This is a genomic window from Pseudomonas sp. RA_5y_Pfl1_P24 (genome assembly GCF_963970945.1).
In the GTDB taxonomy this organism is placed as follows: Bacteria; Pseudomonadota; Gammaproteobacteria; order Pseudomonadales; family Pseudomonadaceae; genus Aquipseudomonas; species Aquipseudomonas tritici.
The window spans coordinates 1-57,158 of sequence record NZ_CAXAOJ010000018.1 but is presented as its reverse complement, the minus strand read 5'-3'; the positions used below and the strand labels follow the sequence as shown (position 1 = coordinate 57,158).

The following is a 57,158-nucleotide window of genomic DNA, read 5'->3' as shown; positions in this document are numbered from 1 at the left end:
ATAGTGAAACGGCCGTCCGGCTTGAGGTTATTGGTCCACGACAGGAACTGGCACTTGCTGGTCTCCGTGCGCAAGCCCTTCCAGGTACCGACCAACGCCGGATCGTTGCCAGGCTTATGGGTGGAACACGCGCTGAGGGCTGTGACGAGAAGGATCAGGGACAGTGAAAGAGTCCGTTTCATGTAAAGGCTTCCTTGGGTCGAAATGAGTGCGGAGATTGCCTTGATCAAGGCCGGGTAGACCGCTGGATGACAAGGGATGAATCCTAACTCGTTGCGAGGAAAAAGGGTTCGCTGCGAGAAAACCTTGGCTTCTGCAAAAATAGTCAGAATTCAGGGGTTTACAGAAGCTTGGCAATCGCTATAATCGTCGCCCTAACACGCCGGTATAGCTCAGTTGGTAGAGCAACTGACTTGTAATCAGTAGGTCCCGGGTTCGACTCCTGGTGCCGGCACCATATCTCGAAGCCCCGCAATGCGGGGCTTTGTGGTTTCTGGGGTTTAGAAACCGCGAAAAATTTCGGGCTTAGTTTTGGCCGGAATGCCCAAAAAGTGTCCACACTTCATTTTTGCTCAACCGCCCCCTCACCTGGTTGATAGCTTCTCCGACCTTGTCGCCTTCTGGCTATTTCCAAGAAGAGCTCAAGTTCTTAAAGTGCCAAATGGCAGGTGAACCCCCTTCCCAGCCTGCGCACAACCTCACCAAGACAAAATAACGCCCGGCCCAATCAAGCCGGGACGTGTAGATCAATGCCCAGCACTCTGCCCGCCGTCGACATGAAGAATCTCCCCCGTCACGAACCCCGCATTCTCCAGATAAATAATCGCCTGGGCGATGTCATTCACCTCCCCCCTGTGCCCAACCGGGTGCAATTGCTCCCGCGCAGCATGGCTTTCTTCGCCATGCATCGGCGTCTTGATGGTCCCTCGGGAATAGGGGGTCAGACCACGTTTTCAATTAAATAACGAAAATTGTGGTCTGACCCCGTTTTTCCGGCTTCCTGAAAGTGAATCCAGCGCTGGGCATTGAAGCGCCTGTAGAGCGCAAGCAACGCCGTCTACCGAATCACCATGTCATGGACGCTCTCATTGATCGGGCAATTGCTAGGGGGCTACTGCAGCGCAACGAGAAAGGCGGCTGCCCTGAGTACCTGGGGTACGTCATGGAGCTGGCCTATCTCTGCAGGTTGCGCGGAATCGAGGTTGTGACCCTGACCGATGAAAACGAACTGGCGACTGGAATACTGACCAACCGCCGCAAAGGCAGCCGTGACAATATCGTTCGCTGGACGCCACGGTTGCGCAAAGCCTGGGAGAACGCAAAGGCCTATCGGTCCAAGGTATGGGCCAAACGCAAAACGGCGATCCCCATCCAGATATCACGCAGGAACATCATAGTGGCCAGCCACGGCGGCCCGCTTCGCAAGTCCAGTCTCGATACAGCTTGGCAACGCTTCATCACACTGGCGCTAGCAGATGAAATCATTACGCCAGAACAGCGGTTCGCACTACATGACCTAAAACGTCGCGGCATTACGGATACAAGCGGAACCCGAGCTGACAAGCAAGAAGCTAGCGGGCATCGTGACCAAAAAATGATGGACGTATATGACTACAGCATTCCAACTGTTGACCCTTCCACGATGTGATGGTCGTCAGGAGCTAGACACGAAGGCGTTGCGGACGCTATACAGCTGTCCGAAAATACAAGCGGCGCGAAAAATTTCGATTTTTTCAAATCCTGAGAATGGACTCAAATGACTCAAAAAGATAAGACACAGTCTCCTGCAGATAAAAAAACCGTGCAAACTAGTGGGAAAGACCAAGAAGCGCAAAAAACGTGTTTTGTAATTATGCCCATAGCGGATATGGACGGTTATGAACCAGGTCATTTCACACGGGTTTATGAGCACTTAATCAAACCAGCATGTTCAAAAGCAGGATATGTAGCTCATCGCGCCGACCTCGTCGCCGCAAGCAATTATATCATTATCGACATTCTGCGGAAAATTGTTGAGAGCGATCTCGTTATATGTGATCTGAGCGGGAGAAACCCAAACGTACTATATGAACTAGGGGTCCGCCAAGCTTTTAACTTACCTACCGTATTAATAAAGGACCAAATTACCCCTCGGATTTTTGACATCCAGGGCCTGAGGTGCGCAGATTATAGGCACTCACTCAGAATAGACGAAGTTCACAAAGAGCAGGAGAACATTCGAAACGCGATAGTGGAAACTACTGAAAAGCCAAATGATTTTAACTCCATGATTCAGCTATTAGGCGTGAGCCCAGCTGCACTGCCTGCGCGAGTCGAGTTATCAAATGAAACCAGTGTAATCCTACAATCCCTGAAGAACATTTCTTCAAGACTGACAGAGATGGAAGCTAAACCGAATCGCAATACACCCAAGCGTGGACTTACGCACTACATCAACTCATTATCGAATACAAATGGATTCGAATTAGAAGAGAATGCCTTCCTAATAAATGGAGAACCGATGAGTGCGGGAGATACCGTTTGGCTCGAAGGGCAAGATTTTGGAGCGCTTGTTGATTTTGACTCATCAGGCGTAACTGTAAGAAACAGTGATGGTAGCTTGAAAAAGATGACGCCCACTCATCCTAAATTTTCAAAGCTCTCCTCCCTGCCCTTCTGAGACTAATATTTGCTAAGCGTGGCAAGTGATAGGCAGACTATGATCGCGGTAAGGCCGTAAGCCTGCACTCGGTAACTCAAAGAGCTTGACGAAACCACGTAACAAGCTCCTTGAGTGCCACGACATCAGCCGCATTCAGTCGAGCGGGCACGTAACAACTACCAATCTAACCTATTGATATTTATGTACAATTTAACTGACTTGTAATCAGTAGGTCCCGGGTTCGACTCCTGGTGCCGGCACCATACAAAACAAAGGCTCGCCGATAGGCGGGCCTTTCGTTTATCTGAAATACGTAACAAGCCACGTAACAAGCTCGGTCCGTATGACGCCCTCATTCGTTTGACTCTATAAGGAAATTGTATGTCTGCGACGGTAATGACGATTGCAACACTGTCTCGGCTGCTGGCACCTGCCTTCAAAGATCTGTACGCGGGGGCTAAAGGTCAGGCTGAGAAAGCAATACACAAGCTGTCGACTGCCGCGGGCGTCAAAAAGCTTGCCACTACGCTTATAAAAATAGACAAAGTGAAAACCATTTGGTCGGCAGAGGATGAAGTCTCCCTTAAAAAGTTCTATTACCCATCAAAGATATCGATCGATGATGAAGAACAGATCGTCGCATCAGCAGCAGAGCTCCCAGACGGAAACTTAGTCATAGAGGGAATAGTTGGCCAAGGCAAATCCATTTTTATGAGATATTTAGCCTGCTCATTGCTGGAGAACACTCAAGTAATAAAAATCCCTTTCCTCCTTGAACTTCGGAATATATCCACAAGACGCAACTTACTGGATAGCATTTTAAGTTTTCTAAAAACTGTAGGCATTACGGGCGGAGAAGAGACTTTCGCTTATCTCGCTTCTTCTGGAAAAACAGTTCTGCTGCTAGATGGCTTTGATGAAGTACCAGAGGAATGTGTCGCCGATATAATTCTTGAAATTGATCACCTTCAAACTTTATACCCCGAATTAAAAATTGTAATCTCCAGCAGACCACAGAGCCATATTCAAAACGTAGTTGGATTCAGAATTCTGAGGCTAGTGCCTTTAACACCAGAAGACTACGACCCTTTTGTACAGAAATTAATACCCTCTGCGGCAAAAAGAACTGATGTTGTGGACGCCCTAAACGGTAGCCCTACGGATATCAAGGGCATTATCTCTACACCTTTAATGCTGACACTGGTCATTGTCGTATACCAGACTGAGAAAGAAACTCCGCTAAGCTTATCTGAGTTTTTTGATTAGTTATTCGGAATTGTATTTACGAAACACGACAAGCTTAAAGCTGGATTCAATAGGCAGCACTATAGCGGACTGCCGGAACGGCGACTTCGGCAGCTATTTGATGCCTTCTGCTTTATGGTAATCCAGACAAGCGCGGGCCGCTCTTTAAAGCCAAGCCAGTTCTCTAAAGCATTTGACGGCGCGTTGAAGCTAGCGAAAGACTGTGAGTGTGAACTTGAAGATTTCCGAAAAGATATTGTTAAGGTCGCCTGTCTTCTCATAGAAGAAGGGCTCGATCTAACAACATTCTTACATAAAAGTATTTTAAACTATCATGCCGCCGCCTTTATAAAAGAACTACCAGATGAGCGCGCAACATCATTTTATGCAGCAGCAACCAACGAATTCAGGAAATGGCAGTCCACGCTCAGCTTTCTAAGGCTCATTGATGAAGCCCGATACGCAAACCATTATTACCTCAATATTGTAGCCGAGCCTCATTCCAAACTTCGCGATGCGCTGGACGCTCCAGGCGACATTAGCTTCTACAATTATTTTATGAGTCTTTCTCCGGGCATATCAGCTGGACTGCAAGGAAGTGTACTGGTCGCATGGGGCCCTACACCTCAAAATAGGAATGAAATAGAAGAAGAAATCGACTCGGTGATAATTCGCCTTATAGTTAATTTATTCACCAGACTGTCTCCCCAAGACCTTAATGAACTGAAATCCAAATCTCATACCAAAATTTTGGAGGGGACGGACACGGTCAGAATCCCTCTGAAAGCTATAATAGAATTTTTCGGGCTAGATAAATTCCGGGATGCACTACGGACTTACGAAAATACCACTTACAACACTATTGAAAAATACAAAGTGATAGTGCATAACGAGAGCATTCAAAAAAGCATTTTTGACGACATATTAGGATCGGCATCTGCGGGAAATTCGCCTGCGAAGAAACGAATACCATCGCGCAAACGATGACCGGCACTTAAGAAACGCCACGATGAATCATGACTTTCCAAGCTGATGATGAGGGCTCAATCCCCTTCACCCCCTCTTAGGTTTTCAAGGGTTCCAGACGCGTCAGTTTGAGCCTGAGAGTGGGATTAAGGGTCAGCCCCCGTTCTATCCAATGTATACGCGTATTACTAAAATGCACTAACCACCCTCGGCGTCACCCCCTTCTCCTTTCACTCCGACCAACCTCTGTTCCGCGTCAACAGCGGTGTTTCCCTGCATGAAGCCTTGCACCACGTTTCCGATCTGCTCCATGTCGCCCAGTTGCTCGCAGAAGACGCAGCAATGACGCGAGACACAGATCGTTATGCCTGGGCATCGCATTATCTGCAGGAGATGAGCAAGGCGGTGATCGATGATGTGGTGAAGGTACTGGAATCACCCTGCAACACCGAGCAATAACGCAGCAACAAAAAAAGGCACTTGCCGCTCACCGACAAGTGCCTTTTTTATTCGCCAGAAACCGCGATCAACGCGACAACATAAACGTCTCGTACTCCAGGTCCTCCAGCGCCGATGACAAGCGCGCCAGCCCCAGCAGTACACACACCAGCAGCGACAGCGTAAACCCGTACCCGAAGAAGCTCGGGCCCAGGTGCATGCTGAGCAGTGTCAGGCCGGCGTTGAGGACGGCGAACAGGACGCACAGTTCCAGCACCACGCGGCGTTTGTCGAGGTAGAAGAACACGTTGAGCAGCGCCATAAAGACGACCTGGATGCTCACGCCGATCAGGTCGATGTAGAACAGTGGCAGGTAGTAACTGGAGATGCCCAGCCAGTCCAGCAGGCGTGGTGCGAAGAGGAACAGCAGCACCACGGTGAGGCCTTGGACTTTGCAGATTTCGAGCAGACCCTGGCGGATGGACAGGGTCATCTCGGTCTTCAGCGAGCCGATGTGCTGCAGGGTTTCGCCGTCGCGGATGGCCCGGAACAGGCGGTCGTACCATTCGGCAAAGTCGGTTTCGATGCGCACCAGGAACACGGCCATGCCGGGGATGATCGCGAGGTAAGCGATGAAGATCGGCATGTCGTAGAGGATCGAGGCGCGCAGCGGGCCGATGACGGTGTTGGAGGTGGCCGGGTTGAACCAGAACATGATCTTGTCCACCCAGATGCCGAAGTTGTAGAAGAACCCGGTCACCAGCAGGCTGAGGAACACGTTGCGGCGATCGAGGAAGTCGAAGGCGATGAGTTTTTCAGCCCGGTATTCGCGCAGGATGTCGTAGAGGTACAGGAACAGCAGCGTGCTGTGCCCGATCAACAGTGCCAGCAGCAAGCCTGGCATCTCCAGGAAGCTCAGCAGGTAGGCGCTCGCAACCATCAGCGAGTAGCCCACCAGCATCACCAGCAGGATGCGGTTATATTTTTTCATCCCCGACAGAAAAATGATCACCAGCCACAGGTTGCACAGCACCACGAAGTTCGAGAGCACCAGCACGCGGTAGATCAGCGGCTGATCGAACAGCACCGCCAGCAGGATGATGCCGAGTACGCCGGCGCCCACGGTCACCATCAGTAATATGCCCAGCAGGTTGGGCAGGATTTGCTCGTAGTTGCGCTGGAACAGTTGGTCGGACACAAACCGGGTAAAGAACAGTTGCAGGCCGCCCGTCAGGATCAACGAGCTGGCCATCAGGTACGTCACCGTCACCAGAAACTGCCCGACCAGCGAGTTGGGCAACATCAAGCCCAGGCTGATGATGCCCACCAGCATCACGCTGATGATCGACAGCACCCACGGCCCGGAGCTGATCAGCCCGGCATAGACGTAGGCATGCAGGGTGGCGGTGTAAGAGTCGCGCGAAAGAATCTTGCGCAGTTCAAAGCCAATACCGGCCATTTAGCTGTTCTCCATGGCTGCCTGGTACAGGTCGCGGTAGCGCTGCAACATCAAGGCTTCGGTGTAATAACGGTTGACCCGCGCCAGGCCGCTGGCCTGTGCGGCTTGCCAGCGTTCCGGGCTGCGCAGCAGTTCCAGGATGGCGACGGAGGTGGCCTGTGGGTCGGCGATCGCGACAACCTTGCCCGCAATACCAAGGTCACGGTCTTCGGCGCTGCCGCCTTCGATCAGTTCGCGGCACGAGCCTACGTCGCTGCTGACCACCGGCGTGCCGGCGGCCCAGGCTTCGAGGATCACCAGGGGTTGCGCCTCACTGATTGAGGTCAACACCATCAAGCCGAGCTGAGGCAGGATGTCCTGGATGCGCTGGAAGCCGAGGAAGTGCACCTTGCCTTCCAGGCCCAAGCTGGCCATCAGGCTGCGGCATTCGCTGACGTACTCCGGGTCTTCCTCTTCCGGCCCGACGATCCAGCCTTCAACCTCAGGCATGGCACTGATCACGCCGCGCATGGCCCGCAGGAAGGTTTTCACGTCCTTGATCGGCACCACACGCCCGATCAGGCCCACCCGCGGGGCAATGCCCGGCGCGCGTGTTTCAAGCACACGATTCCACTGCGCCAGGTCGATACCGTTGGCAATCAATTGCGTGCGTGCAGGCTCGGCGCCGTCCTTGATCTGGCGCTGACGGTTACCGTCATACAAGGCGATGATGTTGTCGGCGCTGTTGTAGGCCAATTGGCCGATCCGCTCGAAGTAGCGCACCCACAGCGTACGGATGTAACCCGAGCCGCCGTCGAGGCTGCGGTTCAGCGCCTGGCCGGAGGTCTCGGCGATCCACGAGGCCTGGGCCAGGTCGATCTTGCGTTCTTTGGTGTAAATGCCGTGCTCGCTGAGCAAGTAGGCGCAGTTCCAGCGTTGCTTGAGAATGCAGCCCAAAAGCCCGGCGTAACCGGTGGAAATCGAATGCAGCACGCGCGCGCGCGGCATTTTGCGCGAGGCTTCGGCCAGCATCAGCAAAGGCGACTGCAGCGAGCGCAGGGTCCAGAAATAATTGACAAAGGACGGGTCGGCGCAATGCAGGCGATAACCCTCGCTGAGCGTCTCCCAACTGGCGCGGCTGCGCAGGACGTCGTCGAGGGTCATGTCGCCGCTGGCGATGCAATCTAGCAGCTTCTCGCCCAGCTCACGTTCAGGTTGGTCCGGGTGATGCAAAAAGCGATACAGGTCGGCCAGGTGCTGCGGGTTGGCTTCGCGCGGTGTGCCGTGCAGATTCGTGGGATGGGTCGCGTCCTCGAGAAACATCTCTTCGATGTGCAGCACGTTGGCCGGCACTTCGTAACGGCGTTTCTCATACGCTGAGCGCTGGCCGCCGATGAACATCACCGAAAAGGTCAACTCCGGCAGGCCGAGGATCATCTGGTGAATCCAGCTCGAAACGCCGCCGCGCACGTAAGGCCAGGTGCCTTCGAGCAGCAGGCAGATGTCTGCAATCGGTGCCTCTTGCTTGTTACTCATTCCAGCTCCTCACCAACTCAGCGAACGGTGGCCGCTGGCGGGTTTTCTCGGGAAGGCTGGCGAGCAACCCGGGAATTTCGTGATAACGACCGGCCTCGAACGCCAGCTCTGCGCGAAACGGCAAGACCTGGGCCGAGCCCATGCCGTTTTCTTCCGCCAGGCGCAGCAGGACTTCGGCGCGCTCGTTCTCGCCGCGCTCCAGGGCGATACGGCCAGCCAGCAGGAACAGCTCACCGCCCTCGCCCGCTGCCAAGCCCTGCTCGGCATGCTCGCTGGCCTGGTTGAGTACGTGCTCCAGCACGCTGCCTTGCGCCAGGCCGAGGTAGGCCAGTTCCCAGTACCAGCGCGCCAGCATGCTGTGGACCGGGCCTGCGGTGCGCGAACTGACATCCACCAGTTGCTCAAGGGCCATCTGGATATGCAGGTTGATATCGCTTTCCTGCTTGTCGAGCATCGAGTAGGCGAGCAGGCGCACGTCGTCGCTGGGGTCTGCCAGCGCCAACTTGAGAATGGGCACCGCTTCCTTGCCGGGCATCCGCCGTGTGGCCAACAAGGCCGACAAACGCTGGTCCGGATCGGGCGCGTGACGCAGCACATCCTGTAAGCCGCCATCGGCGAAAACCGGCTTGTGCAACTGCGCCTGCGCGCGGTACGGCAAGCTTGGAATACCAACGGCCTGCCAGGCTTGTTTGTCGCGCTTGCGCGGCAAGTACAGCGCCGGGAAGATCGCAGCCACCACACCCAAGGTGCCGATGACCGGCACAAAGAACGCCAGGCTGAAAATGAACAGCGGGCTCCAGGGCAACGGCTTGCGGTAGCGCGCCGGCAGCAACAGCCACACGGCCGCGCACAGCATCAGGCAGGCGACGCCATGGCTGAAGGTGAAGACCAGCAGTTGGTGCACTTGAGGCGCGTCGAGCCACAAACTTGCCCAACTGCCCGCCTCTAGCACCAAGGCTCCGCTAAACAGCCACTTGCTGATCATTCAAGCCACACTCGTTGTAAAGGAAGTTACGCAGCCCGTTGCGGTCACAGCCAGGCTCCAGGTTGAAAGGCATCACCCGTACGCCCAGGCTCTCGAAGTCGCTGTCGATACCAAAATGCTCATGCAACATCAGGCTGATACGGGCCAGGTAGCCCTCAGTGCCTTGCGGGCTGGTCAACGGCAACAACACCAACAGCAGCGCGTGGTCGCGGTTGTTGCGCACCGGCAAGTGCAGGTCCAGGCCGCGCTGGCTGCGCGCCATCAGGCGCGTCAGCTCGTCGTTGGGGCGTGTCATCTCAAACGCAAACAACCCGGCCGGCAAGGTGTGCTGCTCTATGTCCACCAGCGAGCGCTTGAGTTGCAACGTGAACTGCTGGGCGCCGGCGTCCGGCAGTTGCAGCACTTGCGGGTCGCGACGCAGCAGGTCGGCGATGTGGCCGGCCAGCAGCGACAAAAGGCTCAAGGTGCGGTCCTGGAACGCAAAGAACGGCATCTGCCGAACCGCCAGGATGGCCAACAGGTTGCCTTCGGCGTCGATCAGCGGGATGCACGCTTGCAGCGACGAAAACTGCGAGGATTTGCCGGAATCAATCAATTCCTGGCGCACGCTGACCAGTTCACCGCGCTCAAGGCACAGCTTGATCAGGTCATCACCCACATCCAACGGGCCCATCACACCGATCATCGCCAAGGCTTGAGGCAGTATGTTTTGTTCGCTGTCATCGACGCGGTACAACCCGGCCACGCGCAAGGCGCCGTACTGGCCGAGCATCGCTACGATGGGCTCAGCCAGCGCGATCAGGGCATCGCCTTCGACCGGCATGCCACGCAGCTTTTCCCGCAAGCCCAGCAAGGAACTGCGCAGGCTCTGGTCGCTGCCCGCCACACGCTGCTCGAGCAGGTCATGGGAGACCCGCAGAATCTGGTGGGCGCGGGTGAATTCGTCGAGACGGTACTGACGGTATTCGTTGGCCATCTGCAGACGCTCAAGGCGACGCACCCACAGGTCCCGCACTTCACCGACGAGCATCCCGCACACCAGCACGCCGACGATAAACGACGGATCAATCTGGGTATAACCTTCGTGCCCGCTGCTGCGCAGCGCAAACAGCGCCGCCACCACCAGAACCGCGCTGAACAAGCCGCGCACAAAGCCATAACGTACACCTAACAGCAGCGGTGCCAGGATCGGCCAGGGGAAACCGGCATGCATCTGCAACGGGTCTTCAGGCGTGAGCCAGAAGCCGAGGCCGATCGCCAGGCCCGTCACCAGTATCGTTTCCAGCCAAGACACCGGCCCGCTGGCGCGAGGCGCCAGGCTGTAATCCATGTGTGGAGAATTCATTGCGTTCACTCGAACCGAAGGGCGCCAACAAGTTTGTCGATGACTGTTTGAGCATTGCCCGCCAGACTTTCACGGGACCAGCCGGCGCGGGCGCCACTTTTGCTCCACAGCACGCGGCCGCTGCTGGCTTCCAGCACGCGCAGGCTGATGCCCACCGCCGGTTCGCCGTCCAGGCCGTTCTTGTACTGCCACTCTTCCACGCTGCCCGCGACCACGTAATCGAGTTTCTGCTCACGGGCCCAATCGAGGGCACCGGCCAGACGCTCATTGTCGTCCATCAAGGCTTGTTCACCCTGGGTGGTGACAGGGTAAACCCGTGGTTGCAGACCATGGCTGCTGAGCACACTGAGCAGGATCTGCTCGCTGCGCTCACCGGCTTGCGGGGTCTGCGAATAGTTGACCATCGGCACGATGCCCCACTGCGCATTGCGTGGCAGGTTCGGGCTGGTCTCACTGGTGAAGCTTGAGCAGCCGGCAACGAACAGGACTGTCAGCGCCAGGCTCAGGTTACGAATTACTTGCATAGGTTTTCTCCCGTAGAGATTCTGTAATCAGCGCCCGAAACGCACGCCGTAGCTCATGCCCAGTGTTCCGCCGGATTTGCCATCCCCGCCTTGTGGCGCAGATTGGTAACCGACGGTCAGGGCCAGTTCGTCGTCACCCAGCACTTCAAAGCCGATGCCGGTGTTCATGCCGTAGTTGAAGGTTTGGTCTGTCCACTGCCAGCCTGCCGTCACGTCCACCAGCCAGGTGTATTGGGGCTTGGTGCGCACCAGCGCGCCAGGGATGCCGCGACGCCAGGTGGTACCGACGTAGAGTTGGCCGTAGCGGCTTTGCAGCAGGTTGTCGGCGGTGACCGGGTCTACATCAAGAGGATCAGGCAGACCCGTATCGGCATCTATCGACTGAGGCGTAACCTTGACGGCGCCGCCGTTGCGGCTCGACAGATATTCCAGCTCCCGGTCCTTCACGCTGTTCTTCTGATAATCCGCACCGCCGCGCACCGTCCAGTTAGGCCCGGCGAATTCCAGCGTATGGTTAAGCTCAACCTTCAGCGCCTGCCCGGTACCCAGCGAGTCGCCGGCACGGGTAGAGAACGAACGCTGCGCCACTTCCCAGCTCAACTGGTCCCGTGCGGTCAGGCCATGACGCCCGCCGACCCAGGCTCGGTCCTGCTGGCCGAAGGCGCGCATCAAGCCGCTGTCGTCACTCTTGCGATGCCAGTCCAGGCCGGTCTCGAGTTGGTGGCTGGAACCCAGCTGCCACAGGCGCGACAGGCCCAGGCCGTTGCGATCGTCGTCCTTGCGCTGGCTGGTGTCAGCGAACACCTTCCAGCTGCCGTTTTCCACCGAGCGAATCAAGGTCAGGGCCGCGTTGCTTTCGTCACCGATCCTCGATGAGATGACGTCGTCGCCCTTGTAGTTGCCGTGCTCCATCTCGAGGTCGGCGTACCAGTTGTCACCCAGGTTGTGGGCGATTTCCAAGCGCGGCGCATCAAACGAGAGGCCACCGAAGTCTTGCTTCTGGTAGGACAGTAGCGCGCCTTGCGGGGTGCTTTCGTGGATCTCCACGGCTTGGCGGCGCAGTTGTTCGCGCACCGACTCCGGCTGGTCGTCACCCAATGCGGTCAAGCTGACGTCCAGCGCTTCGTTGGTGCGACCCAGGCGGCTGAGTGCCTGCGCACGTTGCGCCGGGTTCAGGTCGCTGCTGGCCAACAGGGTTTCAACCTGGGCCTTGTTGCGACTGCGCAGCGCTTCCTGAATCTGCTCGTAACGGTCGACCTTGAGGCCTTGGCTACGCGCCCACTCCAGCCATTGGTCTTTCTGCGACTCCTGATTGCTCGCATCCAGCCGTGCCAGCAAGCGCTCGAACCACATCTGCTTCATCGACGGCGAACCGTCTTTCCACTTCAACAGTTCCTGCTGCGCCTTGCGTGGCGAGTAGCTGCTGGACATCAGCCGCAACCAGATCGCGTAGCGCTGGGACGAAGGTTGCAGCCCTTCAGCCTCGGGGTTGCGCAGCAGTTTCAAACGCAGCCGTTGCGCCGCATCCTGGTAACCGGCGGTGTCCAGTGCATCGGCGTATGCCGCCTGCACCAGCCAGTCGTTCGGGGTGAGCTTGAGGTACATGCGGTACCAGGCCAAGGCGTCGGTATCACGATTCAACAACTGACTGGCGCTGGCAAATGGCAGCCAGAGCAGACGGTCCTGACGCGCATAGACGCGCCATTTGGCCAGCAATGGCTTGAGTTTCTCGGTGTTGCCCTGGTCGACATACATCCAGATCATGCGTTCGCGGAACAGGTTGTCGTTGGGATAACGCGACAGGCCCAGCAGGTACAAACGCTCGGCTTCGGCGCTGTCGCCCTGCTCAATCGCCAATGCACCCCGCACGGCCAGAACCTGGGCTTGCTCGTAGGCCTGCGGGTACTGTTTAGCGTCTTCGAGCAACGCGACCACTTGGTCCCACTCCTGCAATTCCTCGGCGAGCTGCAAGGCCTCGACCAAGCGTTGCGGGTCTTGGGCGCGTTTCCAACTGGCGACCATCAGGGCCAGGGCGCGCTGTGGGTCTCGGGTGCGATAAAGGGTGATGAGCTGGCTCTCGTCGCCGCTGATCAGCTTGCCGTTGATGGCCAGCAGGCGTTCCAACGAAACGCGCAGGTCTTCATCACGCTCCAGGTCCCACGCCAGGCTAGCGCGGGCGTGCCAATACTCAGGATCCTCGATCGAAGGGTCATCCACCTTCACGACGTCCCATGCAGCTTGCTCGTCAAACAGCTTCATCTCGGTGCCAACCCAGTCCACCCGCTCGGCCGAGGTCAGGGTGAAGCGTTTGGCGTAGTCGTTGTAAACCTTGCTTCTTGCGGCGAACTGCCCGGTGTTGTCCAGGTTTTGCAGCAAACGTGTCCACGCCAGGCGGTGCCCTGGGTATTTGCGCAGATAGGGGCGCAACCAGGCCTCGGCCTCAGCAGGCGTGCCGCGCGATTCGTGGCCATAGATCAACGCGTCCAGCTCGATATCGGTGAGCGCGCGCTGTTGCATGATCTCGGCTAGCAGCGGGATCGAGCGGTCGAAATCGAACTGCTGGCTGGCCAGGCGCCAGGCGTGTTCGCGGGTTTGCGGGTCTTCTTTCAGCTTGAGCAAGCGAATCCAATAACCCAAGGCCGCTGCGTTATCACCGCGCCACTCCCCGAGCAACGCCATTTGATTGAGCAGCTCGGTGTCGTCCGGATAATCGACCGTCAATTGCTGACCGGTTTCCCAGGCGCCCGCCAGGTCATTAATGGCCAGACGCACGTGGAATTCTTTCAGCGCAATTTTCGGATTGTCCGGCTGCACTTCGCGCCACTGCTTGAGCACGCGCTGCGCCAGGTCAAACTGCTTGGTTGCCACGGCGACGTCGACGCCCTGCTCCAGCCATGCCACATCGGTCTGGGGGTTAGTCAGTTGGGGCAATTCGTCGGACAGCACCTGCGCAGCCTGTTCGTCACGACCCGCCGACAGCAAGCTGTTGAACGCCAACTGCGCGTAATCACGACGCTCTGCCGGTAGCTGGGCTTCGCGCCTGAGCTGCAGGTAAATATCGGCAGCATGCTCCGGTTTTTCGCTGGCCATGTACCACTGAGCCGCCGATTTGAGCGCTTCGGCACGCTGTGCGGGATCGCGTGCGGCGATTTCTTCGTACACACCCGCCGCGAATTCAGGCGCCTGCAAGGTCAACGCCCGCGCCGCCAGGTTTTGCAACTGGGGCAATGGCAATTTGTGGTAATCGAAACTACCCAGGCGCTCGACGAGCGCTTGCTGCGCGATCAAGTCGTTGCTGCTGGTGGCGACCAGCGCGTCCAGTTCAAGACGATAGTAAGCCTGGATTTCAGGCTGTGGCTTGGGCCAGGCTTCCAGGTGCTGGCGCGCTTTGGTGTAGTCACCGAGGCGAATCAACAAATCGACCAGTTGCAGACGCAGGTGATCGTCGTCCGGGTGAGCCGTCAGCAGCAGCTCGGCATAGTTGGCCGAGACCGCATCCGGCTGGCGACCGTCGGGCTGGAACACTTCTTCGCGCTGGAAGGTCGCCCACAACAGGCCACCTACGGCAACCGCCACCACCGCCAATGCCCAAGGATTGAGCAGGCGGCTGTTTTTAGTTGCAGAGGAGCTGACCATTACTCACCTGCTTCATAGGTAATTGAAAAGTCCACAGGCCGGCCGAAGCCTTGCCCGCAAATCGTTGGCCATCCACTTCCACGCGGCAGGCAGTGGCCGAACGTACGGAGAAGGTCAGGTCGAATTGGCCGGCGAACGCAAAGCTCACGCGGCGCTCATCCAGGTAACGCCAGTCCAGCAGAGGCAAATTGGCCTCTTCCAGCGCCGGTCTCGGGTCTCGATCCGGGCGCAGCACCAGCAGCGCCTTGTCGCTGCTCAGGGCCACGTAGCGCCCTTGCGGCAAATCGCGCACGCCGGCGATGCCTTGCGATTTCAACAGGTCCGGCCAGCCCATTTGCGCGTCCAGGCGCACGGTACGCAGTGCGTCCATCCCGCGAATCTGCCAGGCGCCATCCGCGGTGCGTGCCAGGCTCGCCTGATACAAACCGTGCAGACGGTCGAGGTAGTCGCTCATCCACAACGACATCGGCTGCTGCTCGCGCATGTAGCCATAGATCTCGTGCATGGCCTTGATCGACGCCTGCTTGGTGCTGGAATAGAAGTGGTAATAGAGGTGCAGGCCACGCAGACGGCGTGGGCTGTCGGTGAGCTGGAACGTCTCGATCAACTCGCGGAAACCGTAATACGGGCCCTTCCACAAGTTGGTGTACAAGTTCTCGTTGATGATCGGCGCGTAGTACTGCAAGCCGCCTGCGGTCGGGCGCAGCAGCGGGTTAAGGCCGGTCAGCGACGGATTGGCCTTGGTCATGATGGTTTCGGCACCGTTGACGTTTTTCAGGCCAGCGTCATACGCCAATTTGATGGTGCTCGCCGATGGCAGCGCATCACCTGGCCAGAACACTAATTTCACCGGCTTCTGCGGGGTGGTCAGGTTCTGGTTGATGTAGTCGCGCGAGCCAAAGATTTCGCGGCGAAAATCAATTTTGTCGTAGCCAGGCACCTTCATGTTCATGCCGTATTCCGGATTGAAGTTCTCGCGTTTCTTGGCTTTTTCCGGCTGCATGAAAAATGGGTGGCTGTAGGTATGCGTGGCAACTTCAACCTTAGGGTTGGCAAAGATCTCGCGTGCAATCGGCTCCAGCTCACGGGCCAGGAAGGGGAACGCGCCGCGGGGCGAAATCTCGGCTTCGATGATCGACACCGAAGTCAGAAACGGGTTGGGCTTGATGTAGTCGTCCAGCGTGTGGCGCCCGGCGTAAGGTGTGCCACGCACTTCGGCGCGGGAAGGGAAGCCATCGCCATCGATGTGCACGGTCGCAATGCGCCGGCCATTTTCGGTGGTGCTGTCCGGGCGCGGCTGGCTTGGCAGGTGCAGGCTGGCCTGGAGAAACGCAAAGGGATCGAGGATCCAGCGGCTGCGCTCGTTGTTGGTTTCAAGCAGATAGGGCGCAAGTGCCAAGCCTCCCCATTTACCGACCACCACCGGCGTGAACACCTCACCGCCGGCACCCTTCAACGACAACGCAGCTGTCGGGCCATTGGGCATCAAGGAAACGGCGGTAAGGTCACGCGAGCGCGGCACCACCGGCGCTTCAAATGCGCCCACCAGGGCCTTGTCCTGATGAGTAACGGTCAGCACCTGCGTGGCGGGCGGCGCATCACGCTTGAGGCCAAGGCGCTTGAGCAGCAGCTTGTCTTCAACCGGCAACCCACTGAAAAACGCCACGGGCACCTGTTCGTCCAGGCGCGCATTGATGAAGCGCCTAAACGCAGCCGGGTCCTGCGGCGGGCCGCTGGTCATCCAGGTGACAACGCCGGCGTACAGGCCACTGAAGCCGTACAGCGGAAGCTGGCTGTCGGCCGGAAAATAATCGACGCGATAGCCCAGGTATTCCAGCAAGCCGCCGAGGTCGCTATGGCCGGCAGCATCTTCCAGCGCACCTTCGCGCGGGTCGAAAATCAGCGCGATTCGGCGTGGTTGAACCTCGATGCTGCTGATGCCCAGGGTATTGAGGTCAGGGGTGCTGATATACGGGATGTAGCCTTCTTCGCGCAGACGCTTTGCCAGTTTGCGCGCTTCTTCACGGCGCTCAGGCGGCAAGTAATCAATCGCTACCAGCGGGACGCCTTTGGCACGCAGCGGTTTCAAATGCGTTTCAAGCCATTCGCGGTCGGACTCCGAGACCGGGCGATAACGCTTGGCGGAGGCGTCCCAGCCCGCGTGAATCGACTCGACTGCCACGGCGGCGGCGACGCCATCCAGCTCAGGCAATACTTCGAAACCGCGATTGAAGAACAACTTCAATTTTGGCTGACGCTTGTGCATTTCACGCAGCAGGTTGGCCAGGCCCACGCGCTGAGCTTCACGCTGGGCTTGAGGCAGCAACTGGAAACTGTCGAGGGTGTCGAGAAATACACCGCCATAACCTTGGGCTTCCAAGGCTTTGGCGCGAGCAAATAAATGCTCACGCCAGGCTTGCGAAGTGAGGTCCATGACCTGGCTGTCCCAGGCATCGTTACGCACCGGGGAAACCGCTTTGCTCAAGCCGGCTTTTTCGAGCGCCGCCTTATTGCCGTCGAATTCGCCCACGGACAAATAAGCAAAGGGTTCGCTGCCCAGCGTACGCAAGGTTTTGACGTCGGCGGCCGTCATGTGGCCGGGCTCGACCACAGCCCAGTCAAACTGCGACAACTCCGCCAGGGGCGGCTGCTCGGCGTACCAGAAGGCCACGCTGGCCGGCTGCGGCGACGTCGCGGCCTGCGCAATAGACCCGCCAACGAACAACGCAAAAGCGGTCAGTAGCCGCTCAGCTATTGCGCGGACACGCGTCCTGCGAAAAACGATTTCCATAATGCACTCTTGAAATGATTGAAACTGAGACGGCGCTAAGGTCGAACAGGGTGACCGGCGGGTTACAAACTGCGAAGTAGCTGCGTTAAACCCTGGCCCACGGACGTCGGTTCCGAGAGCACGTAGCGTTGCAGCAAGCGCGTGTTGTCCGCGCGGGAATGACGAATATCGCCTTGGCGTTGCGCCTGGTGCGTCACCGTCAGCGCCGTACCGGTCGCACCACCCAGCTCGCTGATCAGGTCGTTCAAACTGGTCGCGCGGCTGAACCCGACATTGACCGCACCAGGGGCAGCCTCGCGGGCCTCCACGGCCTGCACGAGAATGCTCACCAGATCTTGCACGTAGACAAAATCGCGCGTCTGCCCACCGTCACCGAATACGGTAATCGGCTGCTTGGCGATTGCCCGCTGGCTGAAGATACTAATCACACCCGAGTACGGAGAGGACGGGTCCTGGCGTGGGCCAAAGATATTGAAGAAGCGAAAAATCACAGGCTCCAAGCCATGTTCGCGACGATAGAAGTCCAGGTAATACTCACTGGCCAGCTTGTCGCACGCGTAAGGCGTCAGGGGAGACTTGGGGGTGTCTTCTTCAATGGCCGTGCCTTCGCCGTTGTTGCCATAGACTGCAGCGCTGGAAGCGAATACCACACGTTTGACACCCGCCTTCAGCATGGCTTGGCACACATTGAGCGTGCCGACGAAATTGCTCTGGTGGGTAGCGACAGGATCATCCACCGACGCCTGCACCGATGCCACTGCTGCCAGGTGAACCACAGCATGACACCCCTGCATGGCTTGCTCGACCACCGCGGTGTCTGCAACATCACCCACGACGACATCCAGATGCGGATTCCCGATAGGCAAATTGCTCGTCTTGCCGGTCGACAGGTTATCCAGCACACGAATGCTGTAACCCTTGCCCAGCAAGGCATCGACCAAATGCGAGCCAATAAAGCCTGCACCACCGGTAATCAAAACTCGCTTAACATCCATGGAGGTTCTTCCTGACGACTCAAGCGGAGATTTCATATAGGCAGTCCGCTAACGGTGGCACGATTAAGGCCCAGCACAGGCTGAAAAATACCTCAGCCCGCTTGGTGCAATGATGTCAGTTTAGTGGCTTGAAGCCATCAAAACGCCGCCGATCATGTTAGATCCGGGAGAAACTGTCAACATATCGTCTTTTATGCCGCCAGACGGTAGGCGACTTTAAATCATCGCCATTTAATTGACTCATATCGGGGTATTTAAACGCGGTTAACTTCGATTGGGTTAGGCGAAATTTTCGCCACTTATCTGCGATCCGTTGTTTCAGAAATCCCGCCTTGTCATTGCTTTTTAAAAATTTTTTACAGCGCTCCTGAAAAGGGATCTGCGCAGCATTTGTGGGCATAAAGCGTGTGCTGAGGCGCAAAAGGACTGCCGGGCGCACATAAAAAAACCCGAACGGGTCGGGGTTTTTTATCGCCTGGCATCAGGCGCGACGCCGGATAAATCAGAAAACGTTGATCGGGTAGTCGGCGAACAGACGGATTTCGTTACCGCCTACGTTGTACTGGTCAGCGTTGTTGGAAACGCGCAGCCACGAGGCGCGAGCACGCAGGCTCAGGTCTTTGGCTGGGCCGCTCTGGACCACGTACTTGAACTGGTTCCAGATTTCGCGCTCGGTGCCATCGCCACGGTTGGTGCCGTCGTCGATGTTGGTACCGCGCACGTAGGCCACGTTGTAGGTCAGGCCCGGTACGCCGAAGGTGGCGAAATCGATGCCGTAGCCTAGTTGCCACGAACGCTCGTCCTTGCCGTTGAAGTCAGACCAGTAGGAGTTGGCCAGCAGGATGGTGTTGCCACCGTCGCCGATGCCGCCAGCGTTGCGGTAGCCGCCATACAGGTAGCCGGTGTCCCCGGTGCTGCGCTGGTGAGCGACGGTGAAGCTGTGCGGGCCAACAGCCCACGTGGCGCCCAGGCTCCAGATTTTGTTGTCACGGGCGTCAGCATCTTTCTGGTTTTCCAGGGCGAAGCTGCGGTCCAGCTTGGTTTTGTAGCCGTTGAAGTCAAACGTCAGCGACTGCTTCTCTGGCAGGGCCAGCACGTAGTTGACGTTGACGTATTGCTTCTTCAGCACGTCCTGCATGTGGGAGGCATACAGCGCGGCCGACAGGCTTTCGATGAATTTGTAGCTACCACCGATATAGTCGATGCTTTTCAGGCGACCGCTGTCGGTGCCTTCCATGCTCTTGCGCGCTTCTTTGGTGAAGTGACCCGCGTCCAGTTGCAGACCGGCGATCTCTTTGGAAACAATCGAAGTACCGGTGTAGGTTTCCGACAACAGACGGGAGTTGTCGTACTGCAGCACAGGCACAGCCGGGAACTGATCACCGTACTTGAGCACCGTGTTGGAAACGCGGAACTTCACGGCAGCGCCGCCCTTGGCCAGGTCATGGGGTGCCGAGCCAGGGTTGTTCGAGCCATCAGGGTTGGTAGTGCCATTGCCCTGTTTGAAGAAGTCGATGCCGCCCGCGCCAGCGCGACCTTGACCACCATCCAGACGGATAGCGTACTGGCCGATCACGTCCACACCCACACCCACGGTACCTTGGGTGAAACCGGACTCGAACTTACCGATGAAGCCTTGGCCCCATTCGGCTTTGTCTTGCTTGCCGTTTTTGTAGTCACGGCTGATGTACGCGTTACGGGCGGCGATATTCAGGTGGCTGTCTTCAACAAAACCCTTGGATTGGTCCTGGTCGTTGGCCATTGCTGTCGATGCGCTCAAAATCCCCAGAGCGATCAGACTCATCCGTTGCTTCAACATTTTTTTGTATTCCTTGTTTCTGGTTGAGTACGCGCGATGACACCAGGCCCCGTGTCGCTTTTCTGGTGTCGACTGCTTCCGGAAAAAAGAAGGCCCGCGGACGACTTAACAGGCCGCGGGCCTTTTTTATTGGATGAGTCATGGCTGTTAGCCAAAGGCGTTGGGCGCAATCCTAGTCGCGCGTTGAACTATGTGTCAATTTCGTGAATCGTCTGTATTTAGGCGAAATAATTCTAAACAAGGGCCTATTGCTGTTCTAAAAACGACAAAAAATCACCTTCAAATGCCTTAGAAACACATCTCGTAACATATTTCGAAGTCGATACTTTTGGTAATAGATAACGCGCGCAAATGCAAAGCATTACCATTAACGCGCAGTTTTCCTCCCAAACAATTCGGATACATGCCTTCATGCCTGCTCTTCGCCTGACGCCCATCACCCTTGGGCTTTGCGTTCTGCTGTCTGCCGGTTTTGCCTGTGCGGCCACCACCTTGCCTGAAACCTCGATCAGTGCCGAAGCTGACGAAGACGACCCGCGGGTCAAGGAGACCAGCACGGCCACCCGCACCGCCACACCCGTGCGCTATGTGCCCCAGGCCATCGATTCAGTGAAGACCGAAAGCCTGCGCGCCTATGGCACCAATGACCTGGGCCAGGCGTTGAGCGGCATCCCGAACGTCAGCAGCGGCGCCGACACACGTTTCGACAGTTTGCGCATCCGCGGTTTCGACGCGAGCAATGACTTCTACCTTGATGGCATTCGTGACGACAGCCAATACATTCGCGACCTGCATAACATCGAGCGCACCGAAGTGCTCAAGGGGCCTGCGGCAGTACTTTACGGACGAGGCGGTCAGGGAGGAATCGTCAACCGTGTGAGCAAGCTGCCTATTGCCGGACACACGTCGAGCATTGAGGCCCAAGGCGCCAGCAATGATTTGCGCAGCGTGTACGCCGACCTCAGCACCGACCCCACCGATAACATGAGCCTGCGCCTGAACATGGGTAACCAGGACAACAACAGCTTTCGCGACGGTGTGAGCGGCAACCGCCAGCTTTTCGCGCCGTCCTTGAGCTGGCAACTGACGCCAGACCTGAACTGGCTGGTGCAATACGAATACAGTCGCTACAACCGCACGCCCGACCGTGGCATTCCTGGGGTGAACGGGCGCCCGGCTGACGTGAGCCGAAGCACCACCTACGGCGACAGCCGGGACTACATCGACGACAAAACCCAGTCGCTGCGCTCCAAGCTGGCCTATGAGCTCAACGCCAACTGGCAACTGCGCCAGACCCTGGGTGTGTTCAAGCTCGACAGCGATTTCGACAATACCTACGTCACCGCCTATACCCCGTCGACCAACCGTGTCACGCGCCAGCGCTGGCAGCAGGACCTGACCACTCTCAACATCTTTAACAACGTCGAGCTGGAAGGCGGCTTCAGCACCTTCGGCCTGGAGCACCGCTTGCTCACCGGCCTTGAACTGGGCAGCCAGCGCCGCGACCCGAAGCTGTATACCGCCACTGCCGTCGCACAAGGCGGCCGCGTCGTGCCGCCCCTGGATCTCAACCAGCCCAATCGCAACCTCAGCCACACCGGGCGGATGAGCCTGCAAAGCAACAACCACACCGAAGTCGACAGTCGCGCCATCTATGTACAGGATCAACTGCGCCTGAATGACCAGTGGCAAATCCTGGCCGGCCTGCGTTACGACCGCTTCGAGGTAGACACCAAGAGCAAGCTGCTCAACACCCAGCAGGCCGTCAAAAGCCACAGCACCAGCCCGCGTTTTGGCCTGGTGTGGACGCCGCTGGAACATCACTCGTTCTATGCCTCATGGAGCAAGACGTTCTCCCCAGCGGGCGGCGGCTTGATCGGCATCACCCCGAACGCCGCCGGCAGCGTCAACGACCTGAGCCCTGAGCTGACCAAGCAGAAGGAAATCGGGGTCAAGAGCGACTGGCTCGACGACCGCCTGAGCACCACCCTCGCCGTGTACGAACTGGAACTCTACAACCGCCGCACCAGCGACCCGCTGGACCGCACCATCACCCTGCTCAGCGGCTTGCAGCGCTCACGCGGCGTGGAGCTGACCGCCACCGGAAAAATCGTCGGAAACTGGTATTTACGCGGTGGTGTGGGCTTGCAGAATGCCACGGTCGAGAAGGACAACAACGGCTTTGAAGGCAAGCGCGTCAGCGATGTGGCCAAGCGTAATGGCAGCCTGTTCATTACCTGGAAGCCGGAGATGGGCTGGTACGCGGAAACCGGCCTGACGCTGGTCGGCGACCGTTATGCCGACAGCCTCAACACCGTGGTGTTACCGGGTTATGGCCGCTGGGATGCGTTGGCGGGGTTCCGTCAGAAGGCGTGGGATGTAAGGGCGGCGCTGAACAACATCGCGGATAAAACCTACTACGCGTCGGCGACCAGTGTGGCGCAGATCCAGCCAGGGGAGCCGCGCAGTCTCATCGTGACCGGTACCTATAGCTTTTGAGGAAAACGCGGTCAGTGAGGGAGCTGGCTTGCCTGCTCCCACAGTTGATTTCGGTGGTGCTTTAGCTACTCAACACGTCAGACAACGCATGCACTTCGTCCTCACTGAACAACCCCGCCGGGTAGCGTTCACGCATCACACTGTGCAAGTCAGGCTGTTGCCTGATCTGTCGCGAACCGTTTTCCTTCAACCAGAGCGCCAGCGCATGGATCGCGTCACCATTGACCCGCAAGGGGTGAAACGTGCGCGTGTACATCGGGTTAATATCGGCGTTCATTTCAGCGCTCTCTCCTACTGCGTGAGCGGCTAACTTACTCAAGGTTTATGACAGAACTGCGCAGTCATCACCCTGGGCCACTGTGACAATAGCGATACAAGAGCTATGCCAATGTCTCGTGTTTATAGGTATGCCGACACAAAAAAGCCCGCAACCTTGCAGGGCTGCGGGCTTGCTGTTGGCGCTGAAACCGGGGAGCACCCGGCTAGCGCCATGACACTGTTACAAGTGCACTCAGTTTTTGTGCGGGGCTGGCTGTTGTTGGGTCAGGCAATGGATATTACCGCCACCCAGTAACAGTTCGCGGCCCGGCACCATCACCACTTCGTGCTGCGGGAACAGGTCCTGCAGGATTGTCTTGGCCACGCTGTCCAGCGGGTCATCGAAGCTCGGCGCAATGATGCCGCCATTGACGATCAAGAAGTTGACGTAGGAACCGGCCAACCGCACGGTCGGATTACGCTCCTGGGTCCCGTCAACCGGATCGACACCGGCGCATTCTTCCTCGGTCGCGTAAAGCGGTCCCGGGATCGGCATTTTATGCACTGTGAACGAGCGACCCTGGGCATCGGTGCTGCTTTGCAGCACGTCCATGGCGGCATGGCAGCGTGCGTAGTTAGGGTCTTGCGGGTCATCGGTCCAGGCCAGCAGCACTTCGCCAGGGCGCACGTAGCAGCAGAAGTTATCCACATGGCCGTCGGTCTCGTCGTTGAACAGGCCGTCTGGTAACCAGATAATTTTATCCACAGCCAGGTTGGCACTCAGCACCGCTTCAATCTCGGCACGGCCCAAGTGCGGGTTGCGATTGCGGTTGAGCAGGCATTCTTCGGTAGTGATCAGGGTGCCTTCGCCGTCAACATGGATCGAACCGCCCTCCAGCACAAAGCCTTCGGTGCGATAGCGCGGGGCCCGTTCGATCTCGAGGATCTTGCCGCCGACCTGCGAATCGCGGTTCCACGGCGAATACAGGCCGCCATCAAAACCGCCCCAGGCGTTGAAGTCCCAGTTCACACCGCGCACTTCGCCGCTGTTGTTGATCACGAAGGTCGGCCCGGTGTCGCGCACCCAGGCGTCATCGCTGGACATCTCCACCACCCGGATATTCGGCACATCCAGGCGCGCGCGGGCATTTTCGTACTGGCCGGCGGAAACCGCTACGGTCACCGGCTCAAACCGTGCGATGGCCTTGGCCACCGCCACGTGAGCGGCCTGCGCTGGCTTACCGCCCAGGCGCCAGTTGTCCGGGCGCTCTGGCCAGATCATCCAGGTTTGAGTCTGTGGCGCCCATTCGGCAGGCATGTGGAAGCCATCGGCGCGGGGGGTGCTGTTCAGGGTGGTCATGGCGATCAGGACTCCGAATGGGGGTAAAGGCCGACTTTATAACGGATATAAATCGGCTTTAAAAGCAACATAAGATCATAGTAGATGAACATGACAGAAAATAGCCGATAACAATCGATTATTACGCGTGTTCCTCCAGCACCTTCGACAGCGTGTCGACAAAGAAATCCACGCTGCGTTTGGACGTGACCATCGGCGGCTTGATCTTGAGAATGTTCAAATAATCACCCGTGGGCTGCATGAAGATCCCCAGCTCCCGCAGGCGGTCACATAGCAAGGCGGTCTCCTCAGTGGCCGGCTCCAGGGTGCGCCGGTCGCGCACCAATTCCAGGCCGAGATAAAAACCGGAGCCGTGGACAGCGCCCACTAATGGATGACGATCGATCAATTCTTCCAGCCGCGTCTTGAAATGCCCACCGACCACCAGAGCGTTTTCCCACAGCTTTTCTTCCTCCATCACATCCAATACGGCCATGCCGATCCGGCAACTCACCGGGCTACCCCCCGACGATGAGAAGAAGTACCCCTCAGCCTCCAGCGCCTCGGCGATTTCGCGACGGGTGATCACCGCCCCCAACGGCTGGCCGTTGCCCATTCCCTTGGCCATGGTGATGATATCGGGCACCACGCCCTGCTCTTCAAAGCCCCAGAAAAAATGCCCCATACGGCCGTAACCCACTTGCACTTCATCGGCGATGCACACGCCGCCCCTGGCGCGGACAAGTGCATACACCTGCTGCAAATAGCCCGGCGGCAGGGAGATGCCGCCGGCGTTACCGTACACCGGCTCGCAGATGAACCCTGCCAGTTGGCGTTTGCTCGCGGCGATTTTCGCCAGGTTGTGTTCCACGCTTCGTACGTAATCAGGCGCACTGTCCTGCCCGCGGAACTCACCTCGATAAGTATTGGGTGCGGTCACCGGGTGCACCCAGTCAGGACGACTGCTCAGCGCCTGGGGGTTGTCGGCAATCGAGGTAGACACCGCATCTGCCGCCACCGACCAGCCGTGGTACGCCTCGAGCACGCTGAGCATGTCGCGGCCGCCGCTGTAGGCCCAGGCCAGGCGGATCGCTAGGTCATTGGCCTCGGTGCCGCTGTTGACCAGGAACACGCGGTCCATGCCTTCCGGCGCCAGCGTCAGCAAGCGCTCGGAGAACTCGGCAATCGCCGCATAGTGAAAACGTGAGTTGGTATTGAGCAGCGACCACTGGCGCGCCGCCACCGCCGCCATGCGCGGGTGGCCATGGCCCAGCACTGCCACGTTGTTAAGCATGTCGAGGTACGAACGGCCCTGCATGTCGATGAGGTGGTTGCGCCAGCCGCGTTCGATGCGCGGTGGGTCGACGTAATAGTGCTTTTGCGAACGGGCGAAACTGGCGTCGCGGCGAGCGAGCAGGGCCTCGGGGTCCAACTCGGGCTCTGCGTCGCACGCCAGCCCCAGCAGTGCCGCCGGCGAGGGGCACAGCGCCTGCCACGCCTGCGCCCGGGACGGCGTGCAGAACAGCGGCGCCGGCAAGCCAACACGGCACAGTTGCACGGTCAGCGGGCCTTCGACCTCACCGATCACCTGGCCCTTGAGTACGGCGGCGCCAGGCTGTAACAGCGCTTTGGCACCCCACAACCGCACATTGGCTTCGCTGCAGTGCACACGCAGTTCGCCATTCACGCCAGGGCGGACGATGCCCGCAAACGGAGCCTCGATAGAGGTGCCCTTGGGCACGTGCAGCTCGACGTGCAGCGCGAACGTCTCAGGTTCATAAGCACTGTCGGGCTGCGTACGCGACAAGCGGTACTGCCCGTATCGACTGGCGGCCAAGCCGTGCACTGCGGCTGCATCCTGCAACAAGCGCTGGTCAATTCCCGCCTGTTCCCAGTTGCCTGCCTCGAAATGCGGGCTGAGCACGCCCAGGTCGATCAACGCAAACTCACGTCCCACCAGGCCCGGTAGCAAGGGCGCGAAGCCTTGGCCGACAATCGGCGCCAACGCCTGCCCGACACAATCCAGGATCGCCGCCTCCATCAACTCAAACGGCACTGACGTCGCCACGTGGAAAATTTCCCACTCATGTTCGGCGTTTTTCAGCAGGTAGCTGTTATCCGGATCCAGGCGTTGCTGCTGCTCGCTGCTCAACACCAGCACCGCCGCCCGCGCAACGATCAGCGGCCACAGCGCCTGCAATTCTTCGTGTTGCAACGGTGTCACCGCATGACAGGCCTGGATCGCAGGCAAGATGGCAAAGGGATCGCCCTCGGCGTGGTGCAGCAACGCGGCGCAGGTCACTGACAGATCGGCGATGCGCCAGGTGTGCACCAGATCGCCGAAATCGATCACGCCCTGAAGTTGCCAGTGACGTTGCGCATCACGCTGCCACACGACGTTGTCATCGGTGATGTCCATGTGCACCGCTTGCCACGGTAGATGATCAGCCAGGGGACGGAGGTGGTCTTCGACCTGCCCGGCCACGTGCTCCAGTGCTTCGCGGTGGGGCAGGTTTTCCAGGGTTGCCAGCAGATGAGCGATCAGCTCCGGGGCATGGCGCGGGTCCCATTGCAGGGTACGTTCCAGGCCGGGGTGTTCGAACGAGGCCAGCACTTGGCTCATCCGCCCACACAGATCACCGAAACGTGCAATGACCTCACGGCCCAAGTGAGGCTGATGGGTCAACGGCTGGCCATCGATATAGCCCAGCACCCGCACGTGCAGGGTTTGGCTGTCGAGGGTCAGGGTCAGCAATTCTTCACCGCTCACGGCCTTGATGACCTTGGGCACGTGCACATCGGCTTGGGCCTGTAGAGCATTGAGCGCCGCGTGCTGGGCCTGCAGCTCAACGGCAGCGTAGTCACCGCGGCAGATTTTCAGAACAAACCGGCCGCGCGGGCTGTCGACTCTGTAGTTGAGGTCCTGCTGGCTACCCAACGAGTACAGGGAGCCCGTCAGGCCGTAATGCTCCTCGAGCAGCCGAGCCGCCTGATCGGGGCCAACTTGCGGGCAGGGTAGACTGGCGCGATGGATCAGGGTGGCGAGCAACATGGAGGGTAGCCTCGGTTTTTTAGGGGTGTATATCGCCATTGTTCAGGGGGTTAGGCAACCCCCTAAGCATCCGGCGCTTGCACCCCCCCGCCGCACAACTCAAGCTATGCTCCATTCGCTTACTGTCCGTTTAAGAAAAAGGCCCTCCGACATGCGCGTTCTCATCACCGGCGGTGCTGGTTTTATCGGCTCCGCCCTGATTCGCCACCTGATTCAACACACCGAGCACGAAGTGCTCAATCTGGACAAGCTCACTTATGCCGGCAACCTGGAATCGCTGAGCAGCATCGCGGGCAATAGCCGGTATGAGTTCGTCCAGGCCGATATTGTCGACCAGGCTACTGTCAGCGCAGTGTTGGCACGTTTTGAGCCCCAGGCGATCATGCACCTGGCGGCCGAGTCTCATGTCGACCGTTCGATCGATGGTCCGTCTGATTTTATTCAAACAAACATTGTGGGTACCTATAGCCTGCTGGAAGCTACCCGGGCTTATTGGCATAAGCTGGCAGAGCCTGCCAAGAGCGCCTTCCGTTTCCACCACATTTCTACCGACGAAGTGTACGGCGACTTGCACGGCGTGGACGACCTGTTCACCGAAACCACCCCTTACGCGCCAAGCTCACCGTACTCTGCGAGCAAGGCAGCGTCCGACCATCTGGTGCGTGCTTGGCAACGCACTTACGGCCTGCCAGTACTGTTGACTAACTGCTCGAACAACTACGGGCCCTTCCACTTTCCAGAGAAGCTCATTCCGCTGGTGATTCTGAACGCACTCGCGGGCAAGCCGCTACCGGTCTATGGTAATGGTTTACAGGTACGCGACTGGCTGTTCGTCGAAGACCACGCCCGCGCTCTGCTCAAAGTGGTGACAGAGGGCATGGTAGGCGAGACCTACAATATCGGCGGTCATAACGAGCAGAAGAACATTGATGTTGTGCGTGGTATCTGCGAGCTGCTGGAAGAGCTGGCACCGCAACGCCCGATAGGTGTCGGGAAATTTACCGACCTGATCACCTTCGTCAAAGATCGACCGGGGCACGATCAGCGTTACGCAATTGACGCCAGCAAGATCGAACTTGAGCTAGGCTGGGTTCCTGAGGAAACCTTTGAGAGCGGCTTGCGAAAGACTGTGAAGTGGTACCTCGAAAATTTGGAGTGGTGCCGCAGGGTCCAGGACGGCAGTTATCAAGGCGAACGTTTGGGCAGCACCGACATGAAGGATTTGATTGCATGATGAAGGGAATCGTATTGGCGGGTGGCTCAGGTACCCGTTTGCACCCCATTACCTTGGGCGTGTCCAAGCAACTGCTGCCGGTGTATGACAAACCGATGATCTATTATCCGATCTCGGTGCTGATGCTGGCGGGGATCAAGGACATCCTGGTGATTTCCACCCCGGCGGATTTGCCGCAGTACCGCAATCTGCTCGGGGATGGTAGTCAGTTTGGCGTACGGTTCAGCTATGCAGAACAGCCATCTCCCGATGGCCTGGCAGAGGCCTTTATTATTGGCGAAGAGTTCATCGGGGATGATCCGGTTTGCCTGATCCTGGGCGACAACATTTTCCACGGTTCGTATTTCGGCGACCAACTACGTGCAGCAGCTAAAAGGCCATCCGGTGCCACGGTATTCGGTTACTGGGTCAAGGACCCGGAGCGTTTTGGCGTGATTGACTTCGACAAGGAAGGCCGGGCCCTCTCCATCGAAGAAAAGCCTCTCAAGCCAAAGTCACCCTATGCCGTGACCGGTCTTTACTTCTACGACAACGACGTGATCGAAATCGCCAAAGCGGTCAAACCCTCACACCGGGGTGAACTTGAGATTACGGATGTTAACAACGCCTACCTCAAGCGCGGCGACCTTCATGTGGAACGATTCGGCCGAGGCTTCGCCTGGCTCGATACAGGAACTCACGACAGCCTTCTAGAGGCCTCACTTTATGTACAGACGATTGAGCATCGTCAGGGCCTGAAAGTGGCATGCCTGGAAGAAATCGCTTATCAGAATCGCTGGATTGATCGTGAGTATTTGCTGGAGCGGGCCAAATATTTTGGCAAGACCGGCTATGGTAAATACTTGCTCACCCTTGCAGGGGATAATCCATATGAATGTATCCGCCACTGAGTTGCCCGGTGTATTAATCATCGAGCCGAAGGTATTTGGCGATGAACGCGGTTTTTTCTATGAAAGTTTCAATGCCCGGGACTTCGCGAAAGCTACCGGGTTACAACAGCAGTTCGTGCAGGACAATCACTCACGATCGCAACAAGGAGTCCTGCGCGGACTCCATTACCAAGTGGAGCACCCCCAAGGCAAATTGGTGCGCGTGACCGCAGGTGAGGTGTTGGACGTGGCGGTGGATATACGTCAAAGCTCACCAGCTTTTGGCAAATGGGCAGGCGTGCGGTTGTCGGCCAATAATAGCCGCCAGCTATGGATTCCACCGGGATTTGCTCATGGTTTTTTAGTGCTCAGCGATTACGCTGAGTTCCTCTACAAAACGACCGATTACTATATCCCCTCTTCAGAGCGCTGCATTCGCTGGGACGATGCTGATCTCAACATTGATTGGCAACTCAACGGCCCGCCGATCTTGTCCGCCAAGGATCAAAATGGCAAAAGCCTGAAAGATGCCGATCTATTCCCATGAAAATCCTGATCACCGGCCAACACGGCCAAGTCTCCCGCGAACTGCAACTTCGGCTCCAGGACGTCGGCGATCTCATCGTTCTGGGCCGCGACCACCTCGAGCTGGCCAACCCCGACCAGATCCGCCAGCAGGTCCGCGCCCATCGCCCTGACCTGATCATCAACGCCGCCGCCCACACGGCTGTCGATCAAGCTGAAAGCGAGCCAGACGTGGCGTTTGCGATCAACGCCATCGCCCCCGGCGTTCTCGCGCAGGAAGCCAAAGCCCTGGGCATCCCGTTGATCCACTACTCCACCGACTACGTGTTCGACGGCAGCAAACCCGCCCCCTACAACGAAGCCGACACGCCGAACCCGCTGGGGGTCTATGGCCAGAGCAAACTGGCTGGCGAGCAGGCGATTACGGCCGTTGGCGGCAAATACCTGATCCTGCGCACCAGCTGGGTCTACTCCAGCTACGGCAAGAACTTCCTGCTGACCATGCAGCGCCTGTTACAGGAAAAGCCGCAGATGCGCATCGTCGCCGACCAAATCGGCGCGCCAACCTGGGCCGGCAGCATCGCCCACAGCACGCGTAGGTTGATCGAGCGCTGGCAGGCGGGCGAGCCGGGGGAATGGGGTGTCTATCACTTGACTGCCAGAGGCGAAACGTCGTGGTTCGGATTTGCCGAGGCGATTGGCGAGCATCTGCGCAAGCAAGGCAACGCCTGCGCTGAACTGGAGCCGATCCCTGCCAGCGCCTACCCGACGCCAGCCAGGCGCCCATTGAACTCGCGTCTCGATTGCAGTCGCCTGCAGCAGCAATGGCACGTCAACCAACCGCCGTGGCAAGACGCATTGCGCGAGTGTCTTGCAGAGCAGCACTAGGCATAATGCGCCCGTACCCACAGGCGCACGAATCCCATGACTCCACCCCTCCCGCGTAGACCTCGCTGGCGCAGCCTCGCCCTGCTGGCGTTGTGCCTGGCACCGCTGCTGTGGCCGCTGGAGCGCCTGGCCGAGCGTTATTACCGCAGTGAGTTGGCCGGCCAGAACCGCCAAACCCTTGACCTGTACGTGGCCAACCTGCTGGGCACCCTGCACCGCTACGAAGTACTGCCACAAATTCTTGGCGACCTGCCGGCCTTGCGCACCGCACTTGGCGCACCCCAGGTCAGCACCAACCTGGTCAACGCCAACCTGCTGCTCAAGGACGTCGCCGCCCAGGCCGGGGTGGAGGTGATGTACCTGATGGACACCACCGGCAAGACCCTCGCCGCCTCCAATTGGGATAAGCAAGACAGCTTTGTCGGGCGCAATTTCTCGTTCCGCCCCTACTTCAGCGAAGCCATGGCCGGGCGCCTGGGGCGTTTTTTCGGGTTGGGCACCACGTCGGCCAAGCGCGGCTACTTCTTCGCCGCCGCCGTGCGCGATGGCGATAAAATCATCGGCGTGCTGGTGGTCAAGGTCGACCTGGACCACACCGAAAGCCTGTGGGGCAACACCCCGGAACAACTGCTGGTCACCGACCATAACGGCGTGGTGATTCTCACGTCGCGACCACAGTGGCGATTCCGCGCCACCCGGCCGCTGACGGCTGAAGAGCGCCAGGCCATCATCGCCATCCAGCCCTACCCCACACGCGATCCACAGCCTCTGAGCCTGAGCAGCACCGCCTGGCTTCGCCAATCCACAGCCCTCGCTGAGACCGGCTGGAACGTGGAAATCCTCGCGCCACGTTCGTTGATCAACCGCCCGGTACGCACAGTCGTTGCCGTGGGCGGCGCCACGCTGTTGGTGTTGATGCTGTTACTGGGCTTGATGATGCAACGTCGCCGCCATTACCTGGAACGCATCGCCTTTGAAGCCAAGGCCCGGCGCGAGCTGGAAGCGCGGGTGGTCGAACGGACCAGTGACCTTGAAGGCCTCAACCGGCGCCTGAAACAGGAAGTGCTGGAGCGCGAGCACGCTCAGCAGGAGCTGGTGCGTGCCCAGGACGACCTGGTGCAGGCCGGAAAACTGTCGGCGCTGGGCACCATGTCGGCGAGCATCAGCCACGAACTCAACCAGCCTCTGGCAGCGATTCGCAGCTATGCGGAAAACGCCGAAATCTTGCTCGACCACGAGCGCACCAGCGACGCGCGCGGCAACCTCAAGCTGATCAGCGAACTGACCGGGCGCATGGCCTCGATCATCGCCCACTTGCGCGCCTTTGCCCGTCGCGACCGGCATGCGCCCGAAAGCGTGGCCCTGCAACCGGCATTGGACGATGCGCTGGCCTTGCTGGCCAAGCGGCGTCGGTCAATGGAGGTGGAGCTGATCCGCGATTTGCCGGAGGCAACATTGTGGGTACAGGCCGGTGAAACCCGATTACGCCAGGTGCTCGGCAACCTGCTGGCCAATGCCCTCGACGCCCTCACCGAAAAAGGCCCGCCGCGCAAACTCTGGCTGAGTGCCGAAACCACCGAACAGGGCGTCAACCTGTACATTCGCGACAACGGCCCAGGCTTTTGCATGGAGGCCCTGGGCCGCGCCAGCGAGCCGTTCTACACCACCAAGACCCGCACCCAGGGCCTGGGGTTGGGGCTGGCGATCTGTGAAACCCTGATGCGCGCCTTTGGCGGTGAACTGCTGTTTGCCAACCACAAGGAAGGCGGCGCGCTGTTAACCTTGAAATTGCGTGCCGGCTCGCCGGGCGTCAGTCTGCAACCGTCCGAGGACCGCAGTGTATGAGTATCGATAACCAGATTCAGGTGGTGTTGATCGACGACGATCCACACCTGCGTCAGGCCCTGTGCCAGACCCTGGACCTGGCCGGGCTGAAAGTCCTGACCCTGGGCGAAGCCACCGGCCTTACCGCGCGCCTGTCGCGGGATTGGCCGGGCGTGGTGGTCAGCGACATCCGCATGCCCGGCATGGACGGCCTGGAGCTGCTCGCCGAACTGCACGGCCAAGACCCGGACCTGCCGGTGCTGCTGATCACCGGCCACGGCGATGTGCCGCTGGCGGTGCAAGCCATGCGCGCCGGGGCGTATGACTTCCTCGAAAAACCCTTCGCCAGCGATGCCCTGCTCGACAGCGTGCGCCGCGCCCTGGCCTTGCGCCGCCTGGTGCTGGACAACCGCAGTCTGCGCCTGGCCCTCAGCGACCGCCAGCAATTAAGCACACGCCTGGTGGGGCACTCGCCACAAATGCTGCGCCTGCGCGAACAGATCGGTGCACTGGCGGCGACCAGAGCCGATGTGCTGATCCTCGGCGAAACCGGCGCCGGCAAAGAAGTGGTGGCGCGCGCGCTGCATGACCTGTCGAGCCGCCGCAGCGGTCCGTTTGTGGCAATCAACGCAGGCGCTTTGGCCGAGTCCGTGGTGGAAAGCGAACTGTTCGGCCATGAACCCGGCGCGTTTACCGGCGCGCAGAAACGCCGGATCGGTAAATTCGAATTTGCCAACGGCGGTACTTTATTCCTCGATGAAATCGAAAGCATGAGCCTGGATGTACAGGTCAAACTCTTGCGCCTGTTGCAAGAGCGTGTAGTCGAGCGCCTGGGCGGCAATCAGCTGATACCGCTGGATATCCGCATCATCGCCGCGACCAAGGAAGACCTGCGCCAGTCCGCCGACCAGGGCCGTTTCCGTGCCGACTTGTATTACCGCCTCAACGTCGCGCCGCTGCGTATTCCACCGCTGCGTGAGCGCGGTGAAGATGCGCTGATGCTGTTCCAACATTTTGCCGATGAAGCCAGCAGCCGCCACGGCCTGCCGCTGCACGAGCTGCAACCGGGCCAGCGCGCGCTGCTGCTGCGTCATAGCTGGCCGGGCAACGTGCGCGAGCTACAAAACGCTGCCGAACGCTTCGCGCTGGGCCTGGAACTGGCGCTGGATAACACACCGGACAATCCATCAGCCGGTGTCCTGACCTCCACGCCCGGCGGCCTCAGCGAGCAAGTCGAGCAGTTCGAAAAAAGCCTGATCGCCGCCGAACTGACACGCCCGCACAGCTCCATGCGAAGCCTGGCCGAAGCCTTGGGCGTACCGCGCAAAACCTTGCACGACAAACTGCGCAAGCACGGCCTGAACTTCGCCAACCAAAGTGGCGACGACGAATGACCGCCCCCACCTGCCAAGAGGCCCCCATGAGCCGCGACAGCCGTTACCTGGAATCCATCCTTCACCACGACATCCCCCTCACCCGGGAAATGGGCCTCAAAGTGCTCGATTGGCAGCACGGGCAATTGGAACTGCACCTGCCCTTACAAGCCAATATCAACCATAAGAGCACGATGTTCGGCGGCAGCCTGTATTGCGGCGCAGTCCTGGCGGGCTGGGGCTGGCTGCACTTGCAGCTGCGCGAAGAAGGGATTGAAGACGGGCATATCGTGATTCAGGAGGGGCAGATCAGTTATCCGCTGCCGGTTACGCGGGATGCTACGGTGGTGTGCCAGGCACCGGAGGAGAAAGTGTGGAAACGCTTTGTGGCGACGTATAAGCGTTATGGTCGTGCGCGGTTGGCGTTGGAGACGTGGGTTGTGAATGAGGGCAGTGAGCAGCGGGCAGTGGCCTTTACCGGGCAGTACGTCTTGCACCGCTAGCCGCCATCACGCAAAACCACATGTGGGACCAAGCCCGCACACAGTTTGATCTACTGTAGCCTCATGACCGGGCCAGGGTCAGCAACCGCTCACGCCACGGCGCTTTTGCCGGCAAGGCCAAGAAGAATGGATTCAATAATGATTCCCGCGCCGGATAACTGAACGGCGCGCCGCTCAACTCCAGCACCTCGCCTCCCGCACCTTCCAGCACGCCTTGGGCTGCTGCCGTGTCCCATTGGGAAGTGGGTGCCAAACGCGGATAACAATCGGCGCTGCCTTCGGCCAACAGGCAAAATTTCAACGAACTGCCGATATTCGCCAGTTTCAGCTCACCCAAGCTTTCGCTCAAACCGTCCAGCAAACGTTCCTGCTCAGGACTTGTATGGCGACGGCTGGCGACCACAGTAAATGACTCACCCGCCACTGGCGCGGCGCGCACCTGAATCTGTTTGGGCGCTTCATTGACGTCCGAACGCCAAGCGCCCAGGCCCGCGCCACCGAAGTAACAACGCCCGTTGGTGGGCATCGACACCACGCCAAACACCACGCGGCCTCGTTCAATCAGGGCGATATTGACGGTGAACTCTTCGGTGCCGGCGATAAACTCCTTGGTGCCGTCCAACGGGTCAACCAACCACCAGCGCTGCCAGCCGGCACGCACGCTCTGCTCGATGTCGGCGTCTTCCTCGGAGAGCACCGGAATGCTCGGGTCCAGCGCGGTCAGGCCTGCCAGAATCAGATGATGCGCGGCCAGGTCCGCCGCCGTCACCGGCGAATCGTCGGCCTTGGAAGTCACCGCCACATCGGCGCGCCAGTACGGCATTATCACTTCACCCGCCTGGCGCGCCAGTTCGATCACAGGGGCAATAAACGCGTGGCCTAAAAACAGTTCGCTCATGCAGTAAACGCTCCACGCTGGGTCAACAGGTCTCGTACCAGGTACAGCGCGGCCAGGGCGCGGCCTTCGCTGAATTGTTCGTTTTGCGCAAGCATCGACAGCTCGCGCAGGTTCACCCGGTCCACACGCATCGGCTCAGGTTCATCGCCTTCAAGGCGTTCTTCGTAGAGGTCGGTGGCCAGCACCACCTGGATTTTCTGACTCATGTAACCGGGCGACAACGACAACTCGGTAATGTGTTCCAACTGCCGCGCGCCGTAGCCGGCTTCCTCCTTGAGTTCGCGATCGGCTGCCGCCAGCACATCTTCACCGGGTTCGATCAGGCCCTTGGGCAAGGACAGCTCATACTCGTCGGTGCCACCGCAGTACTCTTCAATCAGCAATGCATGATCCTCATCGATCATCGCCACGATCATCACCGCACCGTAGCCGGCACCGCGGCCCACAAGGCGTTCGTAGGTTCGTTCAACGCCATTGGAAAAGCGCAATTGCACTTCCTCTACGCGGAACAAACGGCTACTGGCGACTATTTCGCGGGCGAGGACGGTGGGTTTCTGGCGCATAAACGGCTCCTTGGCGTGATCGGGTTACTATACCGTGGCTTTTCCGATTGTCTGTGTCGGATATCTTTACTTACATGAGAACGCCCCATGCCCTCTTTGCCCTGGCACGCCATCGACACCGTCCTGCTGGACATGGACGGCACCCTGCTCGACCTGCACTACGACAATCACTTCTGGATGGAGCACCTGCCCCAGCGTTACGCCGAGTTGCACGGCGTAAGCCGTGCCATGGCCGAGATGGAGTTGCAGCCCCTGTTCGAGCATAACGCCGGACAGTTGCAATGGTATTGCCTGGATTTCTGGAGCGCGGAGCTGAAGATCCCGGTGCGCGAACTCAAGCTGGAGACTGCCCACTTGATCGCCCTGCGCCCGGATGCCGACATGTTCCTGGCGGCAATCAAAAGGGCCGGCAAGCGTGTGATCCTGATCACCAACGCGCATCGTGATTCACTGTCATTGAAGCTGGAACGCATTGAACTGGCGCCATATTTCGAACGGTTGATCAGCTCCCACGACTACGGTTTCGCCAAGGAAAACCCGCAATTCTGGGATGCCCTGCAAGCCGACATCAACTTCGACCCCGCCCGCAGCCTGTTTATCGACGACACGTTGCCGATCCTGCGCAGCGCCCAGGCGTTTGGCGTGGGGCATTTGCTGGCGGTGAAAGAGCCGGACAGTAAGAAAGGGCCCAAGGACACCGCTGAATTCGCAGCGGTTGGTGATTACCGAGATCTCATTGTCGGACTCTAACCTCCAAGTGGGAGAAGATCCATGTGGGAGCCGGGCTTGCCCGCGATGCAGGCACCGCGGTGTTTAGCTCAAACCGAGGCGATGCTATCGCGGGCAAGCCCGGCTCCCACACAAGCCCGCTCCCACATTTAGGCCTTCGTATTACTTGGGAATACGCAGCGTCTGGCCTGGATAGATCTTGTCCGGATGGGACAACAGCGGCTTGTTCGCCTCGAAAATCTTGTTATACAAATTGGCGTTACCGTACACAGAGAGAGAAATAGCACTCAGCGTGTCGCCCTTTTTCACTACGACAAAAGTGGCAGCCTCGACAGCCGGCCCCGTGACAGTGATCTGGTCATCCACACTGGCCACACCGGCAATATTGCCCAGCGCCAGCAGAATCTTCTCTTTCTCTTCCTGGGTGGCGACTTCACCGGTCACCGTCACCTTGTCGCCCTCTACCGTGGTCTGCACGTTCGGATTACCCAGACCCACTTTGGACACGTGGTCCTTCAACTGCTCACTGGCGTTTGCATTGCCCGGCGTCAACAGGTCGACAATCTTTTCGCCAGCTTCCTTGATAAAGCTAAAAATGCTCATAGTGCGCTCTCCTTGGTTTTTGATTTCCAGATGCCCAAGACTAGACCAGTCCTGTGGATTTGGGTTCCAGCCCGGCCCAAGACCCAAACGCGCTAGAATCCCACCGCCATTGGAATATGCCCTGGAGCGAAGATGGACATCAAACAGCTGAAATTCCTCATCGCCCTCGACGAAACCCGTCACTTCGGCCAGGCGGCGGCGCGCTGCCACATCACCCAACCGACTCTGTCGATGCGCCTGCGCAACCTTGAAGAAGAGCTTGATCTATCGCTGGTCAACCGTGGCCAGCGCTTCGAAGGTTTTACCGCCCCCGGTGAACGGGTGCTGGCCTGGGCTCGCACGGTGCTGGCGGCATATGACGGTTTGCAGGCCGAAGCGGCAGCTTGTCGCGGTAACCTGGTGGGTACGTTGCGCCTGGGCGTGGTGCCGTTGTCGAGCTTCGATCCCTTGGCGTTGATGCAGCAACTGCATAGAGAACACCCGAGCCTGCGCTTCGAACTGTCGGCGCTCAGCTCCGAACAGATCCTTGAACAATTGGCGAGCAATCGGCTGGACCTGGGCGTGTCTTACCTCGAACGCCTGGACAACGAACGCTTCGACTCGCTGGCGTTGGGCGAAACCCGTATGGGCCTGCTTTACGACCAGCGCTTCTTTAGCTTTGGTGACACGCCGTTGAGCTGGGAAGCGCTGATCGAGCTGCCCCTGGGCATGCTGACCAGTGGCATGCACTTTCGCCAATCCATTGACCACAACTTCCACAGCCGTGGGCTCAACCCGCAACCCTTGCTGCAGACCGATGCCGTCCATCAGTTGTTACAAGCTGTGCACGGCGGCCTCTGCTGCGCGGTGATGCCGCTGGATGGGGGGTTGGATGCGCTCACCGAACATCTGCGCCTGCAGCCGATCGAAGACGCTCATACACTGGCCCGCCTGGGGTTGATCATGCGCCGCAGCGCGCCGCGTTCAGCGTTGGCGGAGGCGTGTTTCGCGCTGTATCAGAAATCGCAAATCGAATCTTGATCGACGTCATCTATCGGTAGATCAGTACTGGCAATTAGACGTGACGCTTTGTCGCGCCTAGTCTGAGCACTGATCAATCCGTCGGTGGTACTGTCCCATGAACGCCAAGCGTCCAGTCTGCGCGGCGCCCGCTGTTGAAACGCCCGCGCCCGCCGCCAGCCAGAGCTACCAGTTTTGCAACCTCGAACACACAGAAGTCGCCAGTACTGCATTGGCGGAAGAAGTGGCCTTGGCGATTGCCTACAACGACATCAGCCAGGCGGTCATGCTGGTAACGCCCACCGACCTGGAAGACTTCATCGTCGGCTTCAGCCTAGGAAGCGGCATTATCACCGACGTTAGCGACATATATGATCTTAAACTCAGCGGTTCGGGCTCGACCCAATACGCTCAGGTGCAGATCTCCAGCCGTGCCTTCTGGAACCTCAAGCAGCAGCGCCGCCAGTTGGCCGGCACCAGCGGCTGCGGCCTGTGCGGCGTGGAAGCGGTGGAGCAAGCCTTGCCAGACCTGCAAGTGCTGCCCGGCGCACCCTTGCCGCCTGCCGAATGGCTCGACGGCCTGCGCCAGCGCATCAGCGCGTTCCAGCCCTTGGGCCAATACAGTGGCGCGGTGCATGCGGCGGTATTTATGAACGGCCAGGGCGAATTGCTGCTGGGCCGCGAAGACATCGGCCGGCATAACGCCCTGGACAAGTTGATTGGCGCACTCATCCGTCAAAAGATCCCGACTGACAGCGGCTTGGCGATTGTCACCAGCCGTTGCAGCCTCGAATTGATACAGAAAGTCCTGCGCGCGGGCATCCAGACCCTGGTAAGCCTGTCGTCACCCACCGGCCTGGCCCTGCAATGGGCGCGCCGGCACAACCTCAATCTCATCCACCTGCCGCAGAAAAGCGCGCCGCGGGTCTACAGCCCTGCGATGGAGTACCAGCCATGAGCAATCATCACCAAGCCGACCAAACCCCAACCCCACGCTACAAGCCCTATAAAGGCCCGGCTGGCGGCTGGGGCGCACTGATCAGCGTGGCCCAGGCGTGGCTGACCAGCGACAACGCGCTGAAAAACCTGCGCATGATGCTCAAGACCAACCAGAACGGCGGTTTCGACTGCCCGGGCTGCGCCTGGGGCGACTCGCCGGAAAGCGGCATGGTCAAATTCTGCGAAAACGGCGCCAAGGCGGTGAACTGGGAAGCCACCAAACGTCGCGTGGATGCTGCGTTCTTCGCCAAGCACAGCGTCAGCGCCTTGATTGAACAGAGCGACTATTGGCTGGAATACCAGGGCCGCCTGACCGAGCCGATGCGCTACGACGTCGAAACCGACCGCTACCTGCCCATCAGTTGGGAAGCGGCCTTCGACTTGGTCGGCAAACACCTCAACGCCCTGCCTAGCCCGGACATGGCCGAGTTTTACACCTCGGGCCGCGCCAGCAATGAAGCGGCGTACCTGTACCAGCTGTTTGTGCGCGCCTACGGCACCAACAACTTTCCGGATTGCTCGAACATGTGCCACGAAGCCAGCGGCGTGGCCCTGGCGCAGAGCGTGGGCGTGGGCAAAGGCACCGTGACCTTTGATGACTTCGAACATGCCGACGCGATTTTTGTCTGGGGCCAGAACCCCGGCACCAACCACCCGCGCATGCTCGAACCGCTGCGCGAAGCGGTTAAACGCGGCGCCCAGGTGGTGTGCATCAACCCGCTGAAAGAGCGCGGCCTGGAACGTTTCCAACACCCGCAACACCCGCTGGAAATGCTCACCAACGGCGACAAACCGACTAATACCGCGTACTTCCGCCCGGCGCTGGGTGGTGACATGGCAATTTTGCGCGGCATGGCCAAGTTCCTGCTGCTGTGGGAACGCCAGGCCCAGGCCGAAGGCAAGGAAGCGGTGTTCGACCACAACTTCCTCAACGAACACACCGCTAATGTGCTGGATTACCTGGGCAAGATCGACGACACCTCTTGGGATGAAATCGTCGAGCAGTCCGGCCTGACCCTGGTCGAGATCGAGCAAGCGGCGCGCATGTACGCCAAAGGCAAGAACGTGATCATGTGCTGGGCGATGGGCATCACCCAGCACCGCCACTCGGTGCCGACCATCCAGGAAATCGCCAACCTGATGCTGCTGCGCGGCAACATTGGCCGCCCTGGCGCCGGCCTGTGCCCGGTGCGTGGGCACAGCAACGTGCAAGGCGACCGCACCATGGGCATCAATGAACGCCCACCGGTGGCGTTTCTCGATTCCCTGGAGCGACGTTTCCAGTTCCAGGTGCCGCGTGACAACGGCCACAACGTGGTCGAGGCGATTCATGCCATGCTCGAAGGCCGCTCCAAGGTGTTTATCGGCCTGGGCGGCAACTTCGCCCAAGCGACGCCGGACAGCCCACGCACCTTCGAAGCCTTGCGCAATTGCGACCTGACCGTACAGATCAGCACCAAGCTCAACCGCAGCCATCTGATGCACGGCAAAGACGCGCTGATCCTGCCGTGCCTGGGCCGTACCGACATTGATATCCAGGCCGATGGCCCGCAAGCGGTAACGGTAGAGGACTCGTTCAGCATGGTGCACGGTTCCAACGGCCAACTGCAGCCGCTGTCGAAGCTGATGAAATCGGAGCCGGCAATCCTCGCGGGCATTGCGGCCGCCACCCTGGGTAGCAAACCCGTGGATTGGAATTGGCTTGTGGCGGACTACGGGCGTATCCGCGACCTGATCGCCGACACCATTCCTGGCTTCAAGGACTTCAACGAGAAGATCAAAAATCCGGGCGGTTTCTACTTGGGTAATTCCGCAGGTGCGCGCCGCTGGAACACGCCGTCGGGCCGCGCCAACTTCCGCCCGAACATCCTGCCCAAAGACCTGATCCATGAACGCACCCACGCCACCGGCCGCGTGCCGGACCTGATCATGCAGTCGATGCGCTCCCACGATCAGTACAACACCACTATTTACGGCCTGGACGACCGTTATCGCGGGGTCAAGGGCCAGCGTGACGTACTGTTCGTCAACGAAGCCGACATCATCCGCCTGGGCTTCAAGCCTGGGCAGAAGGCCGACATCGTGTCGCTGTGGGAAGACGGGCGTGAGCGCCGCGTGAAAGGCTTTACCTTGCTGGCGTTTGATATTCCGGCGGGGCAGGCTGCGGCTTATTACCCGGAAGTTAATCCACTGGTGCCGCTGGAAAGCACCGGGGATGGCAGCCATACGCCGACGTCGAAGTTCGTGGCGATCCGCTTGGAAGCGGCAAGTGACAATGGCTTGATCATGGCCCGCTCGGCGTAAATGCCATGAATTCCGGGCAAAAAAAGGCCGCTTTTGCATAAAAGCGGCCATTCCCAAGTAGCTAAAGACTCACTAATTTGACTTAAGTTCCCCAGCTAAAACAGTGACTTAGCGAATTGTGTACAACTCGTGTTACTGGTCGGATTTCTATTGTCACAATGTCGACACAGCCTCAGGATCGCGCCGTCATCCTCTTGAGGTCTCTCTATGAAGTTCTCCTCGATTCTCTTGTTGTCCCTTGGCCTGGTCAGTGGCGCAGCCATGGCCGGTGGCACCACCGAAGCCGGTGTGGGCGGCGCATTGGGCGGGGTACTCGGTTCGGTTGTCGGCCAGTCGATCGGCGGCAACACGGGCTCGGCCATCGGCGCAGCCCTGGGCGGCGCGGGCGGCAGTGCGGTGGGTGCCGACAAACGCAGCCGTGGCGAAGCCGCCATCGGTGGCGCCTTGGGTGCAGCGGGCGGCAACGTGGTTGGCCGTAGCATGGGCGGCAACACCGGCAGCCTGATCGGCGCAGCCGCCGGCGGCGGCGCGGGTGGTGCACTGGGTAACTACATGGGTAACAAGAGCGATGACGACGACCGTCGTTCGCGTAGCCGTGATAAGCGTCGGTATGACCGCGACGATCACCGTGGACGCGGGCATGCCTATGGGCATCGCAAGAACAAGCATCACTACCGTCACCGGTAAGCTCTAAAGAACACCGCATCCACTGTGTGCGGGCTTGCTCGCGAATGCGGAGTGTCAGCCAACGCATTTTAAGCTGACCCACCGCTTTCGCGAGCAAGCCCGCTGACACATTTGGCTCCGTGGTGTTAGTGGGATTGGGCTAGACCAACAACCGCTGCAACGCCTCGCGCAGCGAACCCGGAATCGTCACCGGCTGGTTCGACCCTCGATCAACAAACACATGCACAAAGCGCCCCGCCGCACAGGCCTCTTCCTCGCCTGCCTTGAACACCGCCAATTCGTACTGCACTGAGCTGTTACCCAACTTGCCCACCCGCAGGCCGATTTCGATGCGCTCCGGAAAGGCGATCGACGCAAAATAATCACACGCCGAACTCACCACAAACCCCACTACTTCACCGTCATGAATATCCAGGCCACCTTGTTCGATCAGGTAGGTATTCACCGCTGTGTCGAAGAAGCTGTAGTAAGTCACGTTGTTTACATGGCCATACACATCGTTGTCGTGCCAGCGCGTGATGATGGGCTGGAAGTGAGCGTAGTCTGCACGTTGTGCCACTGAGTCAGGCATCGGTAAGTCTCGCGAAGGTGGGTTTACAGGTCATTCAAATGGGCCTGCGCCCACTCGCGTACTTCAGCGTAAGGGTAGTCTTCCAACGCAGCGAAACCGGGAATACCCCGCGCCTTCAACTTGGTAAACAACGGCACACTGATCCCGCCGAGGAACCGTGTCAGTCGTTCCGCGCCCGGCAGTTCTCCGGTGTGCTCATGATGCCTGTGGATAAAATCACCGCACAGCCCCATGAAGTTTTTATCCACAAGCGGCGGCAAGCCTGGCGGTGGCGGCAGGTGCGCAACGTGGCCGTGGCACACGGAGCAATGCCCACAACGCAGCGGTGCGTTTTCATCGCCAAAGTACTGCGCCAGGCGCTGCCCCAGGCAGCGCTCGGTGGCGAACAGATCAAGCATGGCGTGGATCCGTGCCACTTCACCCACCTCATGCTGCTTGAAGCCTGTGTATAACTCCGCGCTCAGCACCTGCGGATCAAAATCGGTATCCAGCAGGCTGTAGACCTCCGTCATCTGCTTGCTTTCCAGCTCGATCAGGCCCTGCTCCTGGAAGTAATCCAGCGCCTTCACCACCCGGCTGCGTTCGGCATTGTGCTGTTGATAAAGCGCGTCGAAATCCACCGTCGCCCAGGTTTTCGCTCGTTTACATACCTGGATGATCGCCGCCACGAACTGCTGCCGCTCGCCGGAGAATCGCGCCAGCAAAGCCTCTGGCTCGATCAGGTACTTGAAGCGGTACTCGGCATAAAACGCGTAGCGCGGCGCAATCACGCCCTTGAGCTCCAGCTGCACCAGCAGGGTCTTCAACGGCAGTTCGCGGATATTGCTGTGGTCCGACAAAGACCTGAGCAAAAACTCCCACTGCCCATCGCCCCTCGCGGCCTGCAACTCTTCCAGCACCCGACGGATACCGTCCTGCTCCGGCGTATCGCCGTACACGAAGTTTTCCAGCACGTTGAGGCTGTCACGGTTGGCCAACACCAGGCAGTCAGACGGCTGCCCATCACGCCCCGCGCGACCGATTTCCTGGCTGTAGTTCTCGATGGACTTGGGCAGGTCGAAGTGCACCACGTTGCGGATGTCACTCTTGTCGATGCCCATGCCAAACGCGATGGTGGCGACGATGCAATTGGAGCGCCCGCCCATGAAGCGGCGCTGGATGCCCTCGCGCTTATCGTGGGGCAGACCAGCGTGATACGCCTCGGCCTCGATACCGTTGCGGTTCAAGTGCTCGGCAATCTGCTCGGCGGTTTTCTGCAGTGTGACGTAGACGATGCTGGGTTGATTGGCGCGCTCACTCATCCACTGGACCAAACGACGACGCTTGTCCGCACCGCTGACGGGTTCCACCAACAGATTGAGGTTGGGCCGGTAGAAGCCCGTGGTGACCACATCGTCCGGCGCAATGGCGAACTTCGCCTGCATGTCGGCAATCACCTTGGGCGTCGCTGTAGCTGTCAGCAACAGCGCTTGTGGGATATTGAACTGGCGCTGGTAGTCCGGCAGCTTCAGATAGTCCGGCCGGAAGTTGTGGCCCCACTCGGAAATACAGTGCGCTTCGTCCACCACCAACAACGAAATCCGCACGCTTTGCAGGAAGTTACGGAAGCGCTCGTTCTTCAAGCGCTCAACCGAGATCATCAGGATTTTCAACTCGCCCGAACGCGCACGCGCCATCACGTCATTGGCCTCATCGCGGCTCTGGGCCGAATCGATACTGCCTGCCGAAATACCGTGACGTTGCAAAAAACCAAGCTGGTCCTGCATCAACGCCAACAGCGGCGACACGACCAGCGTCAGGTGCGGCAGCAACACCGCAGACAGCTGGTAACACAGGGACTTGCCCGACCCGGTAGGAAAAATTGCCGCTGCCGAACGACCGGCCAGTACGGCGTTGACCGTTTGCTCCTGGCCCAAACGAAACTGTGGATAACCAAAGACCTGCTGGAGGGTGTCGTGCATAGGCTGTCACTCCATTGACCGCTGAACGAGCCCAAACCATAGACCAGCGTGTTCAGCGAATCGAGAAAGGTCGCAAGGAAAAAAGAGACAGGATGATACACAGGCTGAGGCATGGCCTAGGGCCGAAGTGGGAGTGTTCACTCGATTTTGTGAGAAGAATACAAACCAAATGTGGGAGCTGGCTTGCCTGCGATGGCGGTGTGTCAGTCGACATAAGTATCAACTGAACCACTGCCATCGCGGGCAAGCCCGCCCCCACACTTTTAGACCTGCGCTACGACTGAATCAGCGGTTCTGCACGCGCTCAATCGCAGTGTCATACACCGGGTTGGCCTTTTGCTCTTTCGCCAACTGGTAGTGACGCAAGGCATCCGAGAATTGCCCCGCGGCTTCGTAGATCCGCGCAATGTTGTAGTAGGCGCCTGCCCGCACGGTCGCTGCATTCGCGCCGGTCGCCAGGGCGATCGCCTTACGGTTGGCCCAGATCGACTCGGCGGTGTTGCCGGCTTTCTGATACGTCAGGCCGAGGTTGCCGTAGGCCTTCCCGAAATTATTGTCCAGATCGATGGCCTGACGAAACAGGTCAATCGCCTGGTCGAGGTTACCGGCCTGGTAAGCCGCTTCACCTTGCACGTTCAGACGCTTCGCATCGGTCTGTGCGGAAGAGCTGACAGCTACCGCCGTGACCGCCACGCTGTCATCCAGCAACCCCTTTACTTCATTGAGCACGTTCGGGGCATCAACCGTCACACCGCTGAAATTGTTGATGTCCTGGAAGTCACCACTGCCGGTCATGCGGAACACGGTCCACAGGTTACCGCTGCGGTTCTTCGGCACGTAATAAGTGCGCACCAAGGATTGACCCATGTAGACAAACACCTTGGCCTCGCTGTTGGACAGCTGGCGCGAGCCTGGATTGCCGCTGTTGGTGAAGTCATGCACGGCGTAGACGTAGCTTTCGCCGTAGTGCTTTTTCTGCAGGGTGATGGTTTCCGGGCCGTAGCTGTCGGTGTCATCCACATCCAGCTCGGCGTCGGTGCCTTTCTGGTTGCCAAAGAAGATGTTGTTGCCCGGGAAAATCATGTGGGAGTCGAGGTCTTCCGGGGTTTTACCCCAGGTCAGCACAACGCGCAGGCCGTCGAGGTTTTCCATCACCGGGCTGATGGCGTACGTCATGCCTTTGCAAGGGCACTTCACCACTAGGTTGGAATAGCCGGGCTTTTTGATGATCAGCAGATTGCTGGCATCATCGGCAGCTTCGCTGGTGAGGGTCACCTGGCCTTGAGCGTTGGTGCGGCCCACCACGTTTTGTGCGCCGTTGCGTTGCAGCAGCACTTCGGCGTCGGCGATTTTCTGGTCCTTGACCACCGCACTCAGCACCTCGATCGGCAACTGTTCGGCCTGGATCGAAAAAGCCACCGCACACAATGACATCGCCGAGGCGACACGAAGCAAACCCATGCTTAACTCCCTTTAAGTGCTGGGCGGAATCGCCCGACAAGATTTTGCGGTGCAACATACGCTGAATTCGGTGGGTTGGCGTTTTTTTTGTGCGGAATGTGACCTGGTTTTTATCTCGCCTCCCCCCGCAAGCATTGCGCTACAATTGAACATTGCGACCCAGGAGTACGCTGCAATGAGCGAACCGACGTTTGAGCAAAAACAGGATCACTACCACAAGATCCGCCGCTCCAATTATCTGGCCAGCCTGCGCCTGGAAGGGTTCGACACCCAACCGGCCGACGTCGACAAACCCTTGCCGACCCGCGAAGCGGTTCTTGCCAAGTACCGCAAAACCCCACACTGATGCTCGACAAATACGGGGTGGGCCAGGACCCATACTGCTATCCCGATAGCAGCATCCTGCGCAACCGCCTCGATTTGCGCGACGAATCACTCCTGCATCAAGCCGAGCGCGAATTATCTGAAATCGCCGTAGGCAGCCTCCCGCTCTACCCACCGCCCTACGATCTTAGCCGGCTGCAACACATACACCGCACCCTGTGCGGCGATATCTACGACTGGGCCGGTGAGCTGCGCAGCGTCAACATCCAGAAAGGCGACACCCTGTTCTGCACGCCGGAACGCATTCCGCCGGAAGCGACGAAAATCATCCAATCTATGGAACAGGCCAACTGGTATGTGGGTGCGAACCAGGCCGAACTGGTGCAGTTGATTGCCGAGGCTTATGGCGACCTCAACGTCATCCACCCTTTTCGTGAGGGCAACGGCCGGGCGCAACGGATTTTGTTCGAACAGATCATTGTGAATGCGGGGTTCTCGGTTAACTGGTGGCTGGTGAAACACGCGGCATGGATACCGGCGAACATTGATGCGGTGGCGTGTGATTATCGGGGGCTGGAGGCGATTTTTGAGCGGTGTATCAGTAAGCCGTCAGTGCTTGATCGAATCAGCACCGGTTAAACCATCGGTTTATTGCTCGAAATAACGCTCACTTCTAAGGTTTGGTCACTCGAAAACAGCACACATAAGTGCCACTACCTGCCTTGCGAACGTCTATCGCCAGCTACGCACCAACTTCACCGACACTCATCCTCTCATCATCGACACCGAAGCCACAGCAGAAGACATCCAGAGCGCCGCGAATCCGCGCTGCCACAGACTTACTGGAAACCTTCACCTGCCTGACCTACGAACACGCTGACCTCAACGATATTTCCCACATCATTAACGCCTTGTACCTGCTCGTGCGGGATGGCTGTGATCTGCTGGAAGCGGCGCAACACGTTCAACTGCCCGGCAGCCGATAACCCACCACAACCAAGTCAGCCACTGAGCCAAACCTGTGGGAGCTGGCTTGCCTGCGATAGCGGTATATCAGGCTATATTTATGCACCTGACACACCGCCATCGCGGGCCAGCCCGACTCCCACATTGAAAGGGTGTTGACCAAAAAATCACTGTCAAACCGAAAATGTCGGACAGCCCTGTGGGAGGCCGCTAAATACAACGTAGTCCTCTTCCTAAACGGCTTAAAACACCTGCTTCGCCCTCTACATAACCCCCCTTCGCATGACCGAAACTAGCGCCCTCTCAACTGCCCCGGCACTCACACATTGCTCGTCGCCCCCACAACTAACCTGGCAGCCGACTTTCCCGACGACCCCGTCATGCTTCACCTTCTGCAACTCGTGAATGAAGACGTGGGCCTGCCCAAACATCAAGCTCTCAGCTTCAGCACTTCAATAAATCATGACCTCGGATGTAGCAGCTCTGAGGCTAGAAAATTGATGGCAGCACTGAAGCAGGATTTCGGCATGAGGTTCGGAGACTACAGGAGCAATCGCTATTTCAAGCGTCGAGGCTTTGACAGGTATTTGCGACATGTGGACAGAGGCAGCAAAGGCAAAATTCCGCTCACCCTTGACATGCTCTACCAAGCCGTCAAAGCCAAACGCTGGAACACACAGGCACTCGAAGCAAGGAGATTTCAAAAGTCATGAATATCGTCCTGCAAATAGCCTGTTTCTTCGGTTTTTACCTTGTACTGCATTACCAAATCACTGACGCTATCCTGAGAAAACGCCTTGCAGTCACATGCCTCATAACCGGCCTAGCATTGACGTTCTTATTACCCTACGTGGCAGTAATCCTCAGAATGCCCTTCCTCCCTATCTTCGTATTCTTGATAGGCTTGGCACTCTTCATCACCCGCAACAAATACCGACTAAAACGCAACCCTCCCCCTCACCCACTCCCGCGTGCGCCCACCATGAACCTGGCCCCCAACTTCCCCGAAGATCCCGCGATGCAGCAGCTTCTGCAATTGCTGCACGAAGAAATCGGCCTGCCGAAACACAAGACCCTTCGCCTCGACACCTCAATCAACTTCGACCTTGGCTGCGACCGCGCCGAGGCCAAGCAATTCATGGAGGCGTTGGAGCAGGATTTTGCGGTCGACCTGGGCGACTACGACGCTTATCGTTACTTCCAGCCGCCGGTGTTTGATGTGTTCTTGAAGCACCGCGCCAAAGGGCGTGGCGATAAGGTGCCACTGACTATTGGCATGCTCTACCTGGCCATCAAAACTCACAGCTGGGACACGCAAACCCTGGAAAACCTCAGCTGAACCCAAGAACGCTGAGCGTCAAATGTGGGAGCGGGCTTGCTCGCGAATGCGGTGGATCAGTGAAAAATATTCAACCTGACACTCCGCCTTCGCGAGCAAGCCCGCTCCACATTGGTTATGCGCTAACCTGGCGAATTGCCTACCTATCAAGGACCGTACATGGACGTAATAATGGGCCTGCTGGCCGCCCTGCTCTGGGGCGGCACGGACTTCCTCGTGGGGCTCAACGCTCGGGCCGTCGGCGTTAAACGCGCCGTGTACTTCGGCCAAGCCCTCGGCTTTTTGATCATGACCCTGTTGCTGGTCATCTTCCCCGCCTACCTGTTCAAATCCCTGAATGCCCCGTTGAGCGTCTGGCTCCTGGGCATCACCGCCGCGCTGCTCACCGTCTCCGGCGCCCTCGCGCTGTCCAAGGCTTTCGCCCTGGGCAAAGCCGCCATCGTCGCGCCGCTGGTGACGTCCTACGGCGTTGTCACCACGCTGCTGTCCTGGGCCAGCGGTGAACACATCAGCCTGATCCAACTCGGCTGCATCGGCCTGTGCGTCGTCGGCGTGATCCTCTCCAGCATCCACCAAGACAACGGCGTCCCCCACAACAACCCGCGCCTGTCTATCGCCTACGCCCTGCTCGCCGCCTTGCTGTACGGCACCAGCTTCTGGCTGCAAGGCCGCTACACGTTGCCCGCACTGGGGCCGATCACCATGTTGTGGCTGGGTTACCTGGTGGGCCTGTGCGTACTGGTGGTGGTGGTGCTGAAGATCAAGGACGGCCTGAAGATTCCACCGCTGAAAAACTGCGCCACCTTGACCGGTGCGAGCTTGATGAACCTGGGCGGGTTCTCGGCATTTTCGTGGGGGGCGATGGCCGGGTCGGTGTCGGTGGTGACGGTGATCAGCACGCTGTCTGGCGGGATCGCGGCGATGCTGGGGTTTGTGTTTTTCAAGGAGCGGTTGTCGGCGGTGCAGGTCTCGGGGGTAGTGTTAGTGCTGGTCGGTGCGGTGGTTTTGCACATCGCCGACTAACGCTTGCGCACAAAAAAGCCGCCCACGAGGGGCGGCTTTTTTACAACAACCGAATCTTACAACTTAGGCCCAGCCGCCTTGATAGCATCGCTCACGTCAAACTTCTTGAAGTTCTCGGTGAACAGACCCGCCAGGGCTTTCGCCGCTTCGTCGTAGGCCGCTTTGTCGGCCCAGGTGTTGCGTGGGTTCAACAGGCCAGTCTCAACGCCCGGTACGGCCAACGGCACGTCGAGGTTGATGGTGTCCAGGTGTTCGGTTTCAGCACCGATCAACGCGCCGCTCTGGATCGCTGCGATGACGCCGCGAGTTGTCGGGATGTTGAAGCGGTTGCCGACGCCGTAGCCGCCGCCGGTCCAGCCGGTGTTGACCAGGTAGACCTTGGAGCCGAAGCCGCGGATGCGTTTGATCAGCAACTCAGCATATTCGCCGGCCGGACGCGGGAAGAACGGCGCGCCGAAGCACGTGGAGAAGGTCGACTTGATGCCGCTGCCGGAACCCATTTCGGTCGAGCCTACCAGTGCGGTGTAGCCGGACAGGAAGTGGTAGGCCGCTTGTTCTTCGCTGAGGATCGACACGGGTGGCAGTACGCCAGTCAGGTCGCAGGTCAGGAAGATCACCGCGTTTGGCTCGCCGCCCAGGTTCTTCTCGGAACGCTTGGCAACGTGCTCCAGCGGGTAAGCGGCGCGGCTGTTCTGGGTCAGGCTGACGTTGGTGTAGTCGGCGTGCTTGGCATCGTCGATAACCACGTTTTCCAGCACAGCGCCATGCTTGATGGCTTTCCAGATGACTGGCTCGTTCTTCTCGGAGAGGTCGATGCACTTGGCATAGCAACCGCCTTCGATGTTGAACACCACGCCTTCGCCCCAGCCGTGTTCGTCGTCACCGATCAGGTAACGGCTTTCGTCGGCCGACAGGGTGGTTTTACCGGTGCCCGACAGGCCGAAGAACAAGGTCACGTCGCCTGCTTCGCCAATGTTGGCGGCGCAGTGCATCGGCAGTACGTCGCAAGCCGGCAACAGGAAGTTCTGTACCGAGAACATGGCTTTCTTCATTTCACCGGCGTAACGCATACCGGCGATCAGCACTTTCTTCTGGGCGAAGTTGAGGATCACGCAACCGTCGGAGTTAGTGCCGTCACGCTCAGGCACGCATTCAAAGTTGGCCACGTTGAGCACCTGCCACTCGTCACGACCGGCCGGGTTGTACTGGGCCGGGTTGATGAACAGGCAACGACCGAACAGGTTCTGCCAGGCAGTCTGGGTGGTCATCTTCACGGCCAGGTAGTGGTCTTCGGAAGCACCTACATGGACGTGGGAAACGAAATGCTCTTGCGCGTTGTTGAATGCCTCGACACGAGCCCACAGGGCATCGAACTTGTCGGCCGGGAACTTGCGGTTGATCGGGCCCCAGGCAATGGCGTCCTGGGTGGAAGGCTCTTCAACGATGAAACGGTCGACCGGCGAACGACCGGTACGGTGACCCGTTTCTACGACCAGTGCGCCAGTATCGGCAAGCACGCCTTCACCGCGCTGCAGGGCTTCTTTAACCAGATCATCAACACTCAGATCGGTGTATACGGCGTTGTTGGCTTGCGTCATGAGGTTCCCCGTCGGCCTATGGCCGAGTGCTCCAAACGTTTTGTAGTAGAAAGTTGCGCACTACTACCGCGAAAAAAGTGGGCCGGATTATGCCAGAAAAGCCCAAAAAAAGTAGGGCCCTCCCGTCAGAACAGCGCTAAACCGGCAATTGTCAGGTGATTCACCTGTGCTTAAACGTTTTAGTGGCGGGTGTTGGAAGGGGTATCGATGCCTGCGCCGGCGAACAATTGGGCGACATCGGCCGCATCGAACAGGTAGCGCTGGTTGCAGAACTGGCAGTCGATCTCGATGTTGCCGCCGTGCTCGACCACCAGATCCTGGGCATCTTCCAGGCCCAGGCTGACCAAGGCATTGGCTGAGCGTTCACGGGAGCAGCTGCAACGGAAGCGCAGGCCCTGTGCGTCAAACAAGCGCACGGCCTCTTCGTGGTACAGGCGATGCAGGATGGTTTCGTTGTCCAAGCCCAGCAGCTCTTCAGCCGTCAGCGTACCGGCAAGGGCGGTCAGCTTGCGCCAGCTATCGGTGCGCTCATCGTCGTCCTTGATGCGGTCAGCCGGCAACTGTTGCAACAACAGGCCGCGAGCACGCTTGCCGTCGGCGTTGAGCCAGAACTTGGTGCCGACTTGCTGGGACATCACGAAGTAGTTGGTGAAGCAGTCCGACAGGGTTTCGCCGTCGAGGTCGACGATGCCTTGGTAGCGTTGGCCTTCGGTTGGGTCGACGGTGATCGCCAGCACGCCGTTGGCCATCAGGTCGGACAAGGTGGCGTCCGGGGCAATCTGGTCGGCGTCGTAACGGGCCAGGCCACGGATTTCGCGTTCGCTGGAGCACTCGATCATCAGCATCGGGACCGGACCTTCAGACCGCGCCTGCAAAATAAGCAGACCGTCGAATTTCATCGTGCCCACCAGCAGCGAGGCGGCCGCCATCAGCTCGCCGAGCAGTTGCGCAACCGGCTCCGGATAAGGGTGCTTGGCAAGGACTTCGGCATAGCTGCGCTCCAGCGAGACCAGTTCGCCGCGGGCATCGTTCTCGTCGAAGATGAAGCGTTGGGTGAAGTCGGTATCCGGTAGATCAGTCATAGGTCTGGGTATCTGAATTGATGACAAATTGATTACAAAGTTTATAGAATTAAACGCTTTAGCACCGTTTTGGTGCTGTTTTCTAGAGCCGTGGGGTACAGTTTATGAACAATCCGGGTTTGTTCCAAGCCAAGTGGAACCTCGGGGGATGGGCCTGGTGCAATCTACTCGCGATCGGGCTGCTGTGTTTTTGGCTGTGGCCCACGGGCCAGATGCTGTGTGTGGTTTTCGACGAGTGGCTGTTTCATCTGCTCAATGAACCGCTCGCGAGCAACTCCACATGGCTGCACGTGTGGGCCGTGGCCAGTTTGCGACCGTTCGACGCAGTGGTCGGCGTGATTCTGCTGCTGCTGTTGATTCGCGGTGATTGGGTATTCAAGGCCGTGCAGGTGCGCCAGGCACTGTTCGGTTTTGTCGGAATTCTGCTGCTGTTGCTGTTTATCCGCATGCTGTTTTCCAAATTCGCGGCACACATGGGCTGGCAACACAGTAGCCCGTCGATGGTAATCAGCGGGGCGATCCAGATGAGCGACTACTTCCCAGGGCTGGAAAAGACGTGGGAACTGAAGGACCGTTCGAGCCAGAGTTTCCCGGGGGATCACGCTTCGGTGCTGTTGATCTGGGGGATGTTCATGACGGTGTTCGCCAAGCGCACCGGCCAGGTGCTGGTGATTTGGGGCCTGGCACTGTTGTTCATGATGCCGCGCCTGGTGGCGGGGGCGCACTGGGGGCAGGACGACTACATCGGTGGTGTGTTGCTGGCACTGTTGGCGCTGGGGTGGGGGTATTACACACCGTTTGCGGCCAAGGTGTCGGGTGGGTTGTTGCGGGTGACGGCACCCGTCTTCCGGCTGTTTCAACGAGTGCCACTGATTAGTCGGCTAAGCGTCATACGCTTGTAGTAATGAGCGGGCTTGCCCCGCGCTGGGTCAGTCATCATTGCCACTGCCGCGAAACTTGAACAAGTCGCGGCGCTGCTTCTTGCTCGGTTTGCCATCGGTGGTCATGCCGATACCGCCGGCCTTTCGCATCGCCGCCGCATTTTCACGCTTAGCAATACTGGCTTCGGTCTCGGTGTACAGCGCCTGCGCTTCAGGCGCCCCACGGCGCACGATGGAAAGCGCCTGGACCACGACCGTTTTTTCATCAAACCCGGTACGAATCTGAAATTCATCCCCGACGCGCGGTTCCTTGCCCGGCTTGCAGCGCTCGCCACGATGATGCACCTTGCCACTCTCGATGGCAGCCTTCGCCAGGGCACGGGTTTTATAGAAGCGCGCAGCCCACAGCCACTTGTCCAGACGGACTTTTTCTTCCTCTTCCTGCTTTTGAGCCACTTGAATTCCTCGCTCTGAAAAATGTCGCAACTTTAACGTTGAAACCCTTCGACGCATAAACCCTAAGGCTCACCTAAGATACGCCAGGTAGCACTCTGTTTTCGCGAGGATACGCTGTGACCGACTTTCCCACTTCACTCACCTCGCCTGACCAGCGCTGCGTGGGCTGCCAGCAAAGCGAACCCTTGGGGTTCGATTTTGCGTTCGCCTATCAGCCTATCGTAGACCTTCGGGACCATTCGATCTTCGCCCACGAAGCCCTGGTGCGCGGCACGCAAGGCGAAGGGGCGCTGTCTGTGCTGGACCAGGTCGACGAAAGCAACCGCTACCGTTTCGACCAACGCTGCCGAACCCAAGCGATCGCCGGGGCGGCGGCCCTGGGTATGCAAACCCATCTTTCTATCAACTTTATGCCTAACGCCGTGTACCGCCCGGAGTTGTGTATCCGCAGTACCCTGGAAGCTGCCCGCGCGCATGATTTTCCGCTGGACCGGCTGATTTTCGAGACACTCGAAAGCGAGCACGTAGATAACAATCGCCATTTGACGAATATTCTGCGTGAATACCGCGAATTCGGCTTCAAGACCGCCATCGACGACTTCGGTGCGGGTTATTCAGGGCTGAGTTTGCTGGCCGATTTTCAACCTGACTTGATCAAACTTGACATGACGCTGATTCGCGATGTCGATCAGGATCGTGTCCGACAGATCATCGTCCGGGGGATTGTCACAATCTGTGAGCAGTTAGGAGTTACTGTCATTGCCGAAGGCATCGAAAGTGCTGGTGAGCGTGACTTCCTTTCCGACTGCGGAATATTTCTGATGCAGGGTTATTGGTTCGCCAAGCCTGCATTCAAAGCCCTGGCTGAGGTTTCACCCCAGGCCTGGGCGAATCGATCGGTTACCCATATTGAAGACATTTGACCATTTGACCGTTGTAGGTCTGCGTGAGTGGGTGGCACTTCCCGACCTGGGAGTGGCAGGCCTGCGCGCGAAGATCGACACCGGTGCCAGTACCTCCAGCCTCCACGCCACCGATATCGAGCCTTTTGAGCGCGACGGCGAGAAATGGGTGCGCTTTACCGCGCATCTGGGCAGCATTGTGCAACTGCGCCACCGCCGCTGCGAGGCGCAGTTGGTGACGATGAAAACCATCAAAAGCTCCAACGGCCACGCGCAGGTGCGCTACGTGATCAGCACAACCCTGGCGCTGGGTGATCGGGTATGGCGGGTGGAATTCACCCTCGCGTGCCGCAAGGCCATGCGTTATCGCCTGTTACTGGGTTCCAAGGCGCTGATTGACGGCCAATTGGTGGTCAATCCAGGTGTCAAGTACGTTCAAGACAAGCCGGTGTTCCCGGTCTCTACTATTTCTGCCCCAGGTGCTGCATGAAGATTGCTGTGCTGTCGCGAAACCCGCGTCTGTATTCCACCCGCCGCCTGGTTGAGGCCGGCACTGAACGTGGCCACGAAATGGTGGTGATCGACACGTTGCGTGCCTATATGAACATTGCCAGCCATAAGCCGCAGATCCATTACCGGGGTAAACCGCTGGAGGGGTTTGATGCAGTGATCCCTCGCATCGGAGCTTCGGTGACGTTTTATGGCTGCGCGGTATTGCGCCAGTTTGAAATGATGGGGGTATCGCCCCTCAACGAATCGGTCGCCATTGCCCGCTCTCGGGACAAGTTGCGCTCGCTGCAGCTGCTTTCACGCCGAGGCATCGGCCTGCCAGTGACCGGTTTTGCCCACTCTCCCGACGACATTCCCGACCTGATCGAGATGGTCAATGGCGCACCGCTGGTGATCAAGGTACTGGAAGGCACCCAGGGCATAGGTGTGGTGCTGTGTGAAACCGCGACGGCGGCGGAATCCGTGATCGAGGCATTCATGGGCCTCAAGCAGAACATCATGGTGCAGGAATACATCAAGGAAGCCGGCGGCGCCGATATCCGCTGCTTCGTGGTGGGTGACAAGGTGATTGCGGCGATGAAGCGTCAGGCCAAGCCGGGGGAGTTCCGCTCCAATTTGCACCGCGGTGGTAGTGCCAGCCTGATCAAGATCACCCCCGAGGAACGCATGACCGCGCTGCGGGCGGCGAAGGTGATGGGTTTGAGCGTGGCGGGTGTGGATATCTTGCGCTCCAACCATGGACCACTGGTGATGGAGGTGAATTCATCGCCGGGGCTGGAAGGGATCGAGACCACAACGGGCAAGGATGTGGCGGGGATCATCATTCAGCATTTGGAGAAGAGTGGCGGAGCGAATATGACTCGGACCAAGGGTAAAGGGTAAGAGCAGCGACAAGCTTCAAGCTAAAAGCTGCAGGAGAAGACAGATTGCTTTTGCTCTTTCTTGCAGCTGATAGCTTGAAGCTTGTCGCTGCTCCTATACCGCATCTCTGGGCAACATCAAGCCCAGCGGCAAACGCACTCGCGCCTCTAACCCTCCCTCTTCGCGGTTACGCAACTCAACATTGCCGCCATGCATCGAGGCAATCCGCCGCACAATTGCCAACCCCAGACCAGTACCCTTACCACCCCGAGCACGGTCGCCGCGGGTGAAAGGGTTGAAGATACCCTCCAGCTCGTCCGGGTCGATGCCCGCGCCCCGGTCCATGACGCTCAGCACCACATAGGGCGCAGCACTGTCGCCGGATACATACGCCGCCACTTCCACATCGGAACCGGCGTGATGCAAAGCGTTACCGATCAGGTTGTTCAACAGGCGCTTCATCGAGACCCGCCGCAACGCAAAAGGCTGGATCGGCTCAAGGCGCATGCGCACCTGCTCACCGTTCTGGTTGTAGGGCGCGACCACCTCACGCACCAGGTCAGTCAGATCGACCTCTTCCACCACCTCATCCCGGCCATCGCGGATGAACGCGAGGAACTGGTCGAGAATAGCGTCCATGTCCTCAATGTCACGGACCATGTCATCGGTCAGATCGCTATGGTTGCCCATCAACTCCAGAGACAAGCGCAGCCGCGTC

General features: G+C 58.7%; 48 protein-coding genes, 2 tRNA genes and 4 pseudogenes (1 of these 54 running past the window's edge). 30 read left to right on the top strand and 24 right to left on the bottom strand.

The window, feature by feature from the left end; genetic code table 11:
- Nucleotides 1-182, bottom strand: the 5' end (the start) of a protein-coding gene (locus tag AACY30_RS24610; RefSeq protein WP_339469151.1) for a hypothetical protein. 229 nt of this gene lie to the left of the window's left edge; the window shows 182 of its 411 coding nt (coding positions 1-182); the start codon lies at nt 180-182; the stop codon falls past the left edge of the window.
- A 199-nt stretch (nt 183-381) separates the two neighbouring features.
- On the opposite strand from AACY30_RS24610, the gene AACY30_RS24605 reads away from it, so the two are divergent.
- Nucleotides 382-457, top strand: a tRNA-Thr gene (locus AACY30_RS24605).
- A 289-nt stretch (nt 458-746) separates the two neighbouring features.
- Here the strand turns inward: AACY30_RS24605 and AACY30_RS24600 are convergent.
- Nucleotides 747-953 (bottom strand): annotated as a pseudogene (locus AACY30_RS24600) (SDR family oxidoreductase); the annotation flags it as partial.
- A gap of 47 nt (nt 954-1,000) precedes the next feature.
- On the opposite strand from AACY30_RS24600, the pseudogene AACY30_RS24595 reads away from it, so the two are divergent.
- The 6 genes and pseudogenes from AACY30_RS24595 to AACY30_RS24570 all read left to right on the top strand — a co-directional run.
- Nucleotides 1,001-1,648 (top strand): annotated as a pseudogene (locus tag AACY30_RS24595) (integrase); the annotation flags it as partial.
- A gap of 108 nt (nt 1,649-1,756) precedes the next feature.
- Entirely contained in the window at nt 1,757-2,659 is a 903-nt protein-coding gene (locus AACY30_RS24590; RefSeq protein ID WP_339541258.1) for a hypothetical protein, read from the top strand.
- A 128-nt stretch (nt 2,660-2,787) separates the two neighbouring features.
- A tRNA-Ser gene (locus AACY30_RS24585) sits at nt 2,788-2,904 on the top strand.
- Between the two features lie 118 nt (nt 2,905-3,022).
- Nucleotides 3,023-3,907, top strand: a complete 885-nt coding sequence (locus tag AACY30_RS24580) for an NACHT domain-containing protein (RefSeq protein ID WP_339541257.1) — start codon at nt 3,023-3,025, stop codon at nt 3,905-3,907.
- Between the two features lie 114 nt (nt 3,908-4,021).
- Nucleotides 4,022-4,873 carry a hypothetical protein gene (locus tag AACY30_RS24575; RefSeq protein ID WP_339541256.1) on the top strand — a complete coding sequence of 284 codons (852 nt, stop codon included), beginning with the start codon at nt 4,022-4,024 and terminating at the stop codon, nt 4,871-4,873.
- A gap of 177 nt (nt 4,874-5,050) precedes the next feature.
- Nucleotides 5,051-5,311: pseudogene (locus tag AACY30_RS24570) on the top strand (DUF3077 domain-containing protein); the annotation flags it as partial.
- Nucleotides 5,312-5,378: 67 nt separating this feature from the next.
- On the opposite strand, the gene pelG reads toward AACY30_RS24570, so the two are convergent.
- The 9 genes from pelG to AACY30_RS24525 form a co-directional block, all read right to left on the bottom strand.
- Nucleotides 5,379-6,749 (bottom strand): exopolysaccharide Pel transporter PelG, encoded by a 1,371-nt coding sequence (pelG, locus tag AACY30_RS24565; protein WP_339421212.1) that lies wholly within the window; start codon nt 6,747-6,749, stop codon nt 5,379-5,381.
- On the bottom strand, nt 6,750-8,264 hold the full coding sequence (gene pelF, locus AACY30_RS24560) for a GT4 family glycosyltransferase PelF (RefSeq protein ID WP_339421210.1): 1,515 nt from the start codon (nt 8,262-8,264) through the stop codon (nt 6,750-6,752).
- Nucleotides 8,257-9,249: a HEAT repeat domain-containing protein gene (locus tag AACY30_RS24555; RefSeq protein ID WP_339541255.1), complete on the bottom strand. Its 993-nt coding sequence runs from the start codon at nt 9,247-9,249 to the stop codon at nt 8,257-8,259. The genes pelF and AACY30_RS24555 overlap by 8 nt, the downstream gene beginning before the upstream one ends.
- Nucleotides 9,227-10,594, bottom strand: a complete 1,368-nt coding sequence (locus tag AACY30_RS24550) for a PelD GGDEF domain-containing protein (protein ID WP_339421206.1) — start codon at nt 10,592-10,594, stop codon at nt 9,227-9,229. Before AACY30_RS24550 ends, AACY30_RS24555 begins: the two co-directional genes overlap by 23 nt.
- A 5-nt stretch (nt 10,595-10,599) precedes the next feature.
- Nucleotides 10,600-11,118 (bottom strand): hypothetical protein, encoded by a 519-nt coding sequence (locus AACY30_RS24545; protein ID WP_049710551.1) that lies wholly within the window; start codon nt 11,116-11,118, stop codon nt 10,600-10,602.
- 27 nt (nt 11,119-11,145) lie between these two features.
- Nucleotides 11,146-14,754: a tetratricopeptide repeat protein gene (locus AACY30_RS24540; protein ID WP_339541254.1), complete on the bottom strand. Its 3,609-nt coding sequence runs from the start codon at nt 14,752-14,754 to the stop codon at nt 11,146-11,148.
- Nucleotides 14,732-17,545 carry a bifunctional glycoside hydrolase 114/ polysaccharide deacetylase family protein gene (locus tag AACY30_RS24535; protein ID WP_339541253.1) on the bottom strand — a complete coding sequence of 938 codons (2,814 nt, stop codon included), beginning with the start codon at nt 17,543-17,545 and terminating at the stop codon, nt 14,732-14,734. The genes AACY30_RS24540 and AACY30_RS24535 overlap by 23 nt, the downstream gene beginning before the upstream one ends.
- 62 nt (nt 17,546-17,607) lie before the next feature.
- Complete coding sequence (locus AACY30_RS24530; protein ID WP_339469139.1) at nt 17,608-18,540, bottom strand: NAD-dependent epimerase/dehydratase family protein; 933 nt, start codon at nt 18,538-18,540, stop codon at nt 17,608-17,610.
- Between the two features lie 502 nt (nt 18,541-19,042).
- Nucleotides 19,043-20,359 carry an OprD family porin gene (locus AACY30_RS24525; RefSeq protein WP_339541252.1) on the bottom strand — a complete coding sequence of 439 codons (1,317 nt, stop codon included), beginning with the start codon at nt 20,357-20,359 and terminating at the stop codon, nt 19,043-19,045.
- 411 nt (nt 20,360-20,770) lie between these two features.
- On the opposite strand from AACY30_RS24525, the gene AACY30_RS24520 reads away from it, so the two are divergent.
- On the top strand, nt 20,771-22,858 hold the full coding sequence (locus AACY30_RS24520) for a TonB-dependent receptor (RefSeq protein ID WP_339541251.1): 2,088 nt from the start codon (nt 20,771-20,773) through the stop codon (nt 22,856-22,858).
- Nucleotides 22,859-22,919: 61 nt separating this feature from the next.
- Here AACY30_RS24520 and AACY30_RS24515 read toward each other — a convergent pair whose 3' ends face one another.
- The 3 genes from AACY30_RS24515 to AACY30_RS24505 form a co-directional block, all read right to left on the bottom strand.
- Nucleotides 22,920-23,135 (bottom strand): hypothetical protein, encoded by a 216-nt coding sequence (locus AACY30_RS24515; protein WP_339541250.1) that lies wholly within the window; start codon nt 23,133-23,135, stop codon nt 22,920-22,922.
- Between the two features lie 234 nt (nt 23,136-23,369).
- On the bottom strand, nt 23,370-24,476 hold the full coding sequence (gene aguA / locus AACY30_RS24510) for an agmatine deiminase (RefSeq protein ID WP_339541249.1): 1,107 nt from the start codon (nt 24,474-24,476) through the stop codon (nt 23,370-23,372).
- A 121-nt stretch (nt 24,477-24,597) separates the two neighbouring features.
- Nucleotides 24,598-27,507, bottom strand: coding sequence for an aminotransferase (locus tag AACY30_RS24505; protein ID WP_339541248.1), 2,910 nt, complete (start codon nt 27,505-27,507; stop codon nt 24,598-24,600).
- A 151-nt stretch (nt 27,508-27,658) separates the two neighbouring features.
- Here AACY30_RS24505 and rfbB point away from each other — a divergent pair, with 151 nt between their 5' ends.
- Genes rfbB through AACY30_RS24470 form a run of 7 tightly spaced genes read left to right on the top strand, consistent with a single transcriptional unit; the run spans nt 27,659 to nt 34,723 of the window.
- Nucleotides 27,659-28,741: a dTDP-glucose 4,6-dehydratase gene (rfbB, locus tag AACY30_RS24500; protein WP_339469132.1), complete on the top strand. Its 1,083-nt coding sequence runs from the start codon at nt 27,659-27,661 to the stop codon at nt 28,739-28,741.
- Nucleotides 28,738-29,631, top strand: coding sequence for a glucose-1-phosphate thymidylyltransferase RfbA (rfbA, locus tag AACY30_RS24495; RefSeq protein WP_339469130.1), 894 nt, complete (start codon nt 28,738-28,740; stop codon nt 29,629-29,631). The genes rfbB and rfbA overlap by 4 nt, the downstream gene beginning before the upstream one ends.
- Nucleotides 29,612-30,157, top strand: a complete 546-nt coding sequence (gene rfbC / locus AACY30_RS24490) for a dTDP-4-dehydrorhamnose 3,5-epimerase (RefSeq protein ID WP_339469129.1) — start codon at nt 29,612-29,614, stop codon at nt 30,155-30,157. Before rfbA ends, rfbC begins: the two co-directional genes overlap by 20 nt.
- A complete protein-coding gene (rfbD, locus tag AACY30_RS24485; protein WP_339541247.1) occupies nt 30,154-31,023 on the top strand; it encodes a dTDP-4-dehydrorhamnose reductase in 870 nt (289 codons plus the stop codon). The genes rfbC and rfbD overlap by 4 nt, the downstream gene beginning before the upstream one ends.
- A gap of 36 nt (nt 31,024-31,059) precedes the next feature.
- The gene (locus tag AACY30_RS24480; RefSeq protein WP_339469126.1) at nt 31,060-32,868 is read left to right on the top strand and encodes a sensor histidine kinase; all 1,809 of its coding nucleotides are present in this window, start codon (nt 31,060-31,062) and stop codon (nt 32,866-32,868) included.
- Complete coding sequence (locus AACY30_RS24475) at nt 32,865-34,241, top strand: sigma-54-dependent transcriptional regulator (protein WP_049710567.1); 1,377 nt, start codon at nt 32,865-32,867, stop codon at nt 34,239-34,241. The genes AACY30_RS24480 and AACY30_RS24475 overlap by 4 nt, the downstream gene beginning before the upstream one ends.
- 26 nt (nt 34,242-34,267) lie before the next feature.
- Entirely contained in the window at nt 34,268-34,723 is a 456-nt protein-coding gene (locus tag AACY30_RS24470) for a YiiD C-terminal domain-containing protein (RefSeq protein WP_339438755.1), read from the top strand.
- A 61-nt stretch (nt 34,724-34,784) separates the two neighbouring features.
- Here the strand turns inward: AACY30_RS24470 and cysQ are convergent, their stop codons facing one another.
- Nucleotides 34,785-35,621 carry a 3'(2'),5'-bisphosphate nucleotidase CysQ gene (gene cysQ / locus AACY30_RS24465; RefSeq protein ID WP_339541246.1) on the bottom strand — a complete coding sequence of 279 codons (837 nt, stop codon included), beginning with the start codon at nt 35,619-35,621 and terminating at the stop codon, nt 34,785-34,787.
- Nucleotides 35,618-36,184, bottom strand: coding sequence for an ADP compounds hydrolase NudE (gene nudE, locus AACY30_RS24460; protein ID WP_065875823.1), 567 nt, complete (start codon nt 36,182-36,184; stop codon nt 35,618-35,620). Before nudE ends, cysQ begins: the two co-directional genes overlap by 4 nt.
- 87 nt (nt 36,185-36,271) lie before the next feature.
- Here nudE and yrfG point away from each other — a divergent pair, with 87 nt between their 5' ends.
- Entirely contained in the window at nt 36,272-36,934 is a 663-nt protein-coding gene (yrfG, locus tag AACY30_RS24455) for a GMP/IMP nucleotidase (protein ID WP_339469123.1), read from the top strand.
- Between the two features lie 141 nt (nt 36,935-37,075).
- On the opposite strand, the gene lysM is transcribed toward yrfG, so the two are convergent.
- Complete coding sequence (gene lysM, locus AACY30_RS24450) at nt 37,076-37,516, bottom strand: peptidoglycan-binding protein LysM (RefSeq protein WP_339419946.1); 441 nt, start codon at nt 37,514-37,516, stop codon at nt 37,076-37,078.
- A gap of 132 nt (nt 37,517-37,648) precedes the next feature.
- Here lysM and AACY30_RS24445 point away from each other — a divergent pair, with 132 nt between their 5' ends.
- From AACY30_RS24445 to AACY30_RS24430, 4 genes are all read left to right on the top strand, one after another.
- Entirely contained in the window at nt 37,649-38,536 is an 888-nt protein-coding gene (locus AACY30_RS24445; RefSeq protein ID WP_339427350.1) for a LysR family transcriptional regulator, read from the top strand.
- 97 nt (nt 38,537-38,633) lie between these two features.
- On the top strand, nt 38,634-39,473 hold the full coding sequence (gene fdhD / locus AACY30_RS24440; protein WP_339419942.1) for a formate dehydrogenase accessory sulfurtransferase FdhD: 840 nt from the start codon (nt 38,634-38,636) through the stop codon (nt 39,471-39,473).
- Nucleotides 39,470-41,818 carry an FdhF/YdeP family oxidoreductase gene (locus AACY30_RS24435; protein ID WP_339469122.1) on the top strand — a complete coding sequence of 783 codons (2,349 nt, stop codon included), beginning with the start codon at nt 39,470-39,472 and terminating at the stop codon, nt 41,816-41,818. Before fdhD ends, AACY30_RS24435 begins: the two co-directional genes overlap by 4 nt.
- A 207-nt stretch (nt 41,819-42,025) precedes the next feature.
- Nucleotides 42,026-42,505 carry a YMGG-like glycine zipper-containing protein gene (locus tag AACY30_RS24430; RefSeq protein WP_339419938.1) on the top strand — a complete coding sequence of 160 codons (480 nt, stop codon included), beginning with the start codon at nt 42,026-42,028 and terminating at the stop codon, nt 42,503-42,505.
- A gap of 139 nt (nt 42,506-42,644) precedes the next feature.
- Here the strand turns inward: AACY30_RS24430 and AACY30_RS24425 are convergent, their stop codons facing one another.
- The 3 genes from AACY30_RS24425 to AACY30_RS24415 all read right to left on the bottom strand — a co-directional run bounded on the left by AACY30_RS24425 (nt 42,645) and on the right by AACY30_RS24415 (nt 46,498).
- Complete coding sequence (locus AACY30_RS24425) at nt 42,645-43,076, bottom strand: acyl-CoA thioesterase (RefSeq protein WP_339469121.1); 432 nt, start codon at nt 43,074-43,076, stop codon at nt 42,645-42,647.
- 23 nt (nt 43,077-43,099) lie between these two features.
- Complete coding sequence (locus AACY30_RS24420; protein WP_339469120.1) at nt 43,100-45,037, bottom strand: RecQ family ATP-dependent DNA helicase; 1,938 nt, start codon at nt 45,035-45,037, stop codon at nt 43,100-43,102.
- A 285-nt stretch (nt 45,038-45,322) separates the two neighbouring features.
- Complete coding sequence (locus AACY30_RS24415; protein ID WP_339541245.1) at nt 45,323-46,498, bottom strand: tetratricopeptide repeat protein; 1,176 nt, start codon at nt 46,496-46,498, stop codon at nt 45,323-45,325.
- A gap of 175 nt (nt 46,499-46,673) precedes the next feature.
- On the opposite strand from AACY30_RS24415, the gene AACY30_RS24410 reads away from it, so the two are divergent.
- The 6 genes and pseudogenes from AACY30_RS24410 (at nt 46,674) to AACY30_RS24385 (ending at nt 50,150) form a co-directional block, all read left to right on the top strand.
- Nucleotides 46,674-46,844: a YhfG family protein gene (locus AACY30_RS24410; protein ID WP_096236773.1), complete on the top strand. Its 171-nt coding sequence runs from the start codon at nt 46,674-46,676 to the stop codon at nt 46,842-46,844.
- Entirely contained in the window at nt 46,844-47,461 is a 618-nt protein-coding gene (locus tag AACY30_RS24405) for a putative adenosine monophosphate-protein transferase Fic (protein WP_339541244.1), read from the top strand. Before AACY30_RS24410 ends, AACY30_RS24405 begins: the two co-directional genes overlap by 1 nt.
- A 64-nt stretch (nt 47,462-47,525) precedes the next feature.
- Nucleotides 47,526-47,808, top strand: a pseudogene (locus AACY30_RS24400) (hypothetical protein).
- Between the two features lie 360 nt (nt 47,809-48,168).
- The gene (locus AACY30_RS24395; RefSeq protein WP_339469117.1) at nt 48,169-48,501 is read left to right on the top strand and encodes a DUF1493 family protein; all 333 of its coding nucleotides are present in this window, start codon (nt 48,169-48,171) and stop codon (nt 48,499-48,501) included.
- A gap of 269 nt (nt 48,502-48,770) precedes the next feature.
- Nucleotides 48,771-49,127 (top strand): DUF1493 family protein, encoded by a 357-nt coding sequence (locus tag AACY30_RS24390; protein ID WP_064450201.1) that lies wholly within the window; start codon nt 48,771-48,773, stop codon nt 49,125-49,127.
- Nucleotides 49,128-49,286: 159 nt separating this feature from the next.
- Complete coding sequence (locus AACY30_RS24385; protein WP_339469115.1) at nt 49,287-50,150, top strand: EamA family transporter; 864 nt, start codon at nt 49,287-49,289, stop codon at nt 50,148-50,150.
- A 56-nt stretch (nt 50,151-50,206) separates the two neighbouring features.
- Here AACY30_RS24385 and AACY30_RS24380 read toward each other — a convergent pair whose 3' ends face one another.
- Both AACY30_RS24380 and hslO read right to left on the bottom strand, forming a co-directional pair.
- Nucleotides 50,207-51,748, bottom strand: a complete 1,542-nt coding sequence (locus AACY30_RS24380) for a phosphoenolpyruvate carboxykinase (protein WP_339469114.1) — start codon at nt 51,746-51,748, stop codon at nt 50,207-50,209.
- A 179-nt stretch (nt 51,749-51,927) separates the two neighbouring features.
- On the bottom strand, nt 51,928-52,830 hold the full coding sequence (gene hslO, locus AACY30_RS24375; RefSeq protein ID WP_339419930.1) for an Hsp33 family molecular chaperone HslO: 903 nt from the start codon (nt 52,828-52,830) through the stop codon (nt 51,928-51,930).
- A gap of 104 nt (nt 52,831-52,934) precedes the next feature.
- Between hslO and AACY30_RS24370 the strand changes: the two genes are divergently transcribed.
- Nucleotides 52,935-53,732: a phosphatase PAP2 family protein gene (locus tag AACY30_RS24370; protein ID WP_339469113.1), complete on the top strand. Its 798-nt coding sequence runs from the start codon at nt 52,935-52,937 to the stop codon at nt 53,730-53,732.
- 27 nt (nt 53,733-53,759) lie between these two features.
- Here AACY30_RS24370 and AACY30_RS24365 read toward each other — a convergent pair whose 3' ends face one another.
- The gene (locus tag AACY30_RS24365) at nt 53,760-54,167 is read right to left on the bottom strand and encodes an RNA-binding S4 domain-containing protein (RefSeq protein ID WP_065875839.1); all 408 of its coding nucleotides are present in this window, start codon (nt 54,165-54,167) and stop codon (nt 53,760-53,762) included.
- Nucleotides 54,168-54,283: 116 nt separating this feature from the next.
- On the opposite strand from AACY30_RS24365, the gene rimA reads away from it, so the two are divergent.
- From rimA to rimK, 3 genes are read left to right on the top strand one after another with little or no spacing between them, the layout of a single operon-like run.
- Complete coding sequence (gene rimA / locus AACY30_RS24360; RefSeq protein WP_339469111.1) at nt 54,284-55,090, top strand: S6 modification regulatory phosphodiesterase RimA; 807 nt, start codon at nt 54,284-54,286, stop codon at nt 55,088-55,090.
- Nucleotides 55,077-55,559 (top strand): retropepsin-like aspartic endopeptidase RimB, encoded by a 483-nt coding sequence (rimB, locus tag AACY30_RS24355; protein ID WP_445261454.1) that lies wholly within the window; start codon nt 55,077-55,079, stop codon nt 55,557-55,559. The genes rimA and rimB overlap by 14 nt, the downstream gene beginning before the upstream one ends.
- Entirely contained in the window at nt 55,556-56,461 is a 906-nt protein-coding gene (gene rimK / locus AACY30_RS24350; RefSeq protein WP_049710586.1) for a 30S ribosomal protein S6--L-glutamate ligase, read from the top strand. The genes rimB and rimK overlap by 4 nt, the downstream gene beginning before the upstream one ends.
- A gap of 93 nt (nt 56,462-56,554) precedes the next feature.
- On the opposite strand, the gene AACY30_RS24345 is transcribed toward rimK, so the two are convergent.
- On the bottom strand, nt 56,555-57,158 hold a 604-nt coding region (locus AACY30_RS24345), incomplete at its 5' end, for an ATP-binding protein (RefSeq protein ID WP_339541243.1).

What these genes read in the sequence shown, in the direction of transcription:
- AACY30_RS24515 (WP_339541250.1), bottom strand. Translation starts at nt 23,135, where the DNA reads ATGAACGCCGATATTAACCCGATGTACACGCGCACGTTTCACCCCTTG.
- AACY30_RS24435 (WP_339469122.1), top strand. Translation starts at nt 39,470, where the DNA reads ATGAGCAATCATCACCAAGCCGACCAAACCCCAACCCCACGCTACAAG.
- AACY30_RS24425 (WP_339469121.1), bottom strand. Translation starts at nt 43,076, where the DNA reads ATGCCTGACTCAGTGGCACAACGTGCAGACTACGCTCACTTCCAGCCC.
- aguA (WP_339541249.1), bottom strand. Translation starts at nt 24,476, where the DNA reads ATGACCACCCTGAACAGCACCCCCCGCGCCGATGGCTTCCACATGCCT.
- AACY30_RS24405 (WP_339541244.1), top strand. Translation starts at nt 46,844, where the DNA reads ATGCTCGACAAATACGGGGTGGGCCAGGACCCATACTGCTATCCCGAT.
- AACY30_RS24550 (WP_339421206.1), bottom strand. Translation starts at nt 10,594, where the DNA reads ATGAATTCTCCACACATGGATTACAGCCTGGCGCCTCGCGCCAGCGGG.
- AACY30_RS24380 (WP_339469114.1), bottom strand. Translation starts at nt 51,748, where the DNA reads ATGACGCAAGCCAACAACGCCGTATACACCGATCTGAGTGTTGATGAT.
- AACY30_RS24530 (WP_339469139.1), bottom strand. Translation starts at nt 18,540, where the DNA reads ATGGATGTTAAGCGAGTTTTGATTACCGGTGGTGCAGGCTTTATTGGC.
- cysQ (WP_339541246.1), bottom strand. Translation starts at nt 35,621, where the DNA reads ATGAGCGAACTGTTTTTAGGCCACGCGTTTATTGCCCCTGTGATCGAA.
- AACY30_RS24480 (WP_339469126.1), top strand. Translation starts at nt 31,060, where the DNA reads ATGACTCCACCCCTCCCGCGTAGACCTCGCTGGCGCAGCCTCGCCCTG.
- AACY30_RS24540 (WP_339541254.1), bottom strand. Translation starts at nt 14,754, where the DNA reads ATGGTCAGCTCCTCTGCAACTAAAAACAGCCGCCTGCTCAATCCTTGG.
- AACY30_RS24545 (WP_049710551.1), bottom strand. Translation starts at nt 11,118, where the DNA reads ATGCAAGTAATTCGTAACCTGAGCCTGGCGCTGACAGTCCTGTTCGTT.
- AACY30_RS24470 (WP_339438755.1), top strand. Translation starts at nt 34,268, where the DNA reads ATGAGCCGCGACAGCCGTTACCTGGAATCCATCCTTCACCACGACATC.
- AACY30_RS24415 (WP_339541245.1), bottom strand. Translation starts at nt 46,498, where the DNA reads ATGGGTTTGCTTCGTGTCGCCTCGGCGATGTCATTGTGTGCGGTGGCT.
- AACY30_RS24520 (WP_339541251.1), top strand. Translation starts at nt 20,771, where the DNA reads ATGCCTGCTCTTCGCCTGACGCCCATCACCCTTGGGCTTTGCGTTCTG.
- AACY30_RS24410 (WP_096236773.1), top strand. Translation starts at nt 46,674, where the DNA reads ATGAGCGAACCGACGTTTGAGCAAAAACAGGATCACTACCACAAGATC.
- yrfG (WP_339469123.1), top strand. Translation starts at nt 36,272, where the DNA reads ATGCCCTCTTTGCCCTGGCACGCCATCGACACCGTCCTGCTGGACATG.
- AACY30_RS24590 (WP_339541258.1), top strand. Translation starts at nt 1,757, where the DNA reads ATGACTCAAAAAGATAAGACACAGTCTCCTGCAGATAAAAAAACCGTG.
- AACY30_RS24580 (WP_339541257.1), top strand. Translation starts at nt 3,023, where the DNA reads ATGTCTGCGACGGTAATGACGATTGCAACACTGTCTCGGCTGCTGGCA.
- rfbC (WP_339469129.1), top strand. Translation starts at nt 29,612, where the DNA reads ATGAATGTATCCGCCACTGAGTTGCCCGGTGTATTAATCATCGAGCCG.
- fdhD (WP_339419942.1), top strand. Translation starts at nt 38,634, where the DNA reads ATGAACGCCAAGCGTCCAGTCTGCGCGGCGCCCGCTGTTGAAACGCCC.
- AACY30_RS24525 (WP_339541252.1), bottom strand. Translation starts at nt 20,359, where the DNA reads ATGTTGAAGCAACGGATGAGTCTGATCGCTCTGGGGATTTTGAGCGCA.
- hslO (WP_339419930.1), bottom strand. Translation starts at nt 52,830, where the DNA reads ATGACTGATCTACCGGATACCGACTTCACCCAACGCTTCATCTTCGAC.
- AACY30_RS24385 (WP_339469115.1), top strand. Translation starts at nt 49,287, where the DNA reads ATGGACGTAATAATGGGCCTGCTGGCCGCCCTGCTCTGGGGCGGCACG.
- AACY30_RS24535 (WP_339541253.1), bottom strand. Translation starts at nt 17,545, where the DNA reads ATGGAAATCGTTTTTCGCAGGACGCGTGTCCGCGCAATAGCTGAGCGG.
- AACY30_RS24505 (WP_339541248.1), bottom strand. Translation starts at nt 27,507, where the DNA reads ATGTTGCTCGCCACCCTGATCCATCGCGCCAGTCTACCCTGCCCGCAA.
- AACY30_RS24555 (WP_339541255.1), bottom strand. Translation starts at nt 9,249, where the DNA reads ATGATCAGCAAGTGGCTGTTTAGCGGAGCCTTGGTGCTAGAGGCGGGC.
- rimK (WP_049710586.1), top strand. Translation starts at nt 55,556, where the DNA reads ATGAAGATTGCTGTGCTGTCGCGAAACCCGCGTCTGTATTCCACCCGC.
- nudE (WP_065875823.1), bottom strand. Translation starts at nt 36,184, where the DNA reads ATGCGCCAGAAACCCACCGTCCTCGCCCGCGAAATAGTCGCCAGTAGC.
- rfbB (WP_339469132.1), top strand. Translation starts at nt 27,659, where the DNA reads ATGCGCGTTCTCATCACCGGCGGTGCTGGTTTTATCGGCTCCGCCCTG.
- AACY30_RS24475 (WP_049710567.1), top strand. Translation starts at nt 32,865, where the DNA reads ATGAGTATCGATAACCAGATTCAGGTGGTGTTGATCGACGACGATCCA.
- AACY30_RS24445 (WP_339427350.1), top strand. Translation starts at nt 37,649, where the DNA reads ATGGACATCAAACAGCTGAAATTCCTCATCGCCCTCGACGAAACCCGT.
- AACY30_RS24420 (WP_339469120.1), bottom strand. Translation starts at nt 45,037, where the DNA reads ATGCACGACACCCTCCAGCAGGTCTTTGGTTATCCACAGTTTCGTTTG.
- AACY30_RS24575 (WP_339541256.1), top strand. Translation starts at nt 4,022, where the DNA reads ATGGTAATCCAGACAAGCGCGGGCCGCTCTTTAAAGCCAAGCCAGTTC.
- pelF (WP_339421210.1), bottom strand. Translation starts at nt 8,264, where the DNA reads ATGAGTAACAAGCAAGAGGCACCGATTGCAGACATCTGCCTGCTGCTC.
- AACY30_RS24395 (WP_339469117.1), top strand. Translation starts at nt 48,169, where the DNA reads ATGCTTCACCTTCTGCAACTCGTGAATGAAGACGTGGGCCTGCCCAAA.
- rfbA (WP_339469130.1), top strand. Translation starts at nt 28,738, where the DNA reads ATGATGAAGGGAATCGTATTGGCGGGTGGCTCAGGTACCCGTTTGCAC.
- AACY30_RS24430 (WP_339419938.1), top strand. Translation starts at nt 42,026, where the DNA reads ATGAAGTTCTCCTCGATTCTCTTGTTGTCCCTTGGCCTGGTCAGTGGC.
- rfbD (WP_339541247.1), top strand. Translation starts at nt 30,154, where the DNA reads ATGAAAATCCTGATCACCGGCCAACACGGCCAAGTCTCCCGCGAACTG.
- lysM (WP_339419946.1), bottom strand. Translation starts at nt 37,516, where the DNA reads ATGAGCATTTTTAGCTTTATCAAGGAAGCTGGCGAAAAGATTGTCGAC.
- AACY30_RS24370 (WP_339469113.1), top strand. Translation starts at nt 52,935, where the DNA reads ATGAACAATCCGGGTTTGTTCCAAGCCAAGTGGAACCTCGGGGGATGG.
- AACY30_RS24390 (WP_064450201.1), top strand. Translation starts at nt 48,771, where the DNA reads ATGAACCTGGCCCCCAACTTCCCCGAAGATCCCGCGATGCAGCAGCTT.
- pelG (WP_339421212.1), bottom strand. Translation starts at nt 6,749, where the DNA reads ATGGCCGGTATTGGCTTTGAACTGCGCAAGATTCTTTCGCGCGACTCT.